The organism is Paenibacillus oryzae, from assembly GCF_001675045.1.
Taxonomy (GTDB): domain Bacteria; phylum Bacillota; class Bacilli; order Paenibacillales; family Paenibacillaceae; genus Pristimantibacillus; species Pristimantibacillus oryzae.
Genome location: NZ_LYPA01000056.1, coordinates 1 through 57,671 on the forward strand (window position 1 = coordinate 1; position 57,671 = coordinate 57,671).

43 protein-coding genes (1 of these 43 running past the window's edge) are annotated in these 57,671 nt (G+C 49.8%); 10 read left to right on the forward strand and 33 right to left on the reverse strand.

The annotated features are described in order from the left end of the window. Positions 1 to 1,455 precede the first annotated feature (1,455 nt). The 4 genes from A7K91_RS12550 to A7K91_RS12565 all read right to left on the reverse strand — a co-directional run bounded on the left by A7K91_RS12550 (position 1,456) and on the right by A7K91_RS12565 (position 5,545). Positions 1,456 to 2,133: an ABC transporter ATP-binding protein gene (locus tag A7K91_RS12550; protein ID WP_068683185.1), complete on the reverse strand. Its 678-nt coding sequence runs from the start codon at positions 2,131 to 2,133 to the stop codon at positions 1,456 to 1,458. Further along, positions 2,133 to 3,302 (reverse strand): ABC transporter permease, encoded by a 1,170-nt coding sequence (locus A7K91_RS12555; RefSeq protein WP_068683186.1) that lies wholly within the window; start codon positions 3,300 to 3,302, stop codon positions 2,133 to 2,135. Before A7K91_RS12555 ends, A7K91_RS12550 begins: the two co-directional genes overlap by 1 nt. A gap of 162 nt (positions 3,303 to 3,464) precedes the next feature. Beyond that, positions 3,465 to 4,871, reverse strand: a complete 1,407-nt coding sequence (locus A7K91_RS12560) for a HAMP domain-containing sensor histidine kinase (RefSeq protein WP_068683187.1) — start codon at positions 4,869 to 4,871, stop codon at positions 3,465 to 3,467. Then, positions 4,868 to 5,545 (reverse strand): response regulator transcription factor, encoded by a 678-nt coding sequence (locus A7K91_RS12565; protein ID WP_068683190.1) that lies wholly within the window; start codon positions 5,543 to 5,545, stop codon positions 4,868 to 4,870. The genes A7K91_RS12560 and A7K91_RS12565 overlap by 4 nt, the downstream gene beginning before the upstream one ends. A 208-nt stretch (positions 5,546 to 5,753) precedes the next feature. On the opposite strand from A7K91_RS12565, the gene A7K91_RS12570 reads away from it, so the two are divergent. The 6 genes from A7K91_RS12570 to A7K91_RS12595 all read left to right on the forward strand — a co-directional run bounded on the left by A7K91_RS12570 (position 5,754) and on the right by A7K91_RS12595 (position 12,156). Continuing rightward, positions 5,754 to 6,458, forward strand: a complete 705-nt coding sequence (locus tag A7K91_RS12570; protein WP_068683192.1) for a response regulator transcription factor — start codon at positions 5,754 to 5,756, stop codon at positions 6,456 to 6,458. Then, positions 6,442 to 7,998 carry a sensor histidine kinase gene (locus A7K91_RS12575; RefSeq protein ID WP_068683194.1) on the forward strand — a complete coding sequence of 519 codons (1,557 nt, stop codon included), beginning with the start codon at positions 6,442 to 6,444 and terminating at the stop codon, positions 7,996 to 7,998. The genes A7K91_RS12570 and A7K91_RS12575 overlap by 17 nt, the downstream gene beginning before the upstream one ends. Before the next feature lie 173 nt (positions 7,999 to 8,171). Further along, complete coding sequence (locus A7K91_RS12580; RefSeq protein ID WP_068683196.1) at positions 8,172 to 9,647, forward strand: efflux RND transporter periplasmic adaptor subunit; 1,476 nt, start codon at positions 8,172 to 8,174, stop codon at positions 9,645 to 9,647. Further along, positions 9,647 to 10,342 (forward strand): ABC transporter ATP-binding protein, encoded by a 696-nt coding sequence (locus A7K91_RS12585; RefSeq protein ID WP_425415661.1) that lies wholly within the window; start codon positions 9,647 to 9,649, stop codon positions 10,340 to 10,342. The genes A7K91_RS12580 and A7K91_RS12585 overlap by 1 nt, the downstream gene beginning before the upstream one ends. Before the next feature lie 4 nt (positions 10,343 to 10,346). Further along, complete coding sequence (locus tag A7K91_RS12590; RefSeq protein ID WP_068683200.1) at positions 10,347 to 11,519, forward strand: ABC transporter permease; 1,173 nt, start codon at positions 10,347 to 10,349, stop codon at positions 11,517 to 11,519. A 28-nt stretch (positions 11,520 to 11,547) separates the two neighbouring features. Next, positions 11,548 to 12,156, forward strand: coding sequence for an RNA polymerase sigma factor (locus A7K91_RS12595; RefSeq protein ID WP_068683202.1), 609 nt, complete (start codon positions 11,548 to 11,550; stop codon positions 12,154 to 12,156). On the opposite strand, the gene A7K91_RS12600 is transcribed toward A7K91_RS12595, so the two are convergent. Both A7K91_RS12600 and A7K91_RS12605 read right to left on the reverse strand, forming a co-directional pair. Then, complete coding sequence (locus A7K91_RS12600; RefSeq protein ID WP_068683204.1) at positions 12,108 to 12,878, reverse strand: tryptophan-rich sensory protein; 771 nt, start codon at positions 12,876 to 12,878, stop codon at positions 12,108 to 12,110. The genes A7K91_RS12595 and A7K91_RS12600 overlap by 49 nt on opposite strands. Before the next feature lie 227 nt (positions 12,879 to 13,105). Continuing rightward, positions 13,106 to 17,587 (reverse strand): endo-1,4-beta-xylanase, encoded by a 4,482-nt coding sequence (locus A7K91_RS12605; RefSeq protein ID WP_156739521.1) that lies wholly within the window; start codon positions 17,585 to 17,587, stop codon positions 13,106 to 13,108. Positions 17,588 to 17,971: 384 nt separating this feature from the next. Between A7K91_RS12605 and A7K91_RS12610 the strand changes: the two genes are divergently transcribed. Continuing rightward, positions 17,972 to 18,925, forward strand: a complete 954-nt coding sequence (locus tag A7K91_RS12610) for an aminoglycoside phosphotransferase family protein (RefSeq protein WP_068683206.1) — start codon at positions 17,972 to 17,974, stop codon at positions 18,923 to 18,925. Between the two features lie 87 nt (positions 18,926 to 19,012). Here the strand turns inward: A7K91_RS12610 and rpmG are convergent, their stop codons facing one another. Continuing rightward, entirely contained in the window at positions 19,013 to 19,162 is a 150-nt protein-coding gene (gene rpmG, locus A7K91_RS26075; RefSeq protein ID WP_082967434.1) for a 50S ribosomal protein L33, read from the reverse strand. A gap of 86 nt (positions 19,163 to 19,248) precedes the next feature. After that, on the reverse strand, positions 19,249 to 20,460 hold the full coding sequence (locus tag A7K91_RS12615) for a GTP-binding protein (RefSeq protein WP_068683318.1): 1,212 nt from the start codon (positions 20,458 to 20,460) through the stop codon (positions 19,249 to 19,251). Positions 20,461 to 20,683: 223 nt separating this feature from the next. On the opposite strand from A7K91_RS12615, the gene A7K91_RS12620 reads away from it, so the two are divergent. Next, positions 20,684 to 21,097, forward strand: a complete 414-nt coding sequence (locus A7K91_RS12620; RefSeq protein ID WP_068683208.1) for a DUF3592 domain-containing protein — start codon at positions 20,684 to 20,686, stop codon at positions 21,095 to 21,097. 128 nt (positions 21,098 to 21,225) lie between these two features. Here the strand turns inward: A7K91_RS12620 and A7K91_RS12625 are convergent, their stop codons facing one another. From A7K91_RS12625 to bioB, 10 genes are all read right to left on the reverse strand, one after another. Further along, on the reverse strand, positions 21,226 to 21,762 hold the full coding sequence (locus A7K91_RS12625; protein WP_068683210.1) for a CueP family metal-binding protein: 537 nt from the start codon (positions 21,760 to 21,762) through the stop codon (positions 21,226 to 21,228). A gap of 102 nt (positions 21,763 to 21,864) precedes the next feature. After that, positions 21,865 to 24,231: a beta-galactosidase gene (locus A7K91_RS12630; RefSeq protein ID WP_068683212.1), complete on the reverse strand. Its 2,367-nt coding sequence runs from the start codon at positions 24,229 to 24,231 to the stop codon at positions 21,865 to 21,867. A 79-nt stretch (positions 24,232 to 24,310) separates the two neighbouring features. After that, the gene (locus tag A7K91_RS12635; protein WP_068683214.1) at positions 24,311 to 25,849 is read right to left on the reverse strand and encodes an ABC transporter substrate-binding protein; all 1,539 of its coding nucleotides are present in this window, start codon (positions 25,847 to 25,849) and stop codon (positions 24,311 to 24,313) included. Between the two features lie 50 nt (positions 25,850 to 25,899). Further along, positions 25,900 to 26,808: a carbohydrate ABC transporter permease gene (locus A7K91_RS12640; protein WP_068683216.1), complete on the reverse strand. Its 909-nt coding sequence runs from the start codon at positions 26,806 to 26,808 to the stop codon at positions 25,900 to 25,902. A 21-nt stretch (positions 26,809 to 26,829) separates the two neighbouring features. Further along, positions 26,830 to 27,750 carry an ABC transporter permease gene (locus tag A7K91_RS12645; protein ID WP_068683218.1) on the reverse strand — a complete coding sequence of 307 codons (921 nt, stop codon included), beginning with the start codon at positions 27,748 to 27,750 and terminating at the stop codon, positions 26,830 to 26,832. A 425-nt stretch (positions 27,751 to 28,175) separates the two neighbouring features. Then, a complete protein-coding gene (locus tag A7K91_RS12650) occupies positions 28,176 to 29,741 on the reverse strand; it encodes a response regulator (protein ID WP_068683220.1) in 1,566 nt (521 codons plus the stop codon). A gap of 1 nt (position 29,742) precedes the next feature. Then, positions 29,743 to 31,491 (reverse strand): sensor histidine kinase, encoded by a 1,749-nt coding sequence (locus tag A7K91_RS12655; RefSeq protein WP_068683222.1) that lies wholly within the window; start codon positions 31,489 to 31,491, stop codon positions 29,743 to 29,745. A gap of 74 nt (positions 31,492 to 31,565) precedes the next feature. Further along, positions 31,566 to 32,594: an alpha/beta hydrolase family protein gene (locus A7K91_RS12660; protein WP_068683224.1), complete on the reverse strand. Its 1,029-nt coding sequence runs from the start codon at positions 32,592 to 32,594 to the stop codon at positions 31,566 to 31,568. Between the two features lie 72 nt (positions 32,595 to 32,666). Continuing rightward, positions 32,667 to 33,458, reverse strand: a complete 792-nt coding sequence (locus tag A7K91_RS12665) for a hypothetical protein (RefSeq protein ID WP_068683226.1) — start codon at positions 33,456 to 33,458, stop codon at positions 32,667 to 32,669. A gap of 161 nt (positions 33,459 to 33,619) precedes the next feature. Continuing rightward, positions 33,620 to 34,600 carry a biotin synthase BioB gene (gene bioB, locus A7K91_RS12670; RefSeq protein WP_068683320.1) on the reverse strand — a complete coding sequence of 327 codons (981 nt, stop codon included), beginning with the start codon at positions 34,598 to 34,600 and terminating at the stop codon, positions 33,620 to 33,622. Between the two features lie 995 nt (positions 34,601 to 35,595). Here bioB and A7K91_RS12675 point away from each other — a divergent pair. Continuing rightward, entirely contained in the window at positions 35,596 to 36,231 is a 636-nt protein-coding gene (locus tag A7K91_RS12675; RefSeq protein ID WP_068683228.1) for a hypothetical protein, read from the forward strand. 271 nt (positions 36,232 to 36,502) lie between these two features. Here A7K91_RS12675 and A7K91_RS12680 read toward each other — a convergent pair whose 3' ends face one another. The 9 genes from A7K91_RS12680 to A7K91_RS12720 all read right to left on the reverse strand — a co-directional run bounded on the left by A7K91_RS12680 (position 36,503) and on the right by A7K91_RS12720 (position 49,954). Then, positions 36,503 to 37,555, reverse strand: coding sequence for an ABC transporter ATP-binding protein (locus tag A7K91_RS12680; RefSeq protein ID WP_245697478.1), 1,053 nt, complete (start codon positions 37,553 to 37,555; stop codon positions 36,503 to 36,505). Positions 37,556 to 37,618: 63 nt separating this feature from the next. After that, positions 37,619 to 38,401 carry an ABC transporter permease gene (locus A7K91_RS12685; RefSeq protein WP_068683230.1) on the reverse strand — a complete coding sequence of 261 codons (783 nt, stop codon included), beginning with the start codon at positions 38,399 to 38,401 and terminating at the stop codon, positions 37,619 to 37,621. Next, complete coding sequence (locus tag A7K91_RS12690) at positions 38,398 to 39,207, reverse strand: ABC transporter permease (protein ID WP_211274526.1); 810 nt, start codon at positions 39,205 to 39,207, stop codon at positions 38,398 to 38,400. Before A7K91_RS12690 ends, A7K91_RS12685 begins: the two co-directional genes overlap by 4 nt. Beyond that, entirely contained in the window at positions 39,204 to 41,552 is a 2,349-nt protein-coding gene (locus tag A7K91_RS12695) for a serine hydrolase domain-containing protein (RefSeq protein WP_068683232.1), read from the reverse strand. Before A7K91_RS12695 ends, A7K91_RS12690 begins: the two co-directional genes overlap by 4 nt. A gap of 632 nt (positions 41,553 to 42,184) precedes the next feature. After that, positions 42,185 to 44,596, reverse strand: a complete 2,412-nt coding sequence (locus A7K91_RS12700) for a beta-glucosidase family protein (RefSeq protein WP_068683234.1) — start codon at positions 44,594 to 44,596, stop codon at positions 42,185 to 42,187. Between the two features lie 126 nt (positions 44,597 to 44,722). Then, on the reverse strand, positions 44,723 to 45,739 hold the full coding sequence (locus A7K91_RS12705) for a glycosyltransferase family 2 protein (RefSeq protein ID WP_068683237.1): 1,017 nt from the start codon (positions 45,737 to 45,739) through the stop codon (positions 44,723 to 44,725). A gap of 2 nt (positions 45,740 to 45,741) precedes the next feature. Beyond that, positions 45,742 to 46,359: a hypothetical protein gene (locus tag A7K91_RS12710; protein ID WP_068683239.1), complete on the reverse strand. Its 618-nt coding sequence runs from the start codon at positions 46,357 to 46,359 to the stop codon at positions 45,742 to 45,744. 51 nt (positions 46,360 to 46,410) lie between these two features. Then, on the reverse strand, positions 46,411 to 48,822 hold the full coding sequence (locus A7K91_RS12715; RefSeq protein ID WP_068683241.1) for a glycoside hydrolase family 3 C-terminal domain-containing protein: 2,412 nt from the start codon (positions 48,820 to 48,822) through the stop codon (positions 46,411 to 46,413). 250 nt (positions 48,823 to 49,072) lie between these two features. Further along, entirely contained in the window at positions 49,073 to 49,954 is an 882-nt protein-coding gene (locus tag A7K91_RS12720; protein WP_068683243.1) for a LysR family transcriptional regulator, read from the reverse strand. A 168-nt stretch (positions 49,955 to 50,122) separates the two neighbouring features. Between A7K91_RS12720 and glf the strand changes: the two genes are divergently transcribed. After that, positions 50,123 to 51,226: a UDP-galactopyranose mutase gene (gene glf / locus A7K91_RS12725; protein WP_068683245.1), complete on the forward strand. Its 1,104-nt coding sequence runs from the start codon at positions 50,123 to 50,125 to the stop codon at positions 51,224 to 51,226. Between the two features lie 145 nt (positions 51,227 to 51,371). Here the strand turns inward: glf and A7K91_RS12730 are convergent, their stop codons facing one another. From A7K91_RS12730 to A7K91_RS12755, 6 genes are all read right to left on the reverse strand, one after another. Beyond that, positions 51,372 to 52,901, reverse strand: coding sequence for a hypothetical protein (locus A7K91_RS12730; protein ID WP_068683247.1), 1,530 nt, complete (start codon positions 52,899 to 52,901; stop codon positions 51,372 to 51,374). Beyond that, positions 52,898 to 53,620 carry an ATP-binding cassette domain-containing protein gene (locus tag A7K91_RS12735; protein WP_068683249.1) on the reverse strand — a complete coding sequence of 241 codons (723 nt, stop codon included), beginning with the start codon at positions 53,618 to 53,620 and terminating at the stop codon, positions 52,898 to 52,900. The genes A7K91_RS12730 and A7K91_RS12735 overlap by 4 nt, the downstream gene beginning before the upstream one ends. Positions 53,621 to 53,622: 2 nt before the next feature. Continuing rightward, positions 53,623 to 54,006 carry a GntR family transcriptional regulator gene (locus A7K91_RS12740; RefSeq protein WP_082967435.1) on the reverse strand — a complete coding sequence of 128 codons (384 nt, stop codon included), beginning with the start codon at positions 54,004 to 54,006 and terminating at the stop codon, positions 53,623 to 53,625. Between the two features lie 610 nt (positions 54,007 to 54,616). Continuing rightward, entirely contained in the window at positions 54,617 to 55,402 is a 786-nt protein-coding gene (locus A7K91_RS12745; RefSeq protein ID WP_068683251.1) for a nucleotidyltransferase domain-containing protein, read from the reverse strand. Positions 55,403 to 55,801: 399 nt separating this feature from the next. Further along, the gene (locus A7K91_RS12750) at positions 55,802 to 56,803 is read right to left on the reverse strand and encodes an iron-hydroxamate ABC transporter substrate-binding protein (protein WP_068683253.1); all 1,002 of its coding nucleotides are present in this window, start codon (positions 56,801 to 56,803) and stop codon (positions 55,802 to 55,804) included. A 97-nt stretch (positions 56,804 to 56,900) separates the two neighbouring features. Beyond that, positions 56,901 to 57,671, reverse strand: the 3' portion of a protein-coding gene (locus A7K91_RS12755; protein WP_068683255.1) for an AraC family transcriptional regulator. It continues 897 nt past the right edge of the window; only the last 771 of its 1,668 coding nucleotides appear in the window; its start codon lies beyond the right edge, outside the window — the gene reads right to left on this strand; the stop codon is at positions 56,901 to 56,903.

Consider the following 57,671-nt stretch of genomic DNA (forward strand, 5'->3'; position numbering starts at 1 on the left):
ACCATTTCCGGACACCTCTTTCTTCGTTACGTTCATTATCTAACGTTCCTAATTCGGTGTCCACTTTCTATGCTACATGCACAATCGTACAAAGTAGCAGCAGACGCGCTCTGGTCGGAGCACTTTGTACGAACAATCGTACAAAGTAGCAGCAGCGGCGCTCTGAACGGAGCATTTTGTACGAACAATCGTACAAAGTAGCAGCAGACGCGCTCTGGTCGGAGCGTTTTGTACGAGCAATCGTACAAAGTAGCAGCAGACGCGCTCTGGTCGGAGCGTTTTGTACGAGCAATCGTACAAAATAACAGCAGCGGCGCTCTGGACAAGGCATTTTGTACGAACAATCATACAAAATAGCAGCAGCGGCGCTCTGGATGGAGCGTTTTGTACGAGCAATCGTACAAAGTAGCAGCAGACGCGCTCTGGACGGAGCATTTTGTACGAGCAATCGTACAAAGTAGCAGCAGACGCGCTCTGATCGGAGCATTTTGTACGAGCAATCGTACAAAGTAGCTGCAGACGCGCTCTGGTCGGAGCACTTTGTACGAACAATCGTACAAAGTAGCAGCAGCGGCGCTCTGGATGGAGCGTTTTGTACGAGCAATCGTACAAAGTAGCTGCAGACGCGCTCTGGACAAAGCATTTTGTACGAGCAATCGTACAAAGTAGCAGACGCGCTCTGGACAAAGCATTTTGTACGAGCAATCGTACAAAGTAGCAGCAGACGCGCTCTGATCGGAGCGTTTTGTACGAACAGTCGTACAAAGTAGCAGCAGATGCGCTCTGGATGGAGCGTTTTGTACGAGCAATCGTACAAAGTAGCAGCAGACGCGCTCTGGTCGGAGCGTTTTGTACGAGCAATCGTACAAAATAACAGCAGCGGCGCTCTGGACGGAGCATTTTGTACGAGCAATCGTACAAAGTAGCAGCAGACGCGCTCTGGACGGAGCATTTTGTACGAGCAATCGTACAAAGTAGCAGTGGCGCTCTGGCCAAGGTTTCAAAAGCAGATGCTAATCCCAAAAACAACATTCACTAATAAAGCCAAAGTTACTTCAAACACCTGCGTCAATTCCAACGTGTCTCCAACAGCCAATGGTGCCACAAGTTATTATCCTGATCTGTGTCTGGGCTGATTTTAACTTTGACCTTGACCTTGACCTTGACCTTGACCATGGCCATTGTATGGTCTGTCCTCGCTTCTGTCTTGCTTTTGTCCTGCTTCTCTCCTGCTTTTGTCCTGCTTTTGTCCCGCTTCCCTCCTGCTTTTGTCTCTGCTTTTGTCTCTACTTTTGTCTTTACTTTTGTCTCTGCTTCTTTCCTGCTTTTGTCTCTGCTTCTATCCTTACTTCTGTCCCGCTTCTCTCTTGCTTTTGTCTCTACTTTTGTCTCTACTTTTGTCTCTGCTTTTGTCTCTACGCTTTCCCCCGCCTCTACCTCAAACCTCTCTCAGCTCTATCGTAGCCGAAGCTTGCCTTGCGACACTTCATATACGTTGTCGCAATGGTGGAGCACGCTTTCGTCATGCGTTACGAGCACCGCAGCTTTATTGCGGGAATGCGCCTCGCGCTTGATAAGCGCGATAATTTCATTGCTGCGCGACGCATCCAGTGCCGCAGTCGGCTCGTCCGCCAATATCAGGTCGGGCTCGTTCATAAAGGCTCGCGCAATGGCTACACGCTGCTTCTCGCCGCCCGACAAATGCTGGATGCGGCGGTTTTGGCGCTGCGACATACCCATCGCTTCCAGCAGCTCGTCCGCTCTCTTGCGGGCGCTGTCATCCCAGCTTCCCGCCAGTTCGGCCACCAGCTTAAGCTGATCCTTCACCTTCAAAAAGGGCACCAGATTGGAGGCCTGAAAAATATAACCGATCGAGGTCAAGCGAACCTTCGCTTTTTCGGAATCGCTTAATCCGCCAAGCGAACGCCCATTTACGATGACTTCGCCTCCATCCGGCGTCAGCAGCGCGCCCGCAATGGACAGCATCGTGCTTTTGCCGGAGCCGGAAGGTCCAACAATCGCAACAAATTCGCCTCGATTGACCTTAAAGTCCAGCTCCTTTAAAATTTCAGCCTTTTGTTCCCCATCCATAAAATATTTCGTTACCTTGCGCAGCTCCAGCGGCTCGTTCATCAGTCAGCCCTCCCCATTGCTTGCAGCGGATCAGCCTTGACGATGCCCGCTCCTGACAAGCCGGCGCCAAGCAGCGCAATCCCCAGCATAATTAAGCTATATTGCGTAATCAGTCCGATATCGAACACAAACGGCATTCCATCCGGCATCACCATTTTCAGAAAGGCCGCAAAGCCGATAGCCAGCCCGATACTGAGCAGTGAAAGAGCAATCACTTGAATGACGGTCGACAAAATCAAAAAGCGGTTAGTTGCGCCAATTGCCTTCAAAATGCCAAACTGATTGCTTTTTTGAATCGTCATAATGTAGAAAAAAGCGCCTAGTACAAACACGACAATAATGAGCAAAAAAGCAACAATCATGCCGAGCGAGCTTTGTTCCGCCTTATAGCCCGGTATTTTGGCGATAATGTCAGCCTTGGCCGCCAGCTCGGCGGAGTCTAACAGGGACGCTACGACGGAGTCGGCATCCGTGTTCTGCAAAGCGACGGCATTGAAATAAACACTATCTCCCGGCAACATCGCCTCCCATGCAGAGACATCAATAAAAAGCGCAGGCGCATGGCTATAGGAATAGCCCTGAACAAATCCTCTAACGATAAAGCGGGTATCCGTCTTTGAATCGTATAACACGTCGCCAATTGCGACGCCTTCATCCTTCAAGGTGATGTCCGCCACAGCGCCAAATGGCTGTATGCTCTCCGTGGAGCCAACGCCAACAGAACCCTTCTCGCTTGATTGCAGCTTCTCTCCGCTTGAGCTTCCCTCTCCGCCGCCTGACGGTGCTGCCTCCAGCCCCGTCCCTTCACTCACCTTCGGCATTAGAAAACCTCCAGCATTTATCCCCATGACGACAACATCGGCTCTAGCAGCCTGCCCCGTGATTTCCATAGACTTCATTTGCAGCCCTAACACTTCTCCGCCGTTCTCCCGAAGCTCAGACGCATTTAATCCAATAAGCTGTGAACGGTCCAGACGATGCTCGGCATCATCGCTAACATAAAAACCCTTCGCATTCATATTGACCATAGCCGAAGAGTTGTCCGAGGCCAATCCGTGCGCCAGCCCGCTAATAATAAACACCAGCGACGCCAGAAAAAACAAAATAAAACCGATTAGCAAATAACGCAGCTTGAAAAAAGACATTTCCTTGATGGATAAAGACAACATGCCGTCTAACCTCCTGCATAAAGCTTGATACCAACCACTATACAGGGGCATTATGAATGGATCATGAACGGTTTCTTCCAAAAAAAGTAACTCTACACTGCGCTGTACATGATTGGAGAGTGCCTTACTTTCGACTATTGTAAAAAAAACGCCATGGAGCCCTTATTGCTCCATGGCGTATTCCTTTGCCAGCGACTTGGACAACACAACGGTAAAGCGCGAGCCTTCGCCAAGCTTGCTGCTGGCCTCTATAGTGCCGCCATGCAGAATGATGGCGGACTTGACGATAGACAACCCAAGGCCGCTCCCGGGAAGCGACTGCGTTCGGGACTCGTCCCCCCGGTAAAAGCGTTCAAAAATCCGCGGCAGCTGCTCCTCGCTCATGCCGATGCCGGTATCGCTAATGGTGACCACGATGTCTCCTCCACGGTCCTTCAGCTCGATATCAATGCTGCCGCCTCGTTTGTTGTATTTAATAGCATTAGTCAGCAAATTTTCAAAAACCGTATACAGCAGGTTCGGATCGCCTTGAATTTCGGTATCCGGCACGTCGCAGCCCAGCGTTATTTCCCGCTCCATCATTTTCCAGCGGTGCTGGCGGGCTATTGCGGTAATCTGCTTTCCGATATCAAATAGCTCTGGCTTCATCAGCTGGCGGGTTTCACTAATGGATTGCAGCAGCAAAAGCTGCTTTGTTAAAGAAGACAACCTCTCGATTTCATCATGGACGACGCCGATGTATTGCTGCTTGTCCTCCCTGGTAAGCTCCTCCTTGGCCAGCAAGCCGGTATAACCCTTGATCAGCGACAAGGGCGACTGTATATCATGCGACACGCTGCTTATAAACTCCTTGCGCATTTGTTCCTCGTGGCCCAAACGATCCGCCATGCGGGAAAAGCTGATGGCGAGCTTGCCGATTTCGTCCTTGCTCCCCCGCTCCAGCTTAATATTATAATGGCCGGCGGCTACCTGCTCCGTCGCCGCGGTCAGCCTGCCCAGCGGCTTGACCAAATATTTGGTGCCCGCCAGCACAAACACGAGACTAAGCAATATAGTGCAGCCGAACAAAATAGCAAACAGCATATGCATCTCACTAAACAGCTTTTTAATATCAGGCCGAACAAACAAGGCATACGCCACCCCGTCGTGTTCAACGGGGACGCCAATCGTATTGCGAAGCTCATTGGCAAAAAAACCTGTAACAAACGTTCTTTCGGGATAATCCCTCATGCCATGGTAGGTTTCGCCCCGCAGCACGGCCTCAATCGCGCCCTCCGATATAACCGTCTCACGGAACGGAGAGCCGTAATAGCTCTCTCCGCCTTCGCCGCTAACCGTATACAGCTGATAACCAAGCGCTGCCACGCTTTCAAAATAAGATTCCAGCGCCAGCTCCGGATGTGAATTGGCAAATTGTGCAATGCCAAGCGCAACAATGGTGTTTTTCTCGTCATTCAGCGGCTTGAGCTTTTGCTGGTAATACAGATTGGAGCCAATGAAGGAGAGCAGGAAGCTTCCCATCATAATGAGAACCGTAACAACTGCAAATTTGGCGTATAGCGTCCTCACTCCTCCACCTCCAGCATATAGCCAATACCGCGAAGCGTCCGTATTTGCGCATGGCGAAGCCGATCTTTAAAATGCTCGCGCAGTCTTTTGACGTGAACGTCTACCGTCCGGTCGTCGCCCTGGAACTCCAGCCCCCATACCTGCTCAATCAACTGTTCGCGGCTAAAGGCCTGATTGGCGTTGTCGGCCAAAAAGCATAGCAGCTCATATTCCTTCGGCGGAAGGAAAAACAGCTTTCCCTCCACCTCAACCTCCAGCGTTTGACGATTAATGTGCATATTGCCTATGGTTATGGTGTTTATCGTTTTTTCTCCGTAATAACGGCGCAGCAAGGCCTGGACCCGGAACAGCAGCTCCAGCGGCTCAAACGGCTTGACGAGGTAATCATCCGTACCCGCCAAATACCCCTCCGCCTTGTCCGCGATCTGATCCTTCGCCGTCAGGAGCAGCACCGGAATATCGTAATGCTTGCGTATCTCCCTGGTCAGGGAAAAGCCGTCGACAAAAGGCATCATAACATCCACAACAGCCAAATCGCATTTTTTCTTCTGCAGGACGCGCAGCGCCTCCGCGCCGTCCCTCGCCGTCGCAACGCTATATCCTTTCTCCAGCAAATGAGTCTCCACAAGCTGCAGATGCCGGTTATCGTCGTCGGCGATCAAAATCGTGGACACATTCCTTCCCCCTTTGTCCCTTGCGCGGCAAAAATACGGACAAGCCGCCTGCACTATTTTCTCAGTATGGACTACGGGGTCAGGTTAACGCAAGGGAGGCGAGAATTGGGCCAGTCTTGTTAAAACTCAGCTGTTTTTATTTTTCAGGTTTATTTTAGGTTCGGCGATTATACTGGAATCATTCTGACTGATGGAAGGTTGATAAGAGATGAAAGCCGCCAAGCTGCTTGTTGTTGAGGATGATCTCCATATAAGCGAAATAGTTACCCTATACGCGGAAAAAGCAGGGCATCAGGTTATTACGGCCCATGACGGCATCGAAGGACTGGTCCGGTTTTATGATGATAACCCCGACCTTATCATTCTGGATTTGATGCTGCCCGAAATGGAGGGCTGGTCGCTTTGCAGAGAAGTGCGCAAGCATGGCGCTACGCCTGTTATTATTTTGAGCGCCAAAACCGAGCCATACGACAAAATGAAAGGGTTTGAGCTGGGAGCCGACGACTATGTCGTCAAGCCGTTTGACCCGCAAGAGCTGATGGCCCGCATCATGGCCGTATTGCGCCGGACATCGCCGGATATTCCTTACCTAAACATCGTCCAATTAAACAACCTGACAATTGACATGAACCAATATCTTGTTCTTTTTCCCGATGCCGCAATTACGCTGCCTCCTAAGGAGCTCGAATTGCTCCATTATTTCAGCCGTTATCCAAACCGGCTTTTTACAAGACAGCAGCTGCTGGAGCAGGTATGGGGCTATGATTATGAAGGAGATCCCCGGACAGTAGATGTACATGTCAAAAGAATCCGCGAGAAGCTGCGCGCGCATAGCACAAACTGGTGTATTACGACGAAGCGGGGCATCGGATACAAGCTGGAGGAGGCGGCGTCCGGTGAAAAAAACAGGTAGCCGTCTTGGGACGGGCGTGTATAAACCAACTATTTTTGTAAAGCTGATTCTGATCTACATAGTCATTACACTGGTTTCGTTTCTGTTGATCAGCGCCTTGTCCAGCTTCATATTTCAACAGCGATTACAGGGCGACGTGAACCGGAATGTATCCTTTATGCAAACTAATATTATCCGGTACATCGACATCGCGCACGACTACGGATGGGATCGCGATACGCTGCTGGCGTCCATCGCATTATCCACCATTCACCGGGACTCCGTTCATCTGGTTTACGACGCATCGGGCAAGCTGCTGTACCGGATCGGCAGTCCATGGGAAAAAGCCGGCAGGCCCTCACTTGCAGCTTCCGGCGAAAATGCGGATTGGACAACATTCAATTGGGCAAACCCACGTCTCCCGAGGCCGGAAAAGGCTGTTATTTCGGAGACGGATATTGGTCTTGTCGATCAGTCGATTATTCGTCAAGCATTGGGCGGCGAGCCACAAAATGCCGAGGTCACGGGAAGCGAAGGCAACCGCCTGCTTCTGTATGCATCGCCAATTACTTTAGACAGCAATGTGGACGAAAAAGTAATCGTAACGCTGTTTGGGGGATACCAGCGCAGCATCACGCTGTTTACCGGCCCTTCCATGCTTAGCCTGCTGCTGGCTTTTCCTTTTGCCGCCATCATGTTTTATTATTTCTCCCGGCGATTGACCAAGCCGCTTAAAGCGATGAACCAGATCGCGCTTCGTTTTGCCAAAAACGACTTTCGCAACCGGGTCGCCGTGTCAAGCCGCGATGAAATCGGCCAGCTCGGCCATACGCTAAACTATATGGCGGACGAGCTATTATCTCTTGACCGGATGAGACAGGAGTTTCTCGCCAACGTGTCGCACGACATGCGCGCTCCGCTTGCCTCCATTAACGGTTTTGCCACCGCCTTGCTGGACGGCACTATCCCAGAGGAGCGGAAGCCTCATTATTTGAACATGATGCGGGAATCCGGCCAGCGCATGATGAAGCTGGTCGAGGATTTGCTGGATGTGGCGCGAATCGAAGGAAACCAATTTCCGGTAGAGCCCGTCCCCTTCAATTTGCATGAAGGTATTCGGCAACTGGCAGCCCACCTGGAGCCGCTGCTGCTGCACTACCAAATACCGCTTCAGGTGGACAGCCCCCGGAAGGATATCTGGGTTATCGCCGATCCCTATCGAATTGACCAGGTATTAACCAATTTGCTGCATAACGCCATTTACCACTCGCCGCCAAACACCGGGATTACCATATCTTGCTCGCTGAATGAATGCAATGAAGTTGTTGTTTCCGTATCCGACCAGGGCAGCGGCATGTCCCAGGAGCAGATACAGCATATGTGGGACCGCTTCTACAAGGGGGACAAAGCGCGACGGGCGCGCGCAGGAACGGGAATCGGCCTCTCCATTGTCAAGCATATTCTCGACAAGCACGATAGCAGAATCGAAGTGGTCAGCAGCCCCGGCCAAGGGACTACTATTTCTTTCACTCTAAAAAAGCTCGACTATCAAGCTATATAAGTTAAACAAAAGAGTCTCAGCGGTGTGGGCCATCCTGAAAAAGCATTAGTTGAGCTTGTAAGCCCGCTTTTAAATCTCTTTAAGTTTCCGTTCACCATCCGTTCACAGAGCGATGCTACAATCGTGGAAAACGGGCGCGTCCGTTATTTACCGGAAAGGGTGAACAGGATTTTATGAAATGGCGCTTGTGGTTGAAAATAGGCTTGTCCGGATGCATCTTGGCTGTACTGGCAATAGGCGGCTGGTACGGTTACTCGTATTATAGCGCCGAGGATGCCCCCGTTATGGCCGCCCAGGCCACCACAACGGTTAAAAAAGGTGATTTATCCGTAAAAATCAGCGGAACAGGAAGCATCGGCACAACCAGGCAGCAAACCGTCACTGCTGGGACAAACGGAGTTATTGCTTCCGTATATGCAGAGGAAGGCGCTGAAATACATAAAGGAGATTTGTTATTCACATTGGAAGGGGCCGATGTTGAAGCCCAAATCCGCAGCAAGGAATTAGACCTGCAAAAGGCAAACCTGACATATGAGGAGCTTCAGCTTAAATACAAGCAAGCGGAGGACGACAGCCGTCCTGCGATAGCAGTCGATCTGGAGAAGCAGAAGCTCGCAATTCAAACTGTTGCCGAAGAGCTGAATGAGCTGCGCGAATCGCAGGCTGAAACCAAAATCGTTGCCTCCATTGACGGCAAAGTCGGAGCCGTTAGTGTCGAGCCGGGAAGCTCCGTAACTCCGGCTACCGTCTTGACCGAAATCGTCAATTATAATCAGCTGCAATTGAAGGTGGCCATTGACGAGCTGGATATTTCCAGCGTGGAGGTTGGCCAAACAGCTGAGATCATGGCCGAAGCTTTCTCCGAGGATGTTTTCTCGGGCAAGGTTTCCGCAATAGCCGATCAAGGCACCTCCAGCAACGGCGTTGCTTCCTTCGATGTCACGATTACACTTGACGATCCCGGCAGCATCAAAGCAGGCATGTCCGCCGAAGCCAGCATTCTGGTCCAGCAAAAAAATGATGTGCTTCTGCTGCCAATCGATGCGGTTCAATCAATTAATAACCGATACTTTGTTTCTGTGCCCGACTCAGGCGGTGCGGCCGCAAGCGGCGACTTCCCGACTATGGGCGAAGCTCCTGCAGGCGGCGACTTCCCGACTATGGGCGAAGCTCCTGCAGGCGGACCTGCCAGCGATGAGCGGGCAAACGTCGATCCCCGCAGCCGGACAGGGGACGGCACCGCTGCCGAAGGATATTCCTCCGATATGCGCGGGACGCGACGAGGAGCGCAAGGAACGCAAGGAGCACAAGGAGCGCAAGGAATAAACAGCCAGCAAAGGAGCGCTTCCGCGGCGGGAGCAGGCAGCCGGATGGTGTTTATAGAAACAGGCATTAACAACGAGGATTATATTGAAATTGTATCCGGTCTGGAGGAAGGCGACATCGTCATCGTGCCGACTGTGGCGACCGGAACCTCAAATAATGCCCAAAATCAATTCCCCGGCGGCATGGGAGCGGGCGGATTTTCGTTCCCCGGCGGACTAGACGCAGGAGCAGCCGGCGGCGGCTCGGGCGGCGGCTTCAATCGCGGCGGCTTTAACGGAGGCGGGCAAACCAGCGGAGGACAGAGCGGCGGTGGACGGCCATGATGAATTCCCCTGCCGAACAGCCGCTGGTTGTCATTGAAAAATTGATAAAAACATATAAGATGGGCGGAGAAACGCTATATGCCCTTAACGATATATCCCTGCAGATCCGGCGTGGAGAATTTCTCTGCATCATCGGCCCGTCGGGATCGGGCAAATCAACGCTTATGAATATGCTGGGCTGCCTGGACTACCCAAGCGCAGGCAGCTACCGCCTGGATGGCGAAGAGATCAGCAAACTCGGCGATAACAAGCTTGCTCATATCCGCAATAGCAAAATCGGCTTTATTTTTCAAAGCTTTAATTTATTGCCCAAGCTAACCGCCCGGCAAAATGTCGAGCTTCCGCTTGTATACAGAGGGGTATCATCCGGAAAAAGAAAGGAGATGGCGTTAGCTGCCCTGGACAAGGTTGGATTAAAGGACCGTTCCGGGCATCGCCCCTCCGAGTTGTCCGGCGGACAGCAGCAGCGCGTGGCCATTGCTCGTGCGCTGGCCGGCGATCCCCCCATCCTGCTGGCTGATGAGCCAACAGGAGCTTTGGATACAAAAACGGGAGCCGAAGTGATGGAACTGATCAAAGCATTGAACAAAGCAGGACATACCATTATTCTCATCACGCATGACCCCGCAGTAGCAAAGCAGGCCGGACGGATCATTACCCTGCAGGACGGCCGTATTGCGGAACAGGGGGCTTAACTAAATGAATGTTGGACAAGGAATCAAAATGGCGTTCAGCAGCATTTGGGCTAATAAAATGCGTTCCATGCTCACCATGCTGGGCATCATTATCGGTGTGACAGCCGTCATCGCGCTTGTTGCGCTAGGCAAAGGGACGACCAAGCAAGTAACCGAGCAGGTACAAGGGCTGGGTTCTACGCTGCTGACTGTCACTATTACGGGTCGCGGCTCCGCGACTACACTGGATTATGATGATGCAATAACGCTGACCGACATAGAGGGCATCTCCTCCGCTGCTCCGGTCAATACCCAAAATGCAACCGTCAAGTTCGGGCGGGACAGCGTCTCCGTTAATATCATTGGCACAAACAGCAGCTATCTGGATGTTCAGAGCTATGCTCTTGCTTCAGGCCGTTTTATCGGGCAAATCGATCTGGACTTAAAGCAAAAGGTTGCCGTTATCGGCTCCGCCACTGCGGAAGAGCTGTTCGGACTGGATGATCCCGTAGGACAATATGTGCTGATTAACGGAATCCGCCACAAAATCGTAGGGCTTCTTGCGGAAAAAGGAGATTCCAGCGCGGGCTCTAACGATGAGCTGGTCATTGTGCCGCTGTCGACCGCGGAGCGGGTCTTCCGCTCCCTTGGCGTAAGGACAATCTATGTTCAGGTGGACAGCGAGGAGCAAATGGATAGCGTGAGCAGCAGGCTGGAGCAAGAGCTGGCCAGCCATTTCCGGGGCAACACAAACAGCTACCGCCTATTCAGCCAGCAGGATTTGCTTGCTACTGTCACCTCCGTTTCAGACACCTTAACGGTCGCCCTTGGCGGAATAGCGGCTATTTCCTTAATTGTTGGCGGAATCGGGATCATGAATATCATGCTTGTATCCGTGACGGAAAGAACACGCGAAATCGGGATTCGCAAGGCTATTGGCGCTAGAAGGCGAGATATCCTGCTGCAATTTCTTATAGAGGCAATTGTATTAAGCGGCAGCGGCGGACTGCTGGGCATTGCTTTTGGCTATGGCGTTTCCCAGCTTGTCTCCCGCACGATGAGCATGGATGTTGTCTATTCGCTGGATGTTACGCTGCTGGCCGTTGGATTTTCTATAGCCATCGGTATCCTGTTCGGTATATTTCCGGCAAACAAGGCAGCCCGGCTAAAGCCGATTGAAGCGTTGCGTTTTGACTAACGCAGTTTGGATAAGGCGGTGAAGGAATTTGTGGTTTGAAGAGCTTGTCCTGCCGCATTTATCGGGCCTCTCCCGTTATTGCCGGAGGTTGACCAACTCCGGATGGGACGCTGAAGATTTGCAGCAGGAGGTGCTGCTGCGCGCATACCTTTATTTGAATGCCAGAACTGGAGAACCTCCGCTGTATATGACCTCTTTTCTAAAAAGGGCGGCACGCAACATCTGGATCGACAAGCACAGAAGGCAACGCGGCCGCAGCTGCGACCTGCCTGCTGAAGATTTAACCCGGCTCCCTTACCGGGAGCTGGAATATGCCCGTGTTCGTTCCATCGTGGAAACGATGGCGGAACGATTGTCAGCGCCACAGCTCGAGCTGGTTTTGCTCGCGGACCACTACGGGTATGCCGTGCCGGATATTGCGGCTTTGACGGAAAAAAGCATCCCTTCCGTACGTTCGGCTCTGCACCGCGCCAGACACCGGTTATACAGCGCCCATATTGATGATAAAACAGGATATTCCGCCGCGGGCCGAAGCCTTGCGGCGGGCGAGCTTGAGCATTGGTGCCGCCTGCTGCTATATAGTCTGCCTTATCGCCGTTTTCGTCCGGCGGGCAGCTGCGCAATCAGCAAAAGATAGAGACAATACAGGAGCAGCAAAGCAGCGAGTGCCAGGGCGCTGTAATAGACTGGCGCAGTCTCCTTATGCTCTATGCCAATCGCAACATATGCCCACACAAATACGAGCGGATACCAGACGTTACGGTAACGGTAGCTGGCTAACACGGCAAGCAGCGTGCCGACGCAAAGCATAATCACGGCCCAGGAGGCCTCCGTCAGTCCCCATCCGCTCCAGTTGTTTTTTTTCAGCACAATGCTGACATTCACAATGGTTGCGACGGAAATCCAGCCCAGATAAATGCTGAAGGGCAAGCGAACCAACCAGCGTTCGCCGACTGTCGGGGACAAAATATGCATAACCGTCGAATAAATAAAAATTAGCGAAACCAGCAGAAGAAGCATGGCGGCAAGGGACAGCTCGATTTGCTGAAAATGCCAAAGCAGCAGCCACGCCATATTGCCAACGCAGCTGATAATAAACGGCAGACCGATAGCGCGGGACCAGCTGGAGCCTGCGGCAGTTCGCCCGAACTGGTAAACAATAAATCCGCCAAGCAACAAATAAATGACCGACCAGATAGAAAACGCGTAGCCTGCAGGCGTCAGCAGGGTGTAGTAGCGATCCGAAAGCTCCTTTGTGGTGATTCCCCCTAGCGGCAGCGCAACAGACAACGCGTTTACGGCAAGCACGCCGACATAAAACAGCAGATTTAGCCAGCGGTAGGGATTAGGCTTGGTCATGAATCAAACCTCCTTTGGGACAAATGGTTACTATGAATATACCCGCTTTGAACGAAATAGAGACTAATTCCAGAAAAAAAATCCACTCACGATTTCGACCAGATGAGACTAGCCTTTGCCTTAACTTTGGCCATAACTCATGTTTTACATCAATACAAAGCTCCCCGGCCTGGACGCAATGCGCCGGGCCAAGGGAGCTTTTTAAAATTATCTATTAAAGCTTATTTTTAAGACATAAGCCAAATTCGATATAGCAAAACGGCAGCTTGCCCGGCAGAAGCCTGACGCAGAGGAGCCAGCTTGCCGTCAATGCCGTTCAACACGCCCAGCGACAGCAGCAACGCTGCGCTTTCACGGGCATAGCTAGCTACTTGAAGATGGTCGGAATACGCCTCAAGACCAGCGCCTTCTTCCATTACCTCATGGCCGGATTGCTTGCCGGCAGCAGACAAGGCGCGGCTCGCCAATACCATCATATCTTGACGACTTAATTGCTTGTCGGGGTTAAAGCTGTTTCCGCCAACGCCTGCTGCAATGCCAAGCTCCTTTGCAATCCGCAGCGCCTCGTACCGGCTATCCGAAGCAGAAACGTCATTAAATGATTCGGTTTTGGCATCGGCTGCACTCAGCTCCAGAACGTCAACCAGCATCCTGACAAAGTCGCCTCTGCTGACTCCCTCGGACATCGTGAACGTCCCGCTGAGGCCATTCCCTATTATGCCCCTCGCAGCTAACGTCTCAACGGCTTCGAGAGCCCACTCTGCAATTGGCTCCGTTTCCGGTGTACTTACCGGTTCGGGATGCGCATAGGCTATCGCAAAAATGCCAGGGATATGACTATGAAACAGTAGCCCGCCTTTTTCTTCACTGTAACGGCTATTCACCACGGGTGAAACCGCGCCATCATTGTTAAGCTGCAAGACAACCAGCTGATGGCGAGACGCCAACTCCTCTTGGGCTGATTTATAAGGAATAAACAGCTCCACGGGAGCGCTTGTTAATGCCTGATCCGCTTCTTTCCCCCCCGCCATAAGGCTCACCTTCAAGACCGGACGGTTCCCTACGGCGGCAAACCATTCAGCGGCTTCCGTTTGCTTCAACACATGTTCGGACAGCAGCAGCGTTACATCCGGCAAGCCCATTGCCGCAGCGTCCGACAGCAGCTTGCCTGACAGTTTCAATGTCCCTTTTGGGGTCACAATGTTAAGCATGACGCCTTCCGCATCACCCAGATCAACTGCAGGCAATTTTAGCTCATAGGCCGTTTCGCCGCTCAGCTTTTTCAGCTGTATGTCAACATCCATTAAGCTGTTGTTGCTTTTAGAGACCTGCTGCAACGCTCTCCGCAGCTGCTCCTCAGTTACGCCGGCTTTGGCTGTGCCCTGGGCTAACGTGAGGGGCGGAAAAATAATGCCCTCATTAATTTCAGTCACTGGCGAGACGTAGTAAAAGCCTGAGTTAGAAGTTGAAGCTGGCGGATGCTGGCTCAAGCGCAATACGCCAAGTCTTGACGTATCGGCATAAGACTGTCCGCTTGGATCAACCCACATCGCTATGCTATCGCGCGAGCCGTCGTCATTGCTGTCATTGTTCACCTGCAAGTCGAAGCCGATATATTGCCCTTCGGAAGGCGTAATGTCAGGCAGCTTGATCGCCGCTTCGACTGTATACCCAACATCTGCTCCCGAAGCATCCTTTAATATTTTCACCTCCGAAACAAGGTTATCCAGACTTGCAAACCCGCCTACGGAACGGACATTCTTGAAATTGATCCGGTATTGGCCGTCGTCGCCTTCATACTCCGTGGTTTTGCCGTTATTCTGATCAATAAAAATTTCGATGGAATCCTGCTCCCACGGATTGGCGCTTCGATCGCTCAAATTGTTGTCGGAGACCACCGCGTATACATACAAATGGCTTTCATCCCACAGCGTTCGGAATTTTGCCGTTGAGCCCGCTGTTCCCTGCACCCAAACTCCGGTTCCCATCTCGGGTGCGCTTTGCCATAAAGCATCGAGTTCTCCGTCAATAACGGGAGTTCCTTTAAACGCCTGGCCTAATGTAAGGGCATCGGCAAAGGTCAAGACGCCATAGCCCGACTGGTCGGTGTGCTGATTGTTCCGGTGATCGCTCCATGACACGATTTTCCCGTTTCCGATGTTATCCGGGCTGCCGTCTGTCCCCGTGTCCGTGACGCGAATATCAAACCTCACCTGCCCCCCTGACGTGCCCGGCGTTGCAAGAGGCAGCGCTCCAGCTACCCGATAACCATTAGAAAGCTCTGCACTTCCTGCGCCTCCGCGCGATAGCTCCACATGCGAAGCCGCTTCTCCGTCATGGAGGAACAGCTCTACTTTGTCGCCTTGACGAATAGTATCGTCCTTTACTTCCGCTTGCACATAAAGCTTGCCGCTATCCCACAATGTTTTAAACGATACTTGAAGGTCTTCGCTGCCCTCGCTTTTTACAGACGGGACGGGGCCCCATGCCGGGTCATTTGCCCCCAGGCTTGTAGGCGTTCCCTTTGTTGATCTTGCTGTTTTCGGAGTAATCGGCAGTTTATCCGGGTCTACCATTCCCCAATAAGCAGGTTTTGCCCTATAGTTTTTGTCAAAAGGGAACGGCGCATCCTGTCTGGAAACCGGGCGGTTATGCAGCCAGGTATGATCGTCCGCAATGCCCCAAAGCGTTACGTTGCTGATCCAGCCGTCCTGCACGCCCGCCGCTTTACCCTCCATATCCAGCGATTTTAATGCCTGAAACAGCTCCTTGTACCGTTGGCCCTGCTCCACAAGCAGCCCCTCTGGAACAACGGTATAGGCATCGGAATTGTTAGTATAAACGGATACATCCAGCTCCGTCAGCTGATTATCAAAGCCTGCTTCGCCAAATTTGCGGATGGAATCCGTAATCAGTTCAATGGACGGGCTTGCTATATTAATGTGGGTTTGATGGCCCACCCCGTCAATCGGCACTCCTTCATTTCTTAGCCCTAAGGCCAGATCGTACAGAAAATCCCGTTTTCTTGGCTGATGTGTATTATAGTCATTGATATATAGTTTGGCTCCTTCCCCGGCAACCTCCCGGGTGACTCTAAACGCTGTCCGAATAAAATCCAGGCCCGTCAAACGGTACCAGGCGCTGTTTCTCATTCCGTCAGGACGGTTTTCGTCGATAACCTCGTTGACAACATCCCAATCGCGAACATCGTCCTTGTATCTGGCGACGACCTCGCGCAAATAAGTCTCCAGACGCTGCAATACCAGCTGTTTGTTTTCAGGAGTCGCCGCCAACTCAACCCCATTTTCATCCTTCAGCATCCAGTCTGCGCCTTGCTCATGCCAAACGAGCGTATGGAAACGCAAATTCATGCCATTATCTCTGGCATAATCCCGTATCCGATCGGCTCCCGTCCAGTTAAATACGCCAGGCGACGGATTGATCGACGAAGGCTTCATCGCATTTTCTGCAACAATGGAATTGTAGTGATACTCCAGCAATTGCTTATGCACGCCATTCAGATGGACCGGCTCTACCGCTGCTCCAATTTCAAAAAAATCGCTAAAGGCATCGCTCAAGGGCGTAATGTCGGTCTGTATGCCGCCCGGAGGCGCTATAACGACATCATCAATATACAGCTGGTCCGCTACGTTCGAGGATTCGATATACAGACTGAGCGTGTCGAGCGTTCCTCCGTAGCTGAACGTCCCCTTCAGCTCGATCCAATCCGTTGAATCGACCGTTGCCGATGCTAGCGATGTATATGAAGATCCCGACGCGCCGGATGCCCTGTTCTCCATCGTCAGCCTGACTGTGCTTGGAGAATCTGGAATAGCCCCAAGCCGGACAAAAGCAGAGATGCGATAGGTCGTATTAGGCTGAAGCAGCGCCTTTAAATCCCGGCTTGGCCCATTCCACGACTCTGTCCGATTAAAGGACTTGAGGCTTCGGCTACCGCTATGCGCAGCCTCCTCTGTCACGCTTGTTGATTCCTCGCCTCTGGAGGTCCAGCCCATCATTGTGCCGTCTTCAAAATCGTAAACAAACGCACCGTCCGATGGCTCCTCTGGCCCTTCCGGTCCTTCCGGCTCTCCTGGCTCCTCAGGCTCTTCCGGACCTTCTGGACCTTCTGGCGCAGCCTGTATAAGCTCAACTACAAACCGGTCCATATAATAAGCCGCCGTAGCGCTAGAGGTGCTCTCCAAATAAATTTCAAGCACCGTTGCCTTTTTGTCGTATACATATTGGCCCGTCACTAAAGCCCAATCCTCACTTCCAACGGATACAGCAGAACCCAGATTTACGTATTCAATATCGGCTCCCGTCTGCCTGACGGAAAGCTGGAGAGCTTCATTGCCTTCCGTGCCTTCCTTCAATTTGACATAAGCGCTAATCTCATAAACGGCTTCCTTCTGGAGCAGTCCGGTAGCAGCCAGATTAAAACCCGGCCCGTTCCAGGTTGCGCTCCTTCCCTCAGTCAACAAGCTGCCGCTGCCTTCATAGGCTGCATCAAGCGAATGCGTAACTGTTTCACTTCCCCGCTTGTACCATCCTTGCGTGCCATCCTCAAAATGATGTTCAATGACAACCTGCCTTGCCGCATCGTCAGCGCTCGCAGAAGCCTTCCCCGCACCGATGCCTGCAGGCAATACAAGCAGTACAGCCAGCGCGGCCGCTATTACTTTTGCATAACGTTTGACCATCTTCATTAATCGCCTCCATCATTTTTTTGTTAAACCGCTTTTGTGAAGCGCTTACAATTCTTAATAAAGAACACCTCCCAATTCAATCCTAGCTTCTTTTTCATTTTTTCTAAACCTGTTAAACTATAGATTTTATTGTAAAAATTAATGATTCTATTTCCTCTGCTCCAGCTTCTTTTGGGCTTTTATTTAAAATGACATCTTTTCTACGTATTCCAGCCGCAATTTCGACGCAATGAAGAGCAGGAATATGCCTGCTGCTCATCGAAAAACGTGTAGCAGCTCTCCAACAAGCCCTTGTCCCATCTCCGGGCATGATGTGGACGAGCCATATCATCGGATCGGTATAGAACCGTTAATTCATTTCAAACAGAAGGTGAATTCATTTTTATGGAAAGCTTTAATAAAAGCAAGCTCAGCCAGGAGCAAATGAGCTGCATTATCAAAAAGGCCTTTGGCCAAGGTTTCGGCGAAGCCACGGAATTAACCGACGGCTGGGCCAATACAGCCTATGCCATACAGCTTGCGGACGGACGACGCGTCGTGCTGAAGGTTGCTCCGACAAGAGACAAAAAAGTAATGCGCTGCGAGAGCAACAATATGCAAACCGAGGTGGAGACACTTCGGCTTGTTCTGGAACGCGGCGGCGTGCCTGTACCTCATGTCTATGTGTACGATCCGACCTGCCGGCTCATTCCGGCGGAATATTTTATTATGGAGTTTGTTGAAGGAGAACCTCTGAATAAAGTACGAGACAGCTTAAGCCAGGAGCAGCTTGCCGGCATCCGTTATCAGCTTGGCGTATACAACCGCATAATCAACAACATTAAAGGCAGCGTATATGGACCGTTGTTTCCGGAGGATGGCGTTCGCGCAACCTGGAAGGAAGCTTTCTCGGATCTCATTTTTGGCGTTCTTGAGGATGGAAAAACGGCTCGCGTTGAGCTGCCCGTCACTTATGAGCTGTTGGAAGAGGAGATTAAAAATCGGCTGTCTGTCATGGAGGAGGTAACGGAAGCCCATCTGGTACTGTGGGATTTGTGGGACGGCAACGTTTTTGTTCGGGACGGCGAAATTAGCGCCATTATTGATCTGGAGCGCTCATTATGGGGCGATCCGCTGGATGAATACTATTTTAGCCATTTTGACCGGCATGCCCCGTTTGAAAAAGGATACGGCAGAACGCCCGCCACACCGTCGGAGCTAGAACGGCTTAAGCTTTACGATTTGTTCAGGGATTTACTTATGGTTATAGAATGTTATTATCGTCAATATGAAAATAAGGACCATATCAGCTGGGCCCATGATAACCTGCGCACCGGTCTGGAACGATTTTTCAATTAAGTAACGTCTCAATAGTTCCCGGATTTCTCTGAATAAAATGTTCAGATGGTGAAATCCGGGAATACAAACGAGCGCTTGAAAACCTCTCTATCTGGTTTCCCTGTGTATTGTATATTTTTTGAGTCGGGGGCTATATTTTTTAAGCTCCAGCCGTTCCGGGTGATTTCGTTTATTTTTTGTCGTGGTATAGTTGCGGTCTCCGCATTCGGTACAAGCCAACGTAATGGTCACTCGCATGTGTTCATCTCCTCTTGCTGATTGATTTAACTTTGCACAAAGCATTTGCAGATTAATGCCCCTGCTGCCACCTGGGCACAAGTCATTTACTGGAGCATTTCCTCTAATTGAACATCGCTGTGATCCGGGAAATCATCTCTGAAGGAGGACCATTCCAAACTCATCTCCTCCTCTGTCAGCAAACAGCGGTCCAGCTCGCCGGACAAGGCAGAACGGTCAAGCGACATGCCGATCAGCACCATTTTGTTAATGCGGTCGCCATACGTATCATTCCAGTTTTTTTCGATGTCGGGATTGTCCCTGAATATTTCGGCGTGCATGCTTTCCGGCAGTGATGCCACCCATCTGCCTGCGGGACCAAACTGGATGGAAGGGCCGGCCTGGCTGAAGTTTTGCGCCATATCGTTGCGGCTAGCCAGCCAAACGATGCCTTTGGCCCTAACGACCTGCTCCGGCCAACTGGACATCCACTTCATCAGCCTGCCGGGATGGAAGGGACGAGAGCGCTCGTAGACAAAGGAGGAAATGCCGTATTCCTCCGTTTCCGGCACATGATGCTCCTTCTCCATCTCCTGAATCCATCCCGCCGAACGGCTTGCTTCCTCGAAGTTAAACAATCCGGTATTCAAAATGGCGGCAGGGTCGACCTTACCGTGACTGGAGCGAATCAGCTTAGCCTTGGGCTGGAGCGCCTTCAGCACCTTTTCCAAATCCTCCAGCTCCTTTTCTCCCACTCTGTCGCATTTGTTTAAAATGAGCACGTCGCAAAACTCGATTTGGTCAATGAGCAGGTCCACGACCTCCCTGGTATCGCCTTCGCCAACGTCCTGCTTGCGATCCATCAAGGATTCACCGGAGGAAAAGTCGCTCCAGAAGCGGTAGGCGTCCACGACGGTGACCATGCAGTCAAGTCTGCAAAACTGCGTCAAGTCAATGCCCTGCTCCTGATCGATGTACGAGAAGGTTTGCGCTACCGGCACAGGCTCGCCAACCCCTGTCGATTCGATCAGTATGTAATCAAACCGGCCCTCCAGCGCCAGACGCTCCACCTCGCGAAGCAGGTCTTCCCTCAGCGTGCAGCAGATGCAGCCGTTCGACATTTCCACCAGCTTTTCCTCCGTCCGCGACAAACCGCCTCCGCTTTGAATCAAATCCGCATCAATGTTAACCTCGCTCAAATCATTAACAATTACGGCAACCTTCATGCCGCTGCGGTTGTTTAATACATGGTTTAAAATCGTCGTTTTCCCTGCTCCTAAATAACCGCTAAGTACGGTTACAGGCAGCTTTTTGTCCATTGCCATTCCTATGTCCCTCCGTGTGCTCCGCAAGACCGTCTGAATTGCTCCAATTTTGCCTCGCATTTAATAGTAATTTTTTCGATTTACTAATCGTAATCATTACTATTAATTTTGTCAACATTAATTATCCGTTTGAGGCTGAAACGGCTAATAAACAAAACCGTATAGGAGTTAACATGACTCCAGGCAAAATGAAAATATTGGGAGAGGGAGGAAATGAATGAACATCTGGTTTATTCCGGGTATGATTGCTGGAGGAGGCACAATGCTTGCAGCCGTATTCTGGATCATCGGATTTATAATGCGGAGAAGAACTGCAGGCTGGTCAAAAACGGAGGGGCAAGTGATCGCGGATCGGCGGCATCTGCAGCATTTTGCAGATAAAAAGCCGGTTTTTGTGTTCCAAACGCCATCGGGGAGAGAATATGTTATTGAATCCATCGTCAGGCAAAGCCCTGCTCCCAGCCCTGGCACCCGGGTGGAGGTTTTATACGACCCCATCGACCCGTCACGCGCTATCATTAACAGCTTTGTCCAGAGCGGCAGTGCATTTACCTTGACGAGTTATATTCTATTTATATTTTTTCTATTGGGAGCGGGATTGGCGCTTTTTATTCTCTCTTTAATCGGGTAACAAAAAAACAAAAAATAGGGACGTCCAAAAAGTCAATGAAACGAAGAACTATTCAGCAGAGAGAAACGGCTTTGCTGAATCTTATTCACCGTAAGACTTTTTGGACAGCCCCGCAAGCATTTGACTTGTTAAATTAATTGCATCGTTGTAATACAGGTGTTGTCTCCCTCGAAGGTGGATATTTGCGACTCCGAGGTTAATCCGTTTTGTTCGATTCTTACAGAATAGGTTTTATCTCGCGCGAGCCACAAATCAACAAAGCCGTTATCCAGCGTGCTCACCGTATCATCAATCACCGTATTTCCTTCATTGTCCTTGACCGTAAGCTTGATCTCCTGCCCCTTCAGCTCGCCCTGACAGCCTGTCAAGCTATGAATGGCACAAGGATGAGTTTCATTTACAAAAGGAGCAATGGAGACAAAAAATTCGTCCTTCGGCAATGGATAGGTGACAGATTGATTATTATTCCCCGTTACAATGAGCTCCGTTGATGAAATGGAGGCGTTTTTTACATCGCTTTGTCCCGAGCTGTATTCTCTGACGAGCTGTTTGATATCCTCTGTTCCCAATACCTGGTCATCAGCCTTGCCGCCAAGATTAACGATCAGCAAAGCTCCCAACGCAACGGCGGCAAGCCCGCCGATTATTGCTGCCATTTTCCGCATGCTTGTCCAACTCTCCTTGAACGCATATTTATATTTTATCTATTGCCTTTATGCAGCTTCATTATAACAAAGCAAGGTTGGAAAATGGAAGTTGCTGCAGGCTCAGGATGTTGCGATTGAACAATCCAGACGATAAATCGGCTCTGCTTTGACGCCATGAATAGCAGCAATCTCTTCGCCTTCGAACTGGCGTGACACGGCCATAGCCGCGTCTTTTGCAATCGTTACCTTTCCCTTACGCAGCGGCGTCGTCTGAAGCACGAGCGTATTGTCCCGCATGTTCCCGCGAATATGGGACAATCCCAGCTCCCACGGCTTGCCGTTGTAGAAATGGTCATGCAGCAGCTTACCATCCGAGAAAGCATACCCCACATTTCCGGTATAATCGATATGCAGCAGTACATCATAAGCCCCTTGCGGCAGCCCAGTTGGAAAACTCAGCGCCACCTTATGCTCTTGAAGGGGCTGTAGCTCCATTTCGACTTCATAAGCTGGCAGCTTAAAGCTGTATTGGCTAAACCATCCTTGCTTTTCTATATCAGCTACAGCTCCCTCGGATTTTGGCGCAAGCTTAAGGCTTGAATGCCCAGGTGCATCGTATACGCGGCACTGAAATTCACTTCTGCCCTCGCTTATAAAAGAAACTCCTTCTTCATTCATAACAATTGCCGCATCGGAAAAGATAACGCAACGCTCGCCGCCAAGCTCCGATTGCCACATGCCCGCAGCTTCCGTCTCCGTCATGACATAGACTCGAATGATACGGCCGCCCGGCGCTTTAAATTGAATCTGTGCCGACTTACCGGGAATAGTGGTAACAATCATAACGCCGTCGCTTCCTTGCCCGGCCATGCCGTTTTCCACTGAAAGCTCCGAAAAAGTGGCCGTATCCAGCAAAAGCTCGGCAGCCTGGCTCGCTGGCGCACGGAAGAAGTAGGTATCGGTATCTGCTCCTTTTACTTCCGTCACCGGCTGGCAGCTTGCCGCAAGCAGCATAGCTCCTCCCAAATCAAATCGGAACGGCAGCATGAGAGAGGCTCCCGGTTCGATAGTCAAGCCCTTACGCGGTGGAAATACGATTTTGCCAGCTGTGGTATCAAGGGCAAATTTTACATTTTCATGCCTAGGCATTTCGACGTGATCCTGATAGTTGTTTATAAAGAGGAAACCGCTTTTGCCGTCCGTCCTTATGGCATAACGCAAATTTTCATTATTTTCCGGGGTGATGTCAAGCGCATTATCCGGCAATACAGTAGCAAGGGGCGCCAGCCGTCCGCCAAAGCTTTGCAAAAAATAATGCAGCGGACGAAGCAAGTCGTTGGAGGGTCTAATCTGCCCAAATTCCCCAATAGGCGCTTGAAAATCGTACGAAAATCTCGGCGTCGTATTTTCATTGAGGTATCCGGTTTCCCCCATCGGGTTTGTTCCTCCATGGAACATATAATAACCGACAAAGTTGCAGCCACCGGCCAGCTTCATCATCGTCATTGCGGATACGCTTTCAGGCTCAACCTGAAAACGGGCCAAATACCAGGTTTGCATGCCGCCGCCCATTTCGCAGCAAGCAAACGGATATTTTTCGCGTGGATATGGCGGAGTGAAACGATTTTTGCTTGCGTCATCGTTGTGATAATCCTGGAACACGTATTCTCCCGTGGGCTGCTGGTCCGGCTGCTCTGCCGTTACGCTCCATGGGGTGTAGGCGTAACCGCCATAGAGCGGAAGCACCTCATCCTCCAGCAGCGGCGCATTGTCCCAGCCGGTGCTCGTATAAATCGGCGTAACGAGTCCTGCTTCCTCGGCCATCGTTTTGAGATAGCGCATATGACGTATGCCTTCTTCGCCGCTTGCGCCTCCGCCCAAATATTCATCGCCTTGCTTGGTTGTCATCTCCCACGGAGCGGATGCTGCGTTTAGCTCATTTTCGAGCTGGATGCCGATAACGGGTCCGCCATCCTTAAACATCAACCCCTCTACCTGCTTGCCGATCTCCCCATACAGCCTGCGCACATAGCTCAAATAACCTTCATCGTTGGAACGAACCTCAAACGTTTGGCCAAACAGCCAATCCGGCAACCCTCCGTTGCGAACCTCTCCATGGCAAAATGGCCCCACGCGCAAAATAACATGCAAGCCGCGCTTCGCGCATAATTCCACAAACCTGCGTAAATCCCGATTGCCGGACCAGTTGAAGCTTCCTTCAGTCTCTTCATGGTGATTCCAGAAAATATAAGTCGCAACAACATTGATGCCGGACATTTTCATTTTCCCGATTTCCAAATCCCAGCCTTTTTCATCGTAACGCGCATAATGATATTCGCCGCAAATGGCGATAAACGGCTTTCCGTTCCATTCCATATAGTAGTTTGTAAAGCTGATCCTGTCCCCTTGCGGGTTAGACCCGTTCATTTTGAGCGATGACGGATAGATGGCTTTTGTTGCATTGCGAACCGAAATGGCATATTCCATGTTTGTCCTCCCTGATTATGGTTTAAATAAAAGGCGAGGTGCCCCCCGCAAAAGCCGGGAGCACCTCATAGATTATTGCTTATTTGCCAAGAGCAGCATTGATTTGTTTTTGCATTTCTTCTTTAATTTTGTCGATACCGGCAGCTTTCAGCTGTTTAACCAGCTCGTCGCGGCCTTTTTCGAGATCGTCGATCAAGCCGTATTCCAAAGGAATAGCGTAACGCAGCATAACGTTGCCTACGTTGGACACTTCGTTTTTCACGTTGCTGTTATCGAATACAAATGTTTCAAGCGGGAAGTGGTAGACTTTATCTTTCCAAGCATCTGTAATCGCGATTGCGGAAGCAGGAATGGAATCGTCCACGCGGTTCAGCTTGGAGTTGAAGCCCCAGTTGGAGAAGCCAGTGTAGTTGGGAGCAGCTTCGCCTTGCTTGTACTTATCGTCGCCAACCGCAATGTAATGCTTGCCTTCAATGCCGTACATCATCAGATCATGAAGCTCTTTGTCGCTTTGCAGCAGGTCGATAACCATCAGGGAACGCTCAACATTTTTGCTTGTTGCGGAAACGGCCATGCCGTTTTGCGTCGACAAAGCGTTCAGCTTGTAACGGTCAGGCGTAATGTCGGCTACGTCAAACTTGAATTTGCCGGCTTTGTTACCCTCTACCATATTCAAACCAAGCGTACCGATATTGTGGCTGCGTGCGCCAACCTTGCCGGCCAGCATGTCTTGCCATACGTCGCTTTTTTCGCTCAATACGTTTTTTGTCCATACGCCGTTGTCGGCCAGGTCTTTGTAGTATTTGAGCAGCTCCAGGAACTCTGGAGTTTCGTATACGGTGAACAACTCGCCGTTTGGATCATCCGTTTTGAACGCCAGCGGAACGCTGAGGTCGGCTACTGTCCAGTTGTTGTTTTGCTCCAGCAGCATATCGTCCATTTCATGCCATTTCCAGCCGTCGCCAGGACGAGCGCCGTAAGCTGTAACGCCCGGCTCGTTAGCCGCAATTGTTTTCAGGTAAGTTGCAAAGGTTTCAGGGCTTGTTACAGGCTCAAGGTTGTATTTTTCCAGCAGGTCTTGACGAATCAGAACAACCTTGTCGATGGTTTCGTCATTGTTTTGCGGAACCATATATATCTTGCCGTTTACTTTTGCTTGATCCCATGCCGCTTGAGGCATAACTTCAAAGGTTTTAGGCAAATGCTGCTTCAGCATGTCTTCCGTCAGCTCCAGAAAACCGCCTTTGGTTGCCTGGTCGTTGTAGTTCGCCCAGTTAGCCGCGTAAATCAGATCAAGATTTTCCTGAGCGGCAAATTTAAGCGGATATTTCGTAGCCCAGTCGGACCAGTCCAAAAATTCAACGTCAAGAGTTGCGTTTGCTTTTTCTTTCAGCTTGGCGTTTATCTCACCGAAAACCTGATCGTAATCTATTGGTTTGCCGCCGAGCATAACCATTTTCAATTTCAATTCCTTATCCGTGCTGCCAGCGTTTTCGCCAGGAGCAGCCGTGCTGCCAGTACCGGCGTTATCGTTTTTGCTGCCGCATGCTGACAAAATCATTGTAAGAGCCAGAACCAGCACCAACATCATGGAAGCAAGCTTACGAGATCCTTTCATATTTACATCCCCCAAATCAATTTTTTATGATAACCAGGAAAATCCTGAGGTCACCCTTTTACAGCGCCAATCGTAAGACCTTTGACAAAATAACGTTGAATAAACGGATATACCAGGAAAATCGGGCCGGTTGCAACTATCGTCATGGCCATTTTGAGACTTTCCGTCGGCATTGCGAAGTTAACCGCCATACCTGAAGCCATCATCGCTTTACGCAGGCCGTCCATATTGGCAAGCATGCGGTACAAATAATATTGCAGCGGCATCATCTCGGATTTCCCTATGAAAAGCAGCGCGTTATACCAGTCATTCCAATAACCCAGCGCCAGAAACAATCCGATGGTTGCTAAAGCGGGCTTGGACAACGGAAGAATCAGCTTGATAAAAATGCCAAAGTCGGTTGCTCCGTCAATTTTTGCGGATTCCGTAATGGCATCCGGTATGCTGCTCATAAACGACTTCATAACGATGATATAAAAGACGTTCAGCAGAAGCGGCAGCACAAGCGCCAAATAATTATCCTTCATCTCAAGCGCGTTCATCATGAGGTACCATGGCACCAGACCGCCGTTAAACAGCGTTGTGAAGAAGAAGAAAAAGGAGAACTGGTTGCGCCATTTGAAGTCGCGGCGAGACAGGACGTAAGCTGTCATTGCCGTAAGGAACAGGCCAAGCACCGTTCCTATCGCCGTTACGCCAATCGTAACTCCGTAAGCAGCTATCATATCCTTTGGATATTTGAACAAAACGCTATACGCTTCTGTTGAAAAAACCGTCGGAATAATTTGATAGCCGTTAAGCGTAATGGCCATTTCGTCTGTAAAGGACGATGAAATGATCAGTATAAAAGGAACGATACAAACGATAGCAAGCAAAGTCATGATGATGTAGCCGATAATGGACAAAAGAGTTTTATCGGAAAACTTGAACTTGCCTTTTGTTGCAGTTGGTGAAGCCATGCGCTTTCCCTCCTCTCCAGGCTAAAACAATGCCCGATCCTTGTCGTATTTTCGTACCGCGTAGTTAGCAAGCAGAATGGTCGCGAAACCGAGTATGGATTGGTAGAAGCCGGCCGCAGCAGACATGCCGATTTCATTGTTTGTCGTCAAGGAGCGGAATACAAAGGTATCGATAACATCCGTCGCCGAGAACAACATGCTGTTGTTGCCGATCATGTTATAGAACATGCCGAAGTCGCCGCGGAAAATATTGCCGATTGCCAGAAGCACCAAAATGATCAGCGTTGGCATCAGGTTTGGAATCGTAATTTTGAAAATACGCTGGAAAATGTTTGCGCCGTCGATTTCAGCGGCTTCGTACATTTCCGTATCAATGCTTGTAATGGCCGCCAGATACATAATCGTTCCGTAACCAAGCGCTTTCCATGCGGTAACGGCTACCAGGATAAACGGCCAATAAGAAGCCGTGTTGTAAATATCGATCTTGGCAAAGCCTAGCCATTCCAATGCTACGTTTATCGTACCCACGTTGTAGTTAAACATGTTGTACGCAATCGCGCCAACAACAACCCAGGAAATGAAATACGGCAGGAACAGAATGGACTGCGTAATTTTGCGGAACCATTTGCCTGCTACCTCAAACAGCAGAATAGCCGCTACGATTTGAAGCAGGTTATTGACAAGAATAAAGGCCAGATTATACAACGCCGTATTTCTCGTTACTCGCCAGGCATCTCCGGATTCGAAGAAAAACCGGAAATTGTTCAAGCCGTTCCAGGGGCTTGCAAAAATCCCGTCGCTGTAGTTGTATTGCTTAAATGCCAGCACGATGCCGGCCATGGGCACATAGGCAAACAGCAGGAAAAACAAAACTGCCGGAGCCAGCATAAGCAGCAGTGCGCGATATTTTTTGACGTCATGCCAAAACCCGCTTTTGCTCATCTCCCATCACTCCTCGTTCTCTATTTGACTTTATTATAGTTTTTCAAATGGACAAACGGCATTCAGGGGAGCAACAAAAAATAATACTTTTTCACCGATACAACCGAAATAAAGTTTATAACCGCAAAATAAGCACCAAAAAAGCGCCCCTCCTCGGAGCGCTTTCACCCGAAAGCCATATTCGCCGCCGGCCATGACGCCAGTCATGACCCGTAATGGGAAGCGGACTTTTTGAGCTACCTCTAAAATGAAAGCTCAAAAAGTCCGGTTCTCAGTACCAAGAAGATGGCTTGAAGCTAGAAACTGAGTAGCGGAGCTTAGTGAAAGCTAAGTGAGCAACGGAAGTTTCGGCTGAAAGCCATATTCGCCGCCGGCCATGACGCCAGTCATGACCCGTAATGGGAAGCGGACTTTTTGAGCTACCTCTAAATTTTGTGTTTTTTTCGGTATTCTCCGGGGGTAAGCCCCATCGCCTGCTTGAACTGGCGATTGAAATAAATAATATTGATATAGCCCATGCGGTCGGCAATTTCGTAAATTTTCAACGTGGGGTCCTTCAGCAGCTCGCACACCCGCTCCAGTTTTACCCGGGTCAAATAATCGCTGAACGCTTCGCCCGTGTCCTCTTTGAACACAAAGCCCAAATAATTGGGCGTAAAGCCAAAATGCGAAGCCGCCTCCTTCAGCGTAATCTTTTTGTCCAGATTTTGCTCCACGTATTCCATCAGCTCCTGGATCAGCTTGCGCTTCTGGCGCTGCCGCTTCATATACAGCAGCTCCGACAGCTCAAAAAAGCGGCGGCGAATCCAGGACATAATATCGTGCACCGTCTCAAAATGGAACAGCATTTCCGGCTGCTGCGACTCCCATTTCAGCACTTCATATAAATTTTCATTTTGCTTTTGCAATCTGGCATGAAGCCCCGACGTTATACGGATTATGAGGTCATACACCTCCTGCTTGCCTGAGCACGGGACCGGCTCATTAAACAGCCTCAGCAAGCTGTCGTCAATGGCTACGAGATCATAAGCCATAATCTCCTCCAGCAGCTTGTCCAGCAGTTCTTCAAGGTTATCGGCTGAACGCAAACCGCCGGTCTGATGCGGCGTATAAGGAATCAGGCGATTTTTGCCCAAAATCCATTTTGCCTGCAGCGCAGCTTTTGCCTCCCAATAGGACTTTCTGAGATCAGCAATTCTGTTGACGGGATTGCCTGCTCCGATTGTAGCTGTGAAAGCAGTTTTGGTCCTGATTTGCTCCAGAATGTTTTCAAGCAGCTTTTCCCTTTGTGCGGCAGCCGAGAGCAATAGAAGCCGATTGTCCTTTAAATAAAACAGCTTGCCAGCCGATAGCGATTGTATAAAATGATGGATGTCGTGAAAGGCGTCCCGCAGTACGTCTCCGCGCTTTTCATCGCTCAGCCCTTTAAGCTTCCATTCCAGATCGTCCAGCTCAATGACGGATGCTGCCGCCCCGTTTCTCACCAGCTGCTCCAGCATGGCAACAACCGGGGAATCTGCGGGCAGCTCCTCACCGCTTTCCGCCCATCTCACAACCAGCTCCGCACTGGCCAGAGTCAAGGCTTCGGTAGTGGCCAGCTTCTGCTGCCGCTCTATGCTAATGACATCGCATAGCTCCTTCAGGGTCAGATACAGGTCATCGTCCGCAACGGGCTTAAGCAAATATTTGTGGGCATGGACTTCAATAGCTTCCTTGGCATAGCTGAAATCTTCATGGCCGCTAATAAATACAATTTTAACCGCCGGATTAATCTCCCGCGCCTTCCGTGCAAACTCGGTGCCGGTCATAATGGGCATTCGAATATCCGACAAAATGATATCGACCCTTTGTTTGCGCATGATGTCAAGTGCGGCAAAGCCGCTGCTTGCGGTGCCGGCTACTTCCAGACCAAGCCCGCTGCCCGCTACTCTTCTGCGCAGCCATTCCAGATCAATCGCTTCGTCGTCCACCAGTAAAATTGGAATGCTCACGTCATACCTCCTTGTTGTTTGCGCGGCTGCTATTGCCCTCATTTTCGTCCGGCATCTCTGCGGGAAGCCATAGTCTGACCGTTGTTCCCGCACCATAGATGCTGGCTATTTCTCCGCCGTACCGGTCGCCATAGCGAAGCCGAATCCGTTCATATACGTTTTTGACCCCATATCCGCCGGAGCTTGCGGGAGCGTTCATCAGCTCCTGCACCTTCTCGGGCTTCATTCCGATTCCATTGTCGATGATTTTCAGCTCAATACGGTCATCGACCTTGCGCGCGGTAATTCGGATAGCTATCGTTTCACCGAACCAGGCGTGCTTGAATATATTTTCGACAAAAGGCTGCACAATCAATTTAATAATCTGTACATGCTGTATTTCCGGCTCAATTTCCATATACACCTTAAAAGCGTCCGCATAACGAACACGCTGGATATCCAGATAGGTGGATACCTGCTCAAGCTCCTGCTGGAGCGGAATATTGACATTGCCTTCGTTCAAGGTCAGCCGGTAAAACCGCGACAAGCCTTGTACCATATGCGTGACCTTCCCGATTTCGCCTAAATTGGCCAAGCTGCTAATGGTCGACAACGTATTATAAAGAAAATGAGGATTAATTTGAGCCTGCAGCGCCTCCAGCTCCGCCTGCTTTTTCTGCTTGCCTTGTTCGTACACGCTGTCAATCAAGCTTTGCATACCTCTGGCCATTTCATTAAACGCGCCGGCAATTTGCACAAATTCATCGTTGCCATTAATCCTGATTCTTTTTTGAAAATTGCCCTCCTGAATGGAACGAAGCATAACAACGATTTTGCTCATCTTTCGGCCCGAAATTCTGGCAACGATCAGGCCAATAAGCGCCATAACGACAAAGCTTGCCGTACAAATCAGAATAATATTGAGACGCAATACTCCAGCATCCTTGGTCAAGTAGGCTCCCGGCACCAAGGTTTGAATATAAAAGCCGGTATCTGCAATATCCTCCTGCAGCGTAAGAAAATCGCCATTCCCAGCCTCGCCTTCAACGGGACCGTATTGATACATGATGTTCCCAGCTTCCCGGTTGATCAAACGAAGCGTTATCCCTTCCTGTACAGGGAAGCTGTTCAGAACCCCCAGCATTTCCTCCAGCGAGGCGGTCACCTGCAAATAACCAATCGTTGTCCGGTAGTCGCTATAGGAAACGAGCCGTCTGAAATGCGATAAATTGCTGAAATTCGCATCTTCTCCCGCCTGCATCCATATGTTTTTTTCGCGGCTGTGGTTTATCCGGTTGAACCATTCCTGATTCGCAATTTCCTGCAATGGTCTCACAAAATAATTTTTGCCGATGACATTGCCAACCATGCCATAGTCCTCGACGATTTGCTGCTTTTCATTAACAGTAAAGAGAGTAATGCGAATATTGTTCCCGAAAAATTGCAGGGGAGCAGTGAGCTGAGGGTCGATTTCGTCCAGCATCGTCAAATACATCTCCAGCGGAGTGCCCTCCTTCTGAAGCGCTCTCTGGAAGGAAATACTGCCAAAAAGCGTTTCCGTCATCCGCTGCATTTCGTCCATCTGGTAGCGAATGCTGTTACTGGCTTGCTCCATGCTGGTTTTCACACTGGACTCCGCTATTTCCGTCCGGGATTGAATAAGCATGGCATAGGAAATATAGCCGATCAGAATATCTGTCAGCAGCACAAGCGCAAGATAAGGAATCATCATTTTGTACGTAAAAGGAATATATCGCTTTGATCCGGTCATAGTCGTTGTTAATCCCCCGAAGCCTGACATGCTTCCTCTATCATACCTTGTTCCGGGGCAGAATGAAATGTTGGCTATTGCTCCGCCAATAACATGCGATGAATCCAGTCGAAGGATACCCTGCCGCAAATCTCATGACCTCCGGCATGGATGTCCCAGCAGAAGCGTTCTTCCGCGTTCCATTGGGCATAGGTTTGTTTTAAGAACTCGATTGCCTCCCGGGTATGCTGCACAGGGAATATATGATCCTTTTCTCCCGATTCCACAAAAAGCGCCTTGGGCGCAATGAGACCAGCCAGCTCCGGCTGCTCCGCGTCCTTGAGGATACCAGGCAAATAATTATCGATACAGTGACGCATAGACAGAATGCTGCCCGCAAACGTATTGGTCCAGCCGCATAATACCGTCGCCTTGATCCGTTCATCCAGCGCTGAGGCATAAGCCGCAATCAAGCCGCCGCCGGAAAATCCGAAAGCTCCGATTCTCGCTGGGTCAACATCGGAACGGGAGAGCAGATAATCGATTCCCCGCATTGCTTCAAAAACTCTCATCCCTGCCAATGTGCGCCCATGCATAAGCAATCGGGCGGACAACGTTTCGCAGGAGTTGTGATTGGGACTGCTTTTCCGTTCTTGAGCAATCCTCCGTACGCCAAACCCCATAATTTCAGGAATAGCAACAACCATCCCCCTGCGAGCCAGGGAAAGTGCAAACCGGTTATGAATGCCAGCATCCTCCCGTTCATTTTCCTCTTCATCAAGCCCAATGGCATCCCTCTGTCCGTTGCCATGGCCGTGGCAAGCCAATACGGCCGGGAACGGGCCTTTTCCGCCCTTCGGCGTTAATACCCAAACCGGTACTTGCACTGACTCCATCGTGGTATAAGCTATTTTCTCCAGCAATACATCTCCCAGATCGCGCCGCTCCAGCAACTCCGCCTTCAAAGGATGATCAGGCCGTGGAAATTCACCCAGCGCCCTCCTCAGCTTTTCCGTGAGCGCTTGCCGCCGTTGCTGCGGAGTTACGAAATCTTTTGATCGAAACCTCTCTATTTCGGCTTGCCCTCCCAGCAAATCCAGCATAGCATCCATAGTCCAATCCATATCATGCCACCCTTTCGTCAAGCTCTGAGACAATCCGTATCGCTAAATTGATAATTTTCATAAGGCCCGCCCCTATAACGTAATGACCGACTTAGGGCCTCTGCTGTATGCTATAAAGATCATTGCGGCAACTTGAATCAAAATTGAGACAGCCGACAGTTCAATCCGGTTAAAAACAAAGGCTGCAGCTGGTGAAAACACCAACAAAATAATAGCAACCCAACGAAAAATACCTTGCTTGGCAAATTCTCTTCTAACCATAGAAATAATAGCCGCAGAACCTGCTGATAAGCCTATAAATACCGAAATCGCTAAAATAAAGATTAAAATTTTTATCCATATCAAATCGGTTTGATTTATAACTTTAATAGTTAAAAAAATATACAATGCCAATATGCCAAACAATAGCATTGGCCAAAATGGCGCATATAATCGTTGCATGTATTGGAACCATTCTCCACCTTCATGCTTATCTTTCATTGCCGACAGTTGACGATCAAGTTTGTCCACTTCGCTAATGACAAACGATTGCAAGGAATACAGTACAGCAGGATTAAACTGCTTATAGTAATCCCTAATAATTTGTCTTTGTGTTTTTGACAGATATGAGCCGCATTTACCTAATAGCTCGTAGAGTTTTTCTTTACTCCCGTCATTGTTTACATGCATTACGCTGGCAATAGCAAGCTCCAGCTTTGTATACAATTCAAGCTTTTCCTGCATAGCTTTCTTTTTTTCAGACTCATTATTATCAATCATCGTTTTGAACTGTTTGTACAAAAAGACCAGTATAGTGCCAATAATTGAAATCAACAAAGCTTGTTTAGTATTTGCTTGTAAAAAAGCAGCCAGTTCTGCCCACATTGCAATGCCAACCCCCAGCATATCTTATTGGAATCAATAACTTATTCGTTAAGCTTCCAAAATTCACCTGCTGTTATAAAAAGGTTTACGCTACTTTTCGACAAACTTTTAATCGATATAGCTTCCTCAAAGGCTGACGCAACAACAGCTTGCTGTATCAATCAGACACAAAATTCTTCAATTTCAAAACCCAAATCCCGAATCATTTCATGGTCCATCGTTATATCCTGGCCCGATGTTGTCAAATAATCGCCAACAAAAATAGAGTTTGCCGCATACAATGCCAGTGGCTGCAAATGTCTGAGACTTAACTCACGTCCGCCCGCTACCCGGATTTCCTTGGAGGGACATATAAAACGAAGTAATGCCAGTACCTTTAATGCTTTTATCGCCGGCGTTCTTTCCCTGCCTTCAAGCGGAGTGCCTGGAATCGCATGCAGGAAGTTTACCGGAATGGAATCCGCATCCAGCCTTCTTAATGCATATGCCATCTCAACGATATCGCGCTCATCCTCACCCAAACCGATAATAACGCCAGAGCAAGGAGACATGCCTCCGGCTTTAGCCGCTTCCACTGTTTGTACGCGCTGGTCGTATGTATGGGTTGTTGTAATGGACGAATAATTGTTTTTGCTCGTATTGAGATTATGATTGTAACGGTGGACTCCGGCTTCGGCTAGACGCTCCGCCTGACCCTCCTTCAAAATGCCAAGACACGCGCATATTTTTAGCGGCATCGTTGCCCTGATCTCCTTAACTGCGTCTATCACCCCCTCCAGCTCTCGCTCGCTAGGCCCTTTTCCCGAAGCAACAATGCAATAGGTGCCCGCTTTCCGGGCTAATGCTTCGCGCGCTCCCGCGAGGAGTGTATCCTTATCAAGCAGTGCATATTTGCTCACTGGCGCATTGGATACGATAGATTGGGAGCAATAGCCGCAATCCTCGGGACACAATCCGCTTTTGGCGTTGATGATCATATTGAGCTTTACCTTTTTGCCGTAAAAGTGGTTCCTTACCAAAAAAGCTGCATGCAGCAGCGGCAGTAATTCGGTATCCTCACAATCCAATACCTTCAGTCCCTCCTCCACACTTAAAAGCTCCCCGGCAAGGCTTTTTTGAGCCAGCTCCTGCCAGTTGCACATCCCCAGATACTTCGCTCCTTTAGCAGTTTGCATGATTTGCTTGTGCTGCTCCTGGTGATTATCTCGCTCGTGTAGCTTCCTAGCCTGCCCCTGGTGATTATCTCGCTCAAACATCTGCCCAGCCTGCTCCTGTTGAATATGCCGATTGTGCATCTTCCTGCCCTGTTCCTGCTGATTATCTCGCTCGTGCATCTTCCTGGCCTGTTCCTGCTGATTATCCATAGTGCGCATGCTGATGTTATCGTCCAACACGACCTCTGCCTCCCTGTATCAACGATTAAAAATAGTAATAAGGCTTTTACTGCTGTGGTAGTTATTTTCGTATCGATCACATTATTGTAAACCTATTTAAACATAATATTGGTTAACAATAAACCAAAACTAGTGTACCAGATTCACAAAATAGAGTAAATATAGAAAAAGGGCTCAACCTCATAACAAGTGCTTGCCACAAGTGATTTCTGTTGCCGCTTAGCCAACTTGTGTGCCAAATAAATGAGTAATGGTTTACAATGACAGGGTAGCGTAAACTCGGTCTGTTGCCTGCCAGTCATAAATGTCCGTTAAAGGGTGAAATCGCTAGATTTGTTTTGAGTAACGGACACCCGTGTCCTTTAACCCTCCAAATTGGCTAATATACCAGCATTTTTTGGGTTTTACGGACACCAATGTCCATTACACGCTGGCATACAGAAAAAATGGTCTCCTAAAGGTCATCTATGTCCGCAAGAATGATTTCACCGCCGGTTTCCCCTTCCACTTGCAGCTCAAAAAAAAATTACTTGTCGTTTTAAGTCGCACCCGGCATCGACATCGCCCCCTCTGCCATGAAGCGTTCTACCATGGTCGAAGTCATCCATTACTTACTGGTTTGAGGTGAAAAAAGAAGAGCCGATCATACACGGACAAACAGGTTATACCTTTGCTTCATAAAATGGTAAAATGATAAAAGTGCGGGTTCAAAAATCAATCTCTAAAAGGGAAGGAGGTCCAATATGACCACAGTCAATAAAGAATCCGAAGAGGAATTGCAGGCCAAGAAGGACCGCGAGGAAGAAGCGAAAAAACTGGTGACAGCGATTTATACGGTAACGCAGCAGATGCTGCAAGCGGAGTTTCCGGCTTATCAGGTTGAGGGGCAAATGATGAATAATTCACTACTGGGCCCCATAATCGCCTATCGGCTAAAGAGCAACGATACCAAAAAGGAATACGCTTGCGGCTTTTTTATAAATGAATTGCTAGAGAAGCACAGAGATCCCGAGCTTGCCAAGCAGTGGCTGGCTTCCTTTTACATCGACCTGATTAACGAAGGGCCGTCCGGCAAACCTCTGCCAGAGCCGCCCAAAACCAATGAAGAAAGCAAAAAGCTGTTTGACGAAGTGATCGTGCCGCATTGCGCCAAATCGGCCCGCGATGAATTTCCGATGGAGCAGGTTTATGTTAATCTCAGCATGCATGAGCAAGCAGGCCCCGTGCTTGAAGCCGGATTTCCGGCAATCAAGGAGGGCAATAACGTTTGCGCTATGCCGTTCCATCTGCTGCTGACCATGCAACTGCTTAACCGCGATCCGGCAGACCCTGTTGTTAACGGGCTTTACAAAATCCGCAAGGAGCATGGTCTGGAGTAAACAGACTTTAAGTCTTTAAGTCTTTGACTCTCTAGCAAGCAATCCTTAGAAAATAAAAGGCAATATCTCATGGCCGCCCCTTCAAACGGGCTCCGCCACGGATAATGCCTTTTTTTCTACTTTACTTTTTTTACGATGATACCTTTTCCGCTATACCTTTTTACGTTTATACCTTTACCGCTATACCTTTTTACGTTTATACCTTTTCTGCATCTGCATCTACCTGTATCTTCCCTTTAATCCCTTTGAATGCATCCGCCATCCAGTATAATCAGTCCAAGCTTCTTGTCTTGCCGTTATTCACTTGGAAGAGATTTTGGACAGGGGCAGCTGCATAGCTTTGCACATCAGGCTCCGAATAAAGCTCCTTCATTACCGCCTCAATCGGCAGCTCTTCAATGGCCATATCCAATATGCCGAATTGCTCGTTGAACTGTGAAATAAACGGCCGCAGCGGCAGAATTTCCGTATCTACCTCCAGTTCGACCTCGAACGGGCGGATACGCTCCATGATGCGCAAGCCTGCGGGCAGTTCATCAGGCACGGGCAGCTCGGTGACGATCCGCACCGTTTTTTTGTCGCCCAGCCTTTTACGCAAGCCGCTTAACGTATCATCCACTATGATCCGGCCATGATTGATGACCATTACCCGTTCCGCCAGCAGCTCGACCTCCTCCAGATCATGCGTGGTCAAAATAAACGTAACCTTTTTTCTATTCATGCTGCGAATAAAGTTGCGAATATTTTCTTTGGCGATCATATCCAGGCCAATCGTTGGTTCATCCAGAAAAACGAGATCGGGACGATGCAGCATCGCCATAATAAACTCGCATCTCATCCGCTCTCCCAGCGACAGCTGACGCGTCGGTTTTCTCATGATATCCCCGACCTGAAGCAGCTCCACCAGTTCATCCAGCGTTTCCTTATATTCCTTATCCGGCACTCCATAAATCGCTTTGTTCATATAAAAGGCATCGGAGGGCGGAATATCCCAAAGCAGCTGGGACTTTTGCCCGAAAACAGCTCCAATTTTCCTTACGTATTCCCGCCTCTGCTTCCAAGGAACAAGCCCCATGCAGCGAATATCGCCGGAGGAGGGATGAAGGACGCCGGAAAGCATTTTTAACGTTGTGGATTTGCCTGCGCCGTTTGGTCCCAGGAAGGCAACCAGCTCGCCTTGCGAGATGTTGAACGAAATGCTGTCAACGGCCCGGACCTCCTTCATGGGACGCCGGATCAGCGACTTAGCCACTTCCCTCAACGTGTGTCCCCGTTCATAAATCGTAAATGTCCGGGTTAATTCTTTTACTTCAATCATGTCCATGCACCGTGCCTTCCACAAATTCAGGCAGCCAATAAGGCTTGTCTTAGAGGACTAAGACATATCCTAGCCGCCCGCGCTTGAATAGTTTTTTAGCATCGCATTCCAATACAGCATGCTGACCCCAACGATTCCCGCAGCCGATGCAAGCGCCCATAAGGCTCCCCAGCCTTCTCTGCCCAGCAGCGCCGCAGCGGGGACAAAGGCAATCAAACCTATGGGAAGCACGTAAGTAAGCATATTGCTTAACGTTTTGGAATAAATCGTGCCGGGATACATTCCGAAGGAGGTAACCGCATCAAAAATATCAAAAACCCGGCTGCTGCCGACCCAACGGAACAGCAGGCCCGACAGAAACAGCGACATCGCAAACAGAATAGAGATGGACGCCAAAAACAGCAGCATAAATCGGAGCCAATCTCCGGCTCCGGGTGCCGCAATGCCGCTTAGGGCATACCCGAACAACACGCCCCCGCTAAGCAGACGCCCAAAGTCGTCGGGATCGAAACCATTCAGCATCGACATCAGCATGACGGGCCTCGGCTTCAGCAGCAGCAAATCGAAGGTGCCCTCTCTCACCTGCGACAAGGTTGTGCCCACCATTCCAAAAAAGAAAGGAAACGCAATCCCTTTTGCCAGAACAAAAACGGCCTGCACCAGCAAAGCCTCGTAAAGGCTCCAGCCAGGAAAGGATGCCCCCGAGCTATAAACAAGCAAGGTGACAAGCGGAACAGCAAGATCGCCTGCAATCAACAAAAGCATGCTTAGAGCAAAATGGCTGCGGTAAGCCATCATCTCCGCCAGCTTGACCCGAAAAACGGCGCCCCAGCATAACCAAATTCCCTTCATACGCCAACCCCCGTAAAACGCTTCATCGCCAAATGATACAGCCATAACGCCAAACCTGCGGTAACGGCAACCGCGGCAGCCTGCAAGCCCACCGCTTCCGCCATCGTGAGCGAAACGCCCGCAAGCTCGTAATCGCCGATATACACCCGCGTCGGCAAATACGTAATGAACTGAAACGGCAGGAAAAACAGGATCTTTTGCAGAACCTCCGGAAAAAAGGACAACGGCAGGAATACGCCGGCGCTAATATCCTTGAGCAGTAGAAATACTCTTCGAATGCCCTCCGCCCTCACGAGCCAAAAGGCAGTTAACCCCACGCAATAATTAATAAAAAAATTCATCAGGAAGCTGAGCAAAATGGAAATGGCGGCCCACCCCGGAGAGGCGGGCATCAGGTCGACTCCAAAAAGAAAGATAAACAGCAGCATAACCGGCAATACCTCCACCCCTAAAGCAAGGGAGCGATGCCCGATTTTCTGGGCCAGCGCAAACAGCCAATGTGGCAGCGGCCTTAGCGCAAAGGTGACAAACTTGCCGGAGCGGACCAGCATCTGCAAATTCCAGTCCGCAAAATCAAAGGTTATATAATGAATAAGCGTTACGACTCCGAAATACGTCAGCATCTGCTGAAAGGTTAAGCCGTTAATCGTTTCCTTTCCAACAAACATGGCTTGCCAAATAAACACCTGCACCAGAAACAGCACAGGTCCAACAAGGAGCGAAGCCAGCATATGCGTGCGGAAAGCGGCCCACTCCTTGTACGTGACAAAGCCGATAGCGCGAATCATCGCAAACAGTCTACTCAACGCCAACCCGCTCCCATAATGTTTAATGTGCCGATAACAGTTTCGGGCGACCAGTCTTTATTAGACGGAACAAAATAAATCATAACTGCGTTGTGCTGTGGATCAACCACAAGCTTGCTGCGGCCTGCGCCTTCATGGCAGAAGGAGCCCTCCGGCAGCCATTCTCCCGCTCCGGCCAAGGTTGGGCCAATGCCGTATATTTTGCTCTCGCATCTTCCGCCCCAATCAAAGGCGAATATACCAGGCTCAAGACTATTGGCCGACATCCTCTCTATCGATTTGCGGGACAAAATTTTGACTCCGTCAAGCGAACCGCCATTCAACAGCATCTGCCCAAAACGAAACAGATCAGGCAGCGTGGAGTATAACCCGCCTCCGCTAGGCGGCGGAGAATAGGCCTTATCCTTCCGTTCCCCGATTAATCGTTCATATTCGTTATCGGCTACGAGACAAACCTCGTCCTGAAGCTCCTGCGGCACGTCAAAAAATGTCCGCGTCATGCCTAGCGGCTCTGCGATATGCTCCAAAATGTATTGCTCGTACGGCTTTCCGCTGGCGCGGGCTATAAGCTCGCCCAATATGGCATAACCTGCGCTGGAATAGCTCCACTCCTCTCCCGGCCGGGACAACGGCTTGCCTCCAAGCATGGCGCGAATCCATGCCGAACGGCGCTGCTTCTCCAGCTCCTCGGGATCAGTTACCGCCCACGGGCCCTCCGTTTCCGGCAGGTATGCAAACATTACAGCCCACCAGCCCGCGGGATACGGCTCCTGATAATATCCGCCGTCCGCCGGCAAGCCGGAGGTATGATTAAGCAATTGCATAATCGTTATTTTTTCGTATAGGGGATGCTTGAATTCCGGTATCCATTCCGCAACCGGCTGACGCAGAAACAGCTTTCCTTGCTCGATCAGCTGAAAAACGGCTGCTGCGGTAAACAGCTTGGTAATGGAAGCGATACGACGAATGGAGTTCACCTCCAGCTTGCCGGCGGGATCATTATGCCGCAGCGGTCCCATTGCCCCAGTCGCAAATATTTCTCCATCCCGGGAAAGCAAATACGAGCCGCATTGCACAAGCTCCGCTCCAATCAGCCTGTCGAAATGCTCCTCCAGCCTAAGAAGGCTTTCTGGCTCATAACCAGCTTCTGCCGGCGTAACGCTGAGCAGCGGATTTGAAGATTTTCGCGCCTCCGTTTTTGCCAGAAGTCCCGACCATACAATAGCGCGCGGCATCAATACGGATTCATTCGTAAAGCCTTTGAACGACGGTACAAAAAAGACAAACACCAGCTCTTCGGCGGGATCTATGTACAGGCCTGAGTGCCCAAAGCCTTCATGGGAAAAGGTGCCTTGGCTGCACAAATCGTAATGCTCCAGCGACCAGCCCAGACCAAATGAATAATTGGCAAGCTCGTTTCCCCAGCCATTATGGGCAATGCCCTTCATATGGTTGCTTGTTAAAAGCTCGACCGCTCTTGGGGACAAAATCCGTTTGCCGTCCAGATGGCCGCCGTTCAGCATCATCTGCCCGAATTTCCATAAGTCGTCCAGGCTGGAATAAAGACCGTTTCCGGATCTTGGCGGAGCTTCCTCCCTGGGCTTTATTGAAAATTGCAGCGCCTCCCTATCCCACTCCTGAGTTACGCACACCTCGCCCCACAACGCCTCCGGCACGGCAAAAAAGCTTCTTTCCATACCCAGCGGCTCCAAAATTTCTTCCCGGATATAGGTTTCATACGGCTTGCCTGTTACCTTGCTAATAATCGCTCCAAGCAAAGCATACCCGCTTGTGGAATAGATCCATTCCTTGCCTGGCATCGTTTGCAGCGGCCCGGCCAGAATGGTCTGAATCCAGCTAATGCCTTGCTGGTCATTGCAATATTCCCTTATAATGCGTTCGAACCAAGGCAGCGGGTAAGGCTCGTTATGAAAGCCGGGATCGCCCCTCAAGCCAGAGGTATGAGTCAGCAAATGAAAAATCGTTATTTCCCTATGCTTGCTTGTGTCCATTTCCGGCAATATGCTTGCCGCCGATTGATGCAAATGCAGCAGTCCGCGGTCGATCAGCTGCCCTATCGCAACCGCTGTAAACGCTTTAGTTATGGAGTATGCTTTACGGATGGAGTCCGGCATCAATTCCGGGCTGTTTTCCTGATGGTTGAGCCGGCCTAAAGCCCGGCGGGCAATTACCTTGCCTTTTCTGGCTATGAGATAGCTCGCTCCCTGCAGCGTACCGTCTGCGATCAATGCCTCATAATGCGCCTGCAAAACATCAAGAGCCCGGTTATCGTATCCAAGCTCCTCGGCTAACCCATCCGTTTTTCCTTCATGAGTGGAATTCATGTACGTAGACCTCCCTCGGCCTTAATTTTTCGTTATTTGGGTTACTTTCTGATTTTATGAAAAATATCCCATTCCGTAAATGTATTTTTTCACTATAATCAATTTTGTCGATGAAACCATGCATTGCATAGCGTACTACAAGCAGTGGTCAGGGGATGTTGATGTTGGATTTGGATTTGGTTTTGGTTTTGGATTTGGTTGGTTTTGGTTTTGGATTTGGTTGGTTTTGGTTTTGGTTTTGGTTTTGGTTTTGGTTCGTTTCTATGGTTCTTGGAACTACCTTGCAGGACACTCATTTGTATGATTATTCATATAAAAATCGGACTCTGAAAAGCTGATTTAACTATTTTGTACGATAGATCATACAAAGCTCCAGATTTTGAATAGCAGGCTTCAGATTTTGTACGAACTATCATACAAACTACTATCCATGATCTTTTTCTCACGGTATTTTGTATGGAAATTCACACAAATTTACCCATACGAGTAAGATGCTCAAATTATAAAGAAGCCGCCAGCCAGCAGCCTTGCATCGACGGGTGGTGCAGCAGTGCAGCAGCGCAGCAGCCTTGCATCGACGGGTGGCGCAGCAGCCAGCAGACTGCTTGCCAATGAAAAATGCTGAAGCAGCGCTACGCGCGCTGCTTCAGCATTTTGTTTCTTTCCTTGATGAAGTGGCGAAGCCCCTTGAAGAAACGGCCATTGGCAATCATCAGCAAGCCGTCCAGCATCGGCATGTTGACAATGCCCCCCGTCATTCTGGAAATGCCGCGGAACGGCATATGATAAACCGACATCATAAGCAGATTCGCCGTGCTTCTCCTGCCCGTTTTACGCAGAAACCAATGCGCAAACGAAATGAGATGAAACGTTAACCTGGCAAACCAGCCCCGCGCATATTGGCATTGGGCAATGGTATCGTTGTAGCCCAGCGGCTTGCTGCGATCCCAGGTAGAAACCGGAAGGCTTCGGCCAAGCAGCTGCTCGAACTCCTCATCCTTCACCTCGTTCACCTTGCCGGAATAATAGGTGGGCAGCTTTTCCCGGTCATAAGGGACAGGGGCGCCTGTCCCCTCCACAAACAGCAGCTCCTCCAGTCTGATATCCGCGCTGGAGGCCCCGATCATGATACGGTAATTCCCCTCTTCCACTTCCCACTTATTGGTTATAATATTAAAATAACGAAACGTTTTGTCGTCAAAAGGAATCGTTACCCGTTTGGACTCACCCGCATTAATAAACACCTTGGTAAAGCCCTTCAGCTCCTTTTGGGGCCGAAAAACCTCGCCCGACTCGCAGCCTACGTACAGTTGAGCAATCTCCATGCCTGCCACCCGGCCGGAATTGGTAATGGTAAAGGTTACCCGATCGGGTTGAACGACAATATCGGAATAGTCGAAGGTTGTATAGCTCAAGCCAAATCCAAACGGAAACAGCACATCCACCCCGGCGGTATCGTAATACCGGTAGCCGATATACAGGCCCTCGCGATATTCCGCCGTAACCTCCTTGCCGGGAAAATAACGATATGACGGAGTATCCTCATAACGAAGCGGATAGGTTTCCGCCAGCTTGCCGGATGGATTGACGTCTCCGGACAGCACCCTCAATATGGCGCGCGCTCCGGCCTGGCCGCCCAGATAACCGTGCAGCAGTCCCTTTACCTTTCCAATCCACGGCATCTCGACTGCCGAGCCGCAGGATAGGATTACAACGATATTGGGATTAACCTCAAAAAGCGCATCCAGCAAATCAACCTGATTTTCCGGAATAGCCATAGTTGGCCTGTCTACTCCATCTGCCTCCGTTACCTCATCCAGCCCCATATACAGCAGCACCACATCCGCTTGTCCCGCAATCGCGCAAGCGTTTTGAATCAATTGGCGGTTTTTTTTGCCATAGCGTTCAAAGCCTTGCTCATAGCCGATACTGATAATGCCGGATTCCTCAAAGCAATTCAACGTATGATCCAGTATAGTAGGATTAACGATGGAGGAGCCTGCTCCCTGATAACGCGCATCCTTGGCAAAGTCGCCGATGACCGCAACCTTTTTACCGAATTTCAGCGGCAAAATAGCTCCTTCGTTTTTAAGCAGCACGATGGATTCCTCGGCTACCTTCTGAGAAACCCGGTGATGCCTCTCAACATTAAAATTGGCGACGCTGCCGCGCCGGGCCTCTCCCGTCGTAAAGATCAAATCCAGCAGCCTGTCCACGTTTTCGTCAAGCACGCTTTCGTCCAGTTGGCCGCTCGACACGGCTTCTACAATTTCCTTATCCGTTTCGCCAGCCGTCGTTGGCATTTCCAGCTCATTGCCGGCGAGAAGGCCAGAAAGCCGGTCGTTGCTTCCGCCCCAATCGGTAATGACCGTTCCCCCGTAGCCCCATTCTCCGCGCAAAATATCCTGCATCAAATGTGTGTTTTCATTGGCGTAGGTTCCATTTAATTTATTGTAGGAGGACATGAGCGCTTTGGTTTGCCCTTCTTTTATAGCGATTTCAAACGCGGTCAAATAAATTTCACGCAGCGTTCGTTCATCCAGCACGGTATCAATGGACATCCGTCTTTCTTCCTGGTTGTTAACCGCAAAATGCTTGACGCAAGCGGATACGCCCTGCGATTGAATGCCCCTGATGTAACCGGCAGCCATCTTTCCGGCCAGGTAGGGGTCTTCGCTAAAATATTCAAAGTTTCTGCCGCATAGCGGATTCCGCTTCATATTAATGCCGGGACCAAGCAATACGTTAACGTTTTGAAAAACGGCTTCTTCACCCAAATATTCGCCAACCCGTTCTCCCAGGTCCGTGTTCCAGCTATTGGCGACAGTAGCCACCGTCGGATAACAAGTCGCGGGAACGCCGGCGTTCAGGCCAAGCTTGTCCGCAGCAACCGCCTGTCTGCGAATACCGTGAGGTCCGTCCGCCAGAAACATGCTGGGAATGCCCAAACGCTGGATGTCCTGCGTTTGCCAGAAGTCCTTGCCCGACATCAGGGAAGCCTTTTCCTCTAGCGTCATCTGCTGTATCAACTGTTTATACTTCATTCCGATTCCTCATTCTGCATTTTAAGAAGCTGGTCAAAAAGCGCTCCATAGTATTCCTTAATATTACTATATCTATAGAACAAAAGAAAAGAAGCAGAAGCCGCTAAAGGCCACCGCTTCTTCCCGTCAGTTAAAACCGACCAAACGCTGCGACAATTTATAAGCGCCAACGGAAATGCTCCGCCCGGCGCGTCCCGGCAGGCTCGTTAAGCCGCCCAGAACTCCGAATCGTAAATGCCGGTGCAATTTGGCATCCTTATTCCGAATAAATTTCCACAATTCTTTTTTCTTTCGCAAATTTTCCGCAGACCCTGAACGAATCAGTAAAATCGTCGAAATGACCGTCACGATTTCAAGATGCCTGAACATATAGTGTCGGAGCTGGGCATTATGAATCAGGCTAAGATCCACCTGCTCCACCATCAGCTTGTTTACCTTGATCTGCTGGTCAATCCTTTTGATCATAATACGCTCTTGAACGGATTGATCATCCCGTCCGATAAAATAGCGGTAGAAGTCCGCATTGACATAATACATGCTCTGGACAAAACGAAGCGGAATGTAAACAAATAAATTATCGACATAAAAGGTATGCTTGGGCAGCTGCAAGCCGCAATCTCTGAGCAGCCCGGTTCTATAGGTTATGGAATGCATCATTAAATATTGTCCCTTGCGGAAAAGCCTGATGTCCTCCCACGAAAACAAAACATCCTCAGGAAGCACATTGTTATATTTCATAACCTTTTTATAGCTTGCGCCTTCTTTTTCATACACAAAATTGCTGATCAGCATGTCCGTCTGCTGACGCCGCTCCGTCAAGCCGCGCAGGGCGCCCAGCACCTTCATGTAGGCCCTTATATCAACCCAGTCGTCGCTGTCCACAACCTTGAAATACTTCCCCGACGCGTTGCGGATTCCTGTATTGACAGCCTCGCCATGACCCCCGTTTTCCTGATGGATCGCTTTTACAATCGTGGGGTATTTGGCCTCATATTCGTCCGCAATAGCCGCCGTCCCGTCGGAGGAGCCGTCATTGACAATAAGCAATTCAACGTCCTCGCCGCCCGGCAGAAGGGATTCGATGCAATAGCGCATATAGTCCTGCGAATTGTAGCAAGGGATCGCAACCGTTAACAGTTTCATGTTCACCCAACCTGTTCCTGTTTTTCGGGTTCTTGTTTAAAAATAACCTTGAAGATAGGGAAAAACACCCAAAATGAAATTGCACTGTTGATGATCATCGTAATAATGTCCGCTACGGTTTCTCCCGTCGCGCCCATTTCCCACGTGTTCATCAATAAATTGTAAATAGGGGCTTTGTAGAAGCCTTGGGCTGCCGCCGCGCCGATCGTGATCAGGATATAGGCAATCACGTACCAGAAAGCGGCTTTCCAGATGTTGCTGTTGGACTTAAAGGTAATGCTGCGCTGAGCAAAAAAGTTAATGATTTGCGCGATAGCGATTGTAATTTGCACGGCCAGGAAATACGCGAGGCCGCCTCCGCCGCCCGCAGCAAGGGCACCCGCCGCATAATCAAATACATAATAAGGACTGCCGTCGAAGTTTTGGCCCATCTGCAAAATTTGAAAGCTGGTATCCACTAGCGAGGTTTTTCCAAACCAGCTTTTGAAAAGAGGCATCAGCACAAACTGCAATACGGTAATGCCATTGCTTAATATAAAGAATATCAGGAATTGGGCAGCTACGGGATGTTTTTTTTGAAAATTGGCCCATATCCCCTTTTTGCTTTCCTCACTGCTCATTTTCTCACTCTCCTGTTGACTTTGCCACCGTTATAAAATGGAACTGTTCGGCTAAGTGTGTTTATGCATGCTGCTTCTTTCTTTGAGGAAGTGGCGCAGGCCTTTGAAGAATTGGCCGTTTACAATCATAAGCAGCCCATCCAGCATCGGCATATTGATAACGCCCCCGGTCATTCTGGCGATGCCTCTGAACGGCATATTGTAAACCGACATCGTAATCAGGTTGGCCGTGCTGCGTTTGCCTGTTTTCCTCAGGAACCAATGCGCAAAGGTAATGAGCCTGTAAGCAAAGCGGGCAAATCCGCCGCGCGCATATTGACATTGCTCGATGGTATCGTTATAACCCAGCGGGCGGCTGCGGTCCCATTTGGAAACCGGCGGTTTCCTGCCCAGCAGCTGCTCGAATTCGATATCGCTAACCGCATTTGCTTTTCCGGAATAATACGATGGCAGCTGCTCCCGGCTGTATGGCAGAGGAGCGCCGGTGCCTGCGACAAACTGCTGTCCTGTCAGCTTGATGTCTGCGCTGGATGCCCCGATCATGATCTGATACGTGCCTTCCTCCACTTCCCATTTGTTCGTTACGACGTTAAAATAACGGAACGTTTTATCGTCAAACGGGATGCTGACGCGTTTGGATTCGCCCGGCTGCAGGGCCACTTTAATGAAGCCCTTGAGCTCCTTCTTCGGTCTGAATACTTCTCCCTTATCATTGCCTACATACAGTTGGGCAACCTCCATGCCATACACGGTTCCGCTATTGGTCAGAGTGAAGGAAACGCCATCCTCCTGAACCTCAATGTCGGAGTAATCAAAGGAGGTGTAGCTAAGGCCAAAGCCAAACGGGAACTGCACCTTTACATCCGCTGTATCGTAATACCGGTAGCCGATATACAAGCCTTCGCGATACTCCACACTGACCTCCTTGCCCGGAAAATGACGGAGGGAAGGCGTATCCTCGTAACGCAGCGGATAGGTTTCCGCCAGCTTGCCGGATGGATTCACCTCTCCGGTCAGCACTCTGACGATGGCGGGAGCCCCGGCTTGTCCGCTCAAATAGCCGTGCAGCAGCCCTTTGACCTTGCCGATCCAGGGCATGTCAACGGCAGCGCCGCAGGAAAGCACAACAACGATATTAGGGTTGCTTTCAGCTACGGCATGCAGCAGCTGAATTTGATTGTCGGGAATGCTCATGTTTTGCCTGTCCAGACCTTCCGCTTCCGTAACCTCGTCCAGTCCCAGAAACAGCAGCACAACATCGCCTTTTTGGGCAAGCGCGCAAGCCTGGTTTAGTTTGGCGGCATTTTTTTTGCCGTAACGCTCAAAGCCGGGCTCGTAGCCAACAACCGTCAGCTGGGATTGCTCCAAAGCGCCAAGCGCATGCTCCAGCTTTGCAGGATTGACAATGGAGGAGCCTGCACCCTGATAACGCGAATCTGCCGCAAAATCGCCGATTACGGCAACCTTGGTTCCTTTGCCAAGCGGAAGCAGCTTGCCTTCATTTTTTAGCAGCACAATAGACTCTTCCGCCGCTTTTTGAGCTTCATAATGATGCTGCTCTTTATCTATTTCTTTTTTATACGGCTTCTCATAAACGGCTTCGGTTGTAAAAATAAGATGCAGCAAACGATCCACGCATTCGTCCAGCACAGCCTCATCCAGCTTGCCGCTTTGAATCGCCGCAATAATTTCGCGATTGGTTTCTCCACCCGTGGTTGGCATTTCCAGCTCGTTCCCGGCAATCAGGCCTGCGACCCGGTCGTTGCAGCCGCCCCAGTCCGTTACGACAACCCCGTCAAAGCCCCATTCCTCGCGTAAAATGTCCCTCAGCAAATGGATATGCTCATTCGTATAGGTGCCGTTCAGCATGTTGTAGGAGGACATGACCGATTGGGTTTGGCCTTCCTTAACAGCCATTTCAAACGCAGTTAAATAAATTTCCCTGAGCGTCCGCTCGTCCACGATCGTATCGACGGACATCCGTTTTTCTTCCTGGTTGTTGACCGCAAAGTGTTTGACGCATGCCGATACGCCCTTGCTCTGAATGCCCCTGATATAAGCGGCGGACAGCTTGCCGGCCAAATAGGGATCTTCGCTGAAATATTCAAAGTTCCGACCGCATAGCGGATTCCGCTTCATGTTGACGCCCGGTCCCAGCAGCACGTTTACCTTCTGGGCAACAGCTTCTTCTCCCAGCAGTTCACCTATCCGCTCGCCAAGCTCGACATTCCAGCTATTCGCAACCGTTGCCGCCGTCGGAAAACAGGTTGCGGGATCGCTTGGATTCAGGCCAAGATGATCCGCCGCCGCCGTTTGCTTGCGGATGCCGTGCGGCCCGTCTGCCAGAAATATATTGGGAATGCCCAAACGCTGGATATCCTGGGTTTGCCAAAAATCCTTCCCCGACATAAGGGATGCTTTTTCTTCCAAAGTCATTTGTTTGATGATGTCGCCGTATTTCATTTTCATACCTCATTTTCAGCCTTTGCACATGTACGATGATGACATTGCCAAAAGCACTTCTGATTGAATTGGGAAATCAAAATGGATACCGATAAGCTGCATAAATACACCATGAACATTGTATGTGCTTTCATGATCGTAAATTTAGACTAAACGATCGCTGCCAAAATAACCATCAACCAATAGTTAGGGGAGGCAACTTTTAGTTTACTCATGCAAAAAACCGGTCCGACGCGCATTCACATGCGAATCAAACCGGCTTTAGGCCTTCCTTTACGTAGCTTTGGAACAATGCGATGGCTCTGGACTGAGAGCCCCTTTTGCGAACGGCCAAATAGAAGCTTTGGGCCATCTTTTCGGTAAACCGGATCATTTGGAGATCATCGTCCCTGAACGCTTCCTCCACGATGTCAATGGATATAATGACAGAGCCGTTTAATTTGCATAAACGATGAGCCGATATCATATTGCCAAATTCGTGAATGACGTTAGGGGTGAAGCCATGCTCCAGGCATTTGACCAAAAAGCTGTTTTCCTTGTCGTTGCCTATAGAATGCAGCACTAGCGGCTCGTTCTCCAAATCATCCACCGAAATTTCGTTTTTATCTGCCAGAGGGTGGCCTCTCCGCACAATCGCCACAAGCTCCCCTGTTGCAATAAGCTCATAATCACAGCTTTCCAGATCATCCGGCTGCATGACCAGTCCAACGTCGACATCATCGTCAAACAGCTTGCCCATTGGATAATCATCCGGAAATTCCCGCAGCTTTATTCCTATATCGGAATGAAGCTCGGAGAACCGGTACAGGTAATCGACGGGAAGCAGGGCTGAGGTGGAATATGTGAGGACAACGTTCAAAATGCCCTTTTTGCCGCCGATAATGCTGATTTCCTTTTTGATGTCCTCCATCAAATACAGGATATGTTTAGCCCGCGCATACAGCAGCTCTCCGGCCTGGGTCGCTTCCATTCCGCGCGGTCCCCGCGAGAACAGCTCCGATTCCAGCTCAAGCTCCAGATGCTTGATCGTTTTGCTGATGCCTTGCGGTGTAATATATAGCTCCTTGGCTGCCGCCGTTACGCTTTTTTTCTCGTATACCTTGAGGAAATATTCCAGGGCCTCTGTGTTCATATGTCTTCCTTTCGCGAGTGGGACCAACTGATGATAACAGTATAGCACAAATCCAAAAAGCGCAATCCCCCAGCCCGAAGCAGACTTCCTTCTCCCGCCAAAAAAGGCATATTGCTAAATGTGAGCCGGTGTGGAAAAATAGATTCATTACAAACAAGGAGATTTGCCATGTATGACTATTTGATTGTGGGCGCGGGTTTGTACGGCGCTGTTTTTGCCCATGAAGCAACCAAACGGGGCAAGCGTTGCCTTGTGATCGACCGCAGAGCCCATATCGGAGGAAATGTCTATACCGAGCTGCGGGAGGGCATCAACATTCATGCCTACGGCGCGCACATTTTTCATACGAATGACAAAACCATTTGGGATTACGTGCATCAATTCGCGGAATTCAACCGCTACACCAATTCCCCGATCGCCAATTACAAGGGGGAGCTATACAACCTTCCGTTCAACATGAATACCTTTCATCAATTGTGGGGCGTCGTCACTCCCGAGGAAGCGCGTCTTAAGATCGAGGAGCAGAGGAATGCAGCCGGGATTGCCGAACCGCAAAACCTGGAGGAGCAGGCCATTTCGCTTGTCGGAACGGATATTTACGAAAAGCTGATCAAGGGTTATACGGAAAAACAGTGGGGCCGTCCGGCTAATGCATTACCCCCTTTTATTATTAAAAGGCTGCCGGTTCGTTTTACCTATGACAACAACTATTTTAACGACCGTTATCAAGGCATTCCCATCGGCGGTTATACCGGAATGATCGCTAAAATGCTGGAGGGCGTCGAGGTTAGGCTACATGTTGATTATTTCAGCAATCGCGCGGAGCTGGATGCTCTTGCCGCCAAAGTGGTCTACACCGGTATGATCGATCAATATTATGATTACCGGCATGGCGTATTGGAGTACAGAAGCTTGCGCTTCGAGTCCAGGACGCTGGAGCATACCTCTAATTATCAAGGGAATGCCGTCGTCAACTATACGGACGCGGAGACGCCGTTCACCCGCATCATCGAGCATAAGCACTTTGAGTTCGGAACCCAGGAAAAAACGGTTATTACGGAAGAATATCCAACGGAATGGAAACCTGGCGACGAGCCCTACTATCCCATCAACGATGATAAAAACAGCTTGATTTACCGAAAATACAAGGCGCTTGCCGATCAGGAAAGCAACGTTATTTTTGGAGGCAGGCTGGCAACCTATGCCTATTACGACATGCATCAGGTCATTGCAGCTGCCCTGCATGCGGCGCGCAAGGAGTTTGGCGCTTAATATCAAAAAAATCGCCCTTTCTCAAGATGGCCGTGCGATGGCCTTCTATAGAGAAACTGGCGATTTTTTTATTCCCTCACCGTAATTTATTTAGTAGTTTGTTCAGTAATTTGGTCAGATTTAATTAGCATTTTTTCAACAGAGCTCATTTTTTTGCTTCTTTTTTCTTTGTGTCCCAATTGATTGTTGCAGTTAATGCATGATGTACATATTTTCCGCCAAGCCACAGGCAAAGCACTGATATCGGGAGGGCGGCAAGCGTCAGCAGTCCCAGCAGTTCCCAGGCAGGCGCAACCCCGCCGGCAGGAGCAATTGGATAGAAATAGCGATCCAGCAAGCTGCTATGCGTACCCGCAAGCCAATATAAAGGGAAAATCAAAATATATAAAAAGGTGAAGCGATAAAAAACAAATCTTAATTGCAGCAGTGACAATATAAAGATCATCGCAATTGTTCGAAGCAAAATGGAATAAGCTGTCCATGGAATTGCTTCAAAGGCTGCCGGCTCTGTTTTGCCCGTCAGTACGGCTGCTCCCAGCCCGATATAGTAGCCAAGGGCCAGTATCAGCATCCACTTAATTGCCAATACCGCATGTGCAGCAACATTTGCCGTTAACAAAAGGCTTCTTTTGATAGGAAAACCAAGCTGCCAAACCATTGTTTTCCGATGAAACAAATCCCAAAATAACATCAGCATAACGGCAATCAAGGTGGGAAGCACAAACATCCCGGAGCTGTTATCTGTTCCATCCAGCGGTTTGCCCGCAAAAAAAGCAGTTGCCGTCCACGCAATGAGAATAGCGGAGACTATAATGACAAAAGGCAGCTTTTTTTCATAATAGCGGAAACCGGACAGTTCAAGCCGGAACACCGCAGAAAAGGCGCTTTTGCTCTTTAGTGCAACAGCCTTTTCCTTTTTGTCCGTTACGCTGCCTGCTCTGGCTACGCTTTTGTTAAGGGTGACCGACGAACTTGTGAGCATGGCAATTCCTTTGCTTGCAATAAGCCGCGACAAGCCAAATGCTACAGGAATACCCGCCAGCAGAGCTACTCCGGCATACAAAAGCATTCGGGCGCTGGTGAACAGATGCGCTGTATCTTCATTCAGGACTGAAATAACTCCAATCGTTCCAACAGCTGCAAAAAAAACGCAGGCATAAGGAACAAGGGTAATCATTCGGGACCGACCAGAGGCCATAAAGGCAATCGACATACCATAGCTGACAGACAAAGGAACGACCGCTGCGCCAAGCGCCAGACTGGAGAGGGACAGCGATAAAAGCTGACCGGCAGGCAGCGCCTGCATGGATCCGAACAGTGTCAGCAGAACATATACGGTCAGGCAAACCAATAACATGACAGGGGCTGCCAACATCCCCATCAGTAGTAACGCCCTCATTTTTGCCGACACCAGCAGCCGTCTTGAATGCGGAAGCGTCAGCCACCAATCTCTGAATGGCGATGCCGGAATTGAAATCATTTGAATGGCCGATACCATCAGCATCGTTACCATGACCAGGGCCGGGCCAAAGAGAAACAAAAACTCAGGGGCGTTTTGCTCCCTAAAGAAATATCCCACCCCGGCTAGACCTAAAATATAATAAGTAATCAGCAAAGGGAAAGGCTTGCCAATTGAACGATACTCCAATCCAATCAGTTGCTTCATAATGGTCATGCGAACACTTCCCTATAAAAGGCTTCTACCGATTTCCCTTGCTGGCGGAGCTGATCTACCTTCCGGGCGGCTTTAATTTCTCCGTTGCCGATCATAACTAGATGATCAAATAAAAGCTCCATCTCCCGGATGTCATGCGTCGCAATCAGAAAAGTCCTTGTTCCGTCCGCAAGAGCGCCAACAACGGTGGATGCAATTTGCTCCCGGGAAATCATATCAACTCCAGTAAACGGCTCATCAAGAATAACAAGCGGCGCCGTTCTGGACAGGCAGGTCAGCAGCTGAAGCCTCGCTTCCTCGCCCCGGGACATAGAGGAAATGCGCGTATGACTTGCTATTTTCAAATCCTCTGTTAACTGCTCACATTGTACTTGATCCCAATCGGGATAAATGCCTTTAGCAAAGGCCAGCCATTGAGCGGCCGTCTGCCAGCCTGGCAGTCCTCCCCGATCAGGCAGCAGCGACAGCTTGCGAAGCGCGGCTTCTCCCGCCGGCTCGCCAAATATGGCGACAGTCCCGCTACTGGCGGTAGCCAAGCTGGAAATAATGCGCAGCAGCGATGATTTGCCCGCTCCGTTTGGGCCAAGCAGTCCGGTTATCGTTCCTTTTGGAACCTCAAAGCTGACCTTGTTCAATATGGTTTTTTTTCTGGCGGTAAGCGAAACATCTATGCAGCTAACCGCGGCTTCTCTCTCTTTGCCTTCATTGTTGCTTTCCATGATTAATCCTCCTTCTCTCCCAGCTCCAGCATTTCCTCGACGGACAGCCCAAGCGCCTTTGCCGTCCTCTTCAGTTCCTGCACCGCTGCTCTTGCCAATTCGGCGCGGGCTTTGCCGATAATCTCCATATCTCCGGTAACAAATGTCCCTTGGCCTCTGTAGGTAACAATCAAACCCGAACGCTCCAGTTCCTGGTAGGTTCTAGCCGCTGTAGTGGGGTTCACTCTTTTGTCTGCGGCGAATTCCCTGACGGAGGGCAAACGCTGTCCGGTTGGAATAATGCCGCTAACAATTCTGGCGCGGATCTGTTCAACAAATTGTTCATAGATCGGGCGCGAAGGATTTAAGGTAAACTCTTCAAAAAGCAGCGGCATTCCTTCATCCATGCCTTCACCTCGCTTCAAGCTTTGTAGCAAGTGTATGCATACACACCATACACTTCATAAGCAAAGTGTACCACATGCCACCATACACTTGCAACATAAATAACCAGACCTTCCCACCATCATGCGGACAACACCAATAATCGCATATGGACAACACAAATATTTGCATATGGACATGTCAAAAAGGACTGCTTGTTACAGCAGTCCTCAGCACTTATTAGCAGTCTTCAGCACTTATTAGTAGCAGGCTTCAGCACTTATTAGCAGTCCTCAGCAGTCCTTCAGCTAGCTTTATCAAATCATAATTGGGTCAACCTATTAATCAGCGAGTGACTTGGTTTTGCCGGTCATTCATGACCGTTACAGCCTGAAATAGCCGGGTTTTTCTGGTCCAACGGTCACTTGTGTCCTTTGGCGCTCCAAAGTGGCGCATACGGGCATGATTTTGAGCGGTTACGGACGCAAATGTCCATTACAATCCCAATTTCCATCAAAAGCAGCTTCTAAAGGTCATCCTTGTCCGCCAAAATAAACCCGCCTCAACTACCTCACCGATTTACAAGATTGTTCGAGGCCGATGGATATTCCCGTTTTGCTTGACACGCCCCAGCTACATGTCGCCAACCGGCACATGTCCGGTTCGCCACATTAATTCGCTGTCCAGCATAAACCGGGCCGGCCAGCCCTTCTGCGGCTTGGGCCATTCAGTATACCCGGTTACGGCGTTGAACAACGCATCAATGTTCTCCTTTGTTTTATGCCTTAAGGCCTGCTCCATAAGCTTCATCATGCCGTCCGGCTTCTGCTCTACGCCGTCCAGCACACGCATAAACCATTTGTGAAAAGGATATAGCGTCTCATTATGAGCCAAAATAAGCCTTCCCGCAAACAGCACCACATGGGCCGCAGCATGATCCATCAAATAAATTTCGTTTCGTTTCACGCCTTCCTCAAACAACCACTTCCACGCTTCAAGCTGTGCATAAAACTTCTCCAGCTTCTCCTGCTTTTCGTGCGCCGGATATTGAGCCGCCTTGGCGACAAGGTCCTCCAGGCCGTCAATTTTGCTATACGTGACTATTCCGTCCCTGTAGGCAAAACGCGCAGGCTCGCTTCCCCGCTCCGCAACGTCCCGAATGAGCGCTTCGCAGGTATATTTTCCGTCAACGTATCCACCCTCATAAGGAGTCGAATCCTTTTCGTAATAATGAAGATCGCCCTTGTCGACCACCGCTTCGTAGGTTTCATTGGATACAACAATCATGAGGTCAATATCAGACCTTTCATTGGCAAAGCCATGCGCAACCGAACCTCCGATGATAACACCTAGCACTTCTGCCCTTTCTTTAAGCTTTGACGTTGCGGCTTCTATCGCTTGTTGATGGTGTGCAAGCAACCTGATTCCCCCTTATGCAAAATAAAATGGCACCTCCATTGGATTCGTTGCCGCTTGGCAATTACCTGCTTAATCCAATGAAATAAATAGAAAAAATAGATACCATTGTCCTATTCATCTTGAAATGGAAAAGGGACTGCCCGAAAAGTCTGTTAAGGTGAATAATTATTTAGCAAAATCGGTCCCTCCCGGAAATGGGTGTCTTGGAAGCTTCAAACATTTTTGTCCGCTTTAGTTTGATCCTATTTGTAGTGGATAAAAGCGGACAAAAAAACTCGCCCTCAAGACACCCTTTCCCGTCCGGTCCTCTCTGCTGAATAGTTATTCGTTCCACTTGACTTTTCGGACAGTCCCCTGTCCTGATATTTGCCGCATTTAACGGCAAACCCTGAATGATTTTTATGGAGCCCCTGCTCCTAAAAAATGATCAATAAAAAATTGCAGCTGGAACTCCAGGCTCAGCGGATCATTAAAATAAAATGTTTTGGCATCGGCGATAAATACCCGGTTGTTTTTGACGGCTTCGACGCTTTTGTAAACCATCGTATCCTGAAAGGAATTGTCCTCACGCTCATCCTTGCTGAACACGATATAGTCGCCCATATATTCCGGCAGCACTTCCGTTGACAATGCCATATAACCATCCGCTTTAGTTGCTTCGGCTGCTTTTTCCGGCAGCTTGAGGCCAAGATCGCCATACAGCAGCTCCGTCCCTCTGCCAAAATTGTAGCCGTACACATAGAGCTGACGCCCAAAGGTTTCAATGACGGAAACCGTTGCATTTTCTCCCGTCACAGCTCTGATCTTTTGTCCCGCTTCCTTCGTTCTTGCTGTAAAATCCTCGGTCCAGGCTCGCGCCTCTTCTTCCTTGTTGAGCAATTTGCCGATTTCAATATGCTGCTGCAAATAATCCAGCTTGCCGTATGTGTACATAACCGTCGGAGCAATTTCCTTCAGCTTGTCGAGATTGTTGCTGCCGTCCAGCCCGATAATCAAATCCGGGTCAAGAGCGAGTATTTTCTCCAGGTTTTCGTCGCTCACCGTCTCCACATCCTTAAGCTGCTCCGCAAAGTTGGGGTTGTCCTTGGACATTTCGTCAACGCCAACTAGCGGAACGCCAAGCAGCATCACATTCCCCGTCAAAAATCGGGTAAGCACAACGACGCGCTGCGGATTTACAGGAACCTGTACAGGGCCGCTTTCCGATTGATAAACAAACGTTTCTCCCTCTTGCCCGGAACCGCCGCCTTGCGCCTCATTACCGCCGTTTCCTGTGGAATCGGTTGCGGCGGCCTCGCCTGCACCGGCAGGCTGGCTCGGCTTAACCTCTTCGGAACTCCCGCTTCCGCAGGCTGCAAGCAAAAGAGTCATAAACAAAATAACAGGCCATATCTTTTTCATGATGTGACTCCCCTTTAAATGATTGTGATTATCATTATTGATACCAGAATCATTATAGGGGTCCCCAAGACAATAATCCATGTCCTTTTGTTCGGTGTTATATTTGGACATTTGTTTTTCCCTCACAAAAAAGCTTTACGGCACGGCGCAGCTGATTCCTGATGGATATCGGATTATAGGGTATCCAGTCATTCTGATCCACGATGTATGCTTCGTTTTGCCGAACGGCCGGAAGCTCCTTCCACACCGTGGAGTCAAGGACGGCATCAACCGCCGCTGCCGAACCTTTTTCATCGTTAAAAACAATAACAAGAAGCTTATCGCCCGCATAATCCGGTAATTCCTCCAGCGTAATCCGCAAGGAATGGAACGAGGGACCGCCGCTTGCGATATGCTCCCTGATCCGCTCCGGCGGCATCAGGCCCAAGGAGCGGTAAAGCACGTAACCTGCGTTTCTTGCGCCGTAAATCAGAAGCTTATCCGGCTTAATCACCAGCACCGTGACGACGGCTTGCGCCATGCCCGCCATAGAAGCGATTTGCTCCCGCGCCTCCTGCTCCTCCCGTTCGAAGCCGGCAAGCCAGGACTCCGCTTTTTCGCTTTCGCGCAGGATTTTTGCTATGTATCGAAAATGCTCCTTCCATCCCATATCCATCCATGGAACCACAATAACGGGAGCGGCAGCTCGAAGGCGTTCCGCACTAAAAGTTACATGCGCATACGATGGATCGGAAGCAATAACAAGCTCTGTTGCCGTTTCCCGCAGCGCTTTAGCAAGTTGCTCCGCCGTACAATGCTCGCCCATCATAACCATGGATTTGGGATGCTCCAGCTCCGGCGACGTTACGTATTCGCTGCTGTCGGCTAT

Coding starts and splice junctions, on each gene's coding strand:
- A7K91_RS12740 (WP_082967435.1), bottom strand. CDS start 54,006: ATGGATGAAGGAATGCCGCTGCTTTTTGAAGAGTTTACCTTAAATCCT.
- A7K91_RS12695 (WP_068683232.1), bottom strand. CDS start 41,552: ATGAATTCCACTCATGAAGGAAAAACGGATGGGTTAGCCGAGGAGCTT.
- A7K91_RS12580 (WP_068683196.1), top strand. CDS start 8,172: ATGAAATGGCGCTTGTGGTTGAAAATAGGCTTGTCCGGATGCATCTTG.
- A7K91_RS12590 (WP_068683200.1), top strand. CDS start 10,347: ATGAATGTTGGACAAGGAATCAAAATGGCGTTCAGCAGCATTTGGGCT.
- A7K91_RS12550 (WP_068683185.1), bottom strand. CDS start 2,133: ATGAACGAGCCGCTGGAGCTGCGCAAGGTAACGAAATATTTTATGGAT.
- A7K91_RS12635 (WP_068683214.1), bottom strand. CDS start 25,849: ATGAAAGGATCTCGTAAGCTTGCTTCCATGATGTTGGTGCTGGTTCTG.
- A7K91_RS12705 (WP_068683237.1), bottom strand. CDS start 45,739: ATGAAACTGTTAACGGTTGCGATCCCTTGCTACAATTCGCAGGACTAT.
- bioB (WP_068683320.1), bottom strand. CDS start 34,600: ATGTGCAACTGGCAGGAGCTGGCTCAAAAAAGCCTTGCCGGGGAGCTT.
- A7K91_RS12665 (WP_068683226.1), bottom strand. CDS start 33,458: ATGTGGGCAGAACTGGCTGCTTTTTTACAAGCAAATACTAAACAAGCT.
- A7K91_RS12555 (WP_068683186.1), bottom strand. CDS start 3,302: ATGTTGTCTTTATCCATCAAGGAAATGTCTTTTTTCAAGCTGCGTTAT.
- A7K91_RS12640 (WP_068683216.1), bottom strand. CDS start 26,808: ATGGCTTCACCAACTGCAACAAAAGGCAAGTTCAAGTTTTCCGATAAA.
- A7K91_RS12680 (WP_245697478.1), bottom strand. CDS start 37,555: ATGGACATGATTGAAGTAAAAGAATTAACCCGGACATTTACGATTTAT.
- A7K91_RS12625 (WP_068683210.1), bottom strand. CDS start 21,762: ATGCGGAAAATGGCAGCAATAATCGGCGGGCTTGCCGCCGTTGCGTTG.
- A7K91_RS12675 (WP_068683228.1), top strand. CDS start 35,596: ATGACCACAGTCAATAAAGAATCCGAAGAGGAATTGCAGGCCAAGAAG.
- A7K91_RS12655 (WP_068683222.1), bottom strand. CDS start 31,491: ATGACCGGATCAAAGCGATATATTCCTTTTACGTACAAAATGATGATT.
- A7K91_RS12730 (WP_068683247.1), bottom strand. CDS start 52,901: ATGACCATTATGAAGCAACTGATTGGATTGGAGTATCGTTCAATTGGC.
- A7K91_RS12720 (WP_068683243.1), bottom strand. CDS start 49,954: ATGAACACAGAGGCCCTGGAATATTTCCTCAAGGTATACGAGAAAAAA.
- A7K91_RS12645 (WP_068683218.1), bottom strand. CDS start 27,750: ATGAGCAAAAGCGGGTTTTGGCATGACGTCAAAAAATATCGCGCACTG.
- A7K91_RS12600 (WP_068683204.1), bottom strand. CDS start 12,878: ATGACCAAGCCTAATCCCTACCGCTGGCTAAATCTGCTGTTTTATGTC.
- A7K91_RS12615 (WP_068683318.1), bottom strand. CDS start 20,460: ATGGACAAAAAGCTGCCTGTAACCGTACTTAGCGGTTATTTAGGAGCA.
- A7K91_RS12750 (WP_068683253.1), bottom strand. CDS start 56,803: ATGAAAAAGATATGGCCTGTTATTTTGTTTATGACTCTTTTGCTTGCA.
- A7K91_RS12620 (WP_068683208.1), top strand. CDS start 20,684: ATGAACATCTGGTTTATTCCGGGTATGATTGCTGGAGGAGGCACAATG.
- A7K91_RS12735 (WP_068683249.1), bottom strand. CDS start 53,620: ATGGAAAGCAACAATGAAGGCAAAGAGAGAGAAGCCGCGGTTAGCTGC.
- A7K91_RS12700 (WP_068683234.1), bottom strand. CDS start 44,596: ATGAAGTATAAACAGTTGATACAGCAGATGACGCTAGAGGAAAAGGCT.
- A7K91_RS12685 (WP_068683230.1), bottom strand. CDS start 38,401: ATGAAGGGAATTTGGTTATGCTGGGGCGCCGTTTTTCGGGTCAAGCTG.
- A7K91_RS12570 (WP_068683192.1), top strand. CDS start 5,754: ATGAAAGCCGCCAAGCTGCTTGTTGTTGAGGATGATCTCCATATAAGC.
- A7K91_RS12610 (WP_068683206.1), top strand. CDS start 17,972: ATGGAAAGCTTTAATAAAAGCAAGCTCAGCCAGGAGCAAATGAGCTGC.
- A7K91_RS12715 (WP_068683241.1), bottom strand. CDS start 48,822: ATGAAATACGGCGACATCATCAAACAAATGACTTTGGAAGAAAAAGCA.
- A7K91_RS12605 (WP_156739521.1), bottom strand. CDS start 17,587: ATGAAGATGGTCAAACGTTATGCAAAAGTAATAGCGGCCGCGCTGGCT.
- A7K91_RS12630 (WP_068683212.1), bottom strand. CDS start 24,231: ATGGAATATGCCATTTCGGTTCGCAATGCAACAAAAGCCATCTATCCG.
- glf (WP_068683245.1), top strand. CDS start 50,123: ATGTATGACTATTTGATTGTGGGCGCGGGTTTGTACGGCGCTGTTTTT.
- A7K91_RS12660 (WP_068683224.1), bottom strand. CDS start 32,594: ATGGATTGGACTATGGATGCTATGCTGGATTTGCTGGGAGGGCAAGCC.
- rpmG (WP_082967434.1), bottom strand. CDS start 19,162: ATGCGAGTGACCATTACGTTGGCTTGTACCGAATGCGGAGACCGCAAC.
- A7K91_RS12585 (WP_425415661.1), top strand. CDS start 9,647: ATGAATTCCCCTGCCGAACAGCCGCTGGTTGTCATTGAAAAATTGATA.
- A7K91_RS12710 (WP_068683239.1), bottom strand. CDS start 46,359: ATGAGCAGTGAGGAAAGCAAAAAGGGGATATGGGCCAATTTTCAAAAA.